Source organism: Arthrobacter sp. R1-13 (assembly GCF_054161475.1).
On sequence record NZ_CP096420.1, the window covers coordinates 1,367,378 to 1,425,048 of the forward strand.

At 62.7% G+C, this 57,671-nt stretch carries 36 protein-coding genes (1 of these 36 cut by a window edge); 19 read left to right on the forward strand and 17 right to left on the reverse strand.

The annotated features are described in order from the left end of the window. The first annotated feature begins 84 nt into the window (after positions 1-84). Complete coding sequence (locus M1D88_RS06300; protein ID WP_458114449.1) at positions 85-1,500, forward strand: NAD(P)H-quinone dehydrogenase; 1,416 nt, start codon at positions 85-87, stop codon at positions 1,498-1,500. A 12-nt stretch (positions 1,501-1,512) separates the two neighbouring features. On the opposite strand, the gene M1D88_RS06305 is transcribed toward M1D88_RS06300, so the two are convergent. Continuing rightward, positions 1,513-3,294 carry an N-acetylglutaminylglutamine amidotransferase gene (locus tag M1D88_RS06305; protein ID WP_458113702.1) on the reverse strand — a complete coding sequence of 594 codons (1,782 nt, stop codon included), beginning with the start codon at positions 3,292-3,294 and terminating at the stop codon, positions 1,513-1,515. Positions 3,295-3,591: 297 nt separating this feature from the next. Between M1D88_RS06305 and M1D88_RS06310 the strand changes: the two genes are divergently transcribed. The 4 genes from M1D88_RS06310 (at position 3,592) to M1D88_RS06325 (ending at position 6,253) form a co-directional block, all read left to right on the forward strand. Continuing rightward, positions 3,592-4,398 (forward strand): carbon-nitrogen hydrolase family protein, encoded by an 807-nt coding sequence (locus M1D88_RS06310; protein ID WP_458113703.1) that lies wholly within the window; start codon positions 3,592-3,594, stop codon positions 4,396-4,398. A 146-nt stretch (positions 4,399-4,544) separates the two neighbouring features. Continuing rightward, the gene (locus tag M1D88_RS06315) at positions 4,545-5,378 is read left to right on the forward strand and encodes a gamma-glutamyl-gamma-aminobutyrate hydrolase family protein (RefSeq protein ID WP_458113704.1); all 834 of its coding nucleotides are present in this window, start codon (positions 4,545-4,547) and stop codon (positions 5,376-5,378) included. A 140-nt stretch (positions 5,379-5,518) separates the two neighbouring features. After that, the gene (locus M1D88_RS06320) at positions 5,519-5,803 is read left to right on the forward strand and encodes a hypothetical protein (protein ID WP_458113705.1); all 285 of its coding nucleotides are present in this window, start codon (positions 5,519-5,521) and stop codon (positions 5,801-5,803) included. 72 nt (positions 5,804-5,875) lie between these two features. After that, complete coding sequence (locus M1D88_RS06325; RefSeq protein WP_458113706.1) at positions 5,876-6,253, forward strand: DUF7793 family protein; 378 nt, start codon at positions 5,876-5,878, stop codon at positions 6,251-6,253. Positions 6,254-6,691: 438 nt separating this feature from the next. Here the strand turns inward: M1D88_RS06325 and M1D88_RS06330 are convergent, their stop codons facing one another. From M1D88_RS06330 to M1D88_RS06350, 5 genes are all read right to left on the reverse strand, one after another. Continuing rightward, positions 6,692-7,057, reverse strand: a complete 366-nt coding sequence (locus M1D88_RS06330) for a LuxR family transcriptional regulator (RefSeq protein ID WP_458113707.1) — start codon at positions 7,055-7,057, stop codon at positions 6,692-6,694. Between the two features lie 253 nt (positions 7,058-7,310). Next, positions 7,311-8,996, reverse strand: coding sequence for a DUF222 domain-containing protein (locus M1D88_RS06335; RefSeq protein ID WP_458113708.1), 1,686 nt, complete (start codon positions 8,994-8,996; stop codon positions 7,311-7,313). Between the two features lie 198 nt (positions 8,997-9,194). Next, a complete protein-coding gene (locus M1D88_RS06340) occupies positions 9,195-10,811 on the reverse strand; it encodes an FAD-dependent oxidoreductase (RefSeq protein WP_458113709.1) in 1,617 nt (538 codons plus the stop codon). Further along, positions 10,808-13,009: a molybdopterin oxidoreductase family protein gene (locus M1D88_RS06345; RefSeq protein ID WP_458113710.1), complete on the reverse strand. Its 2,202-nt coding sequence runs from the start codon at positions 13,007-13,009 to the stop codon at positions 10,808-10,810. The genes M1D88_RS06340 and M1D88_RS06345 overlap by 4 nt, the downstream gene beginning before the upstream one ends. 1 nt (position 13,010) lies before the next feature. Beyond that, positions 13,011-14,486 (reverse strand): MFS transporter, encoded by a 1,476-nt coding sequence (locus tag M1D88_RS06350; protein WP_458113711.1) that lies wholly within the window; start codon positions 14,484-14,486, stop codon positions 13,011-13,013. Positions 14,487-14,775: 289 nt separating this feature from the next. Between M1D88_RS06350 and M1D88_RS06355 the strand changes: the two genes are divergently transcribed. Beyond that, entirely contained in the window at positions 14,776-16,188 is a 1,413-nt protein-coding gene (locus M1D88_RS06355) for an MFS transporter (protein ID WP_458113712.1), read from the forward strand. 155 nt (positions 16,189-16,343) lie between these two features. Here the strand turns inward: M1D88_RS06355 and M1D88_RS06360 are convergent, their stop codons facing one another. The 7 genes from M1D88_RS06360 to M1D88_RS06390 all read right to left on the reverse strand — a co-directional run bounded on the left by M1D88_RS06360 (position 16,344) and on the right by M1D88_RS06390 (position 26,024). Continuing rightward, a complete protein-coding gene (locus M1D88_RS06360) occupies positions 16,344-17,075 on the reverse strand; it encodes a glutamine amidotransferase (RefSeq protein WP_458113713.1) in 732 nt (243 codons plus the stop codon). Between the two features lie 33 nt (positions 17,076-17,108). Continuing rightward, the gene (locus tag M1D88_RS06365; protein WP_458113714.1) at positions 17,109-18,875 is read right to left on the reverse strand and encodes an acetyl/propionyl/methylcrotonyl-CoA carboxylase subunit alpha; all 1,767 of its coding nucleotides are present in this window, start codon (positions 18,873-18,875) and stop codon (positions 17,109-17,111) included. Positions 18,876-19,061: 186 nt separating this feature from the next. Next, complete coding sequence (locus tag M1D88_RS06370; protein WP_458113715.1) at positions 19,062-20,186, reverse strand: flavin-containing monooxygenase; 1,125 nt, start codon at positions 20,184-20,186, stop codon at positions 19,062-19,064. Positions 20,187-20,314: 128 nt separating this feature from the next. After that, positions 20,315-21,976 carry a LuxR C-terminal-related transcriptional regulator gene (locus tag M1D88_RS06375; protein WP_458113716.1) on the reverse strand — a complete coding sequence of 554 codons (1,662 nt, stop codon included), beginning with the start codon at positions 21,974-21,976 and terminating at the stop codon, positions 20,315-20,317. Positions 21,977-22,087: 111 nt separating this feature from the next. Then, positions 22,088-22,741: a Maf family protein gene (locus M1D88_RS06380; RefSeq protein ID WP_458113717.1), complete on the reverse strand. Its 654-nt coding sequence runs from the start codon at positions 22,739-22,741 to the stop codon at positions 22,088-22,090. Positions 22,742-22,751: 10 nt separating this feature from the next. Beyond that, positions 22,752-25,301: an MMPL family transporter gene (locus tag M1D88_RS06385; RefSeq protein WP_458113718.1), complete on the reverse strand. Its 2,550-nt coding sequence runs from the start codon at positions 25,299-25,301 to the stop codon at positions 22,752-22,754. Positions 25,302-25,367: 66 nt separating this feature from the next. Continuing rightward, complete coding sequence (locus M1D88_RS06390; RefSeq protein ID WP_458113719.1) at positions 25,368-26,024, reverse strand: TetR/AcrR family transcriptional regulator; 657 nt, start codon at positions 26,022-26,024, stop codon at positions 25,368-25,370. A 170-nt stretch (positions 26,025-26,194) separates the two neighbouring features. Between M1D88_RS06390 and M1D88_RS06395 the strand changes: the two genes are divergently transcribed. Beyond that, on the forward strand, positions 26,195-26,758 hold the full coding sequence (locus tag M1D88_RS06395) for a Clp protease N-terminal domain-containing protein (protein WP_458113720.1): 564 nt from the start codon (positions 26,195-26,197) through the stop codon (positions 26,756-26,758). 145 nt (positions 26,759-26,903) lie between these two features. Here the strand turns inward: M1D88_RS06395 and M1D88_RS06400 are convergent, their stop codons facing one another. The 4 genes from M1D88_RS06400 to M1D88_RS06415 all read right to left on the reverse strand — a co-directional run bounded on the left by M1D88_RS06400 (position 26,904) and on the right by M1D88_RS06415 (position 32,300). Then, complete coding sequence (locus tag M1D88_RS06400; RefSeq protein ID WP_458113721.1) at positions 26,904-28,340, reverse strand: dicarboxylate/amino acid:cation symporter; 1,437 nt, start codon at positions 28,338-28,340, stop codon at positions 26,904-26,906. Between the two features lie 269 nt (positions 28,341-28,609). After that, the gene (locus M1D88_RS06405) at positions 28,610-30,292 is read right to left on the reverse strand and encodes a DUF885 domain-containing protein (RefSeq protein WP_458113722.1); all 1,683 of its coding nucleotides are present in this window, start codon (positions 30,290-30,292) and stop codon (positions 28,610-28,612) included. Between the two features lie 176 nt (positions 30,293-30,468). Continuing rightward, entirely contained in the window at positions 30,469-30,720 is a 252-nt protein-coding gene (locus M1D88_RS06410; RefSeq protein ID WP_458113723.1) for an acyl-CoA carboxylase subunit epsilon, read from the reverse strand. Beyond that, positions 30,717-32,300, reverse strand: coding sequence for an acyl-CoA carboxylase subunit beta (locus tag M1D88_RS06415; protein WP_458113724.1), 1,584 nt, complete (start codon positions 32,298-32,300; stop codon positions 30,717-30,719). Before M1D88_RS06415 ends, M1D88_RS06410 begins: the two co-directional genes overlap by 4 nt. 204 nt (positions 32,301-32,504) lie before the next feature. Here M1D88_RS06415 and M1D88_RS06420 point away from each other — a divergent pair, with 204 nt between their 5' ends. The 12 genes from M1D88_RS06420 to M1D88_RS06475 all read left to right on the forward strand — a co-directional run. Continuing rightward, complete coding sequence (locus tag M1D88_RS06420) at positions 32,505-33,395, forward strand: SDR family oxidoreductase (protein WP_458113725.1); 891 nt, start codon at positions 32,505-32,507, stop codon at positions 33,393-33,395. A gap of 51 nt (positions 33,396-33,446) precedes the next feature. Continuing rightward, positions 33,447-34,442: a biotin--[acetyl-CoA-carboxylase] ligase gene (locus M1D88_RS06425; RefSeq protein ID WP_458113726.1), complete on the forward strand. Its 996-nt coding sequence runs from the start codon at positions 33,447-33,449 to the stop codon at positions 34,440-34,442. A 142-nt stretch (positions 34,443-34,584) separates the two neighbouring features. After that, positions 34,585-35,073, forward strand: a complete 489-nt coding sequence (locus tag M1D88_RS06430) for a PH domain-containing protein (protein ID WP_458113727.1) — start codon at positions 34,585-34,587, stop codon at positions 35,071-35,073. Continuing rightward, positions 35,057-36,406: an adenylate/guanylate cyclase domain-containing protein gene (locus M1D88_RS06435; RefSeq protein ID WP_458113728.1), complete on the forward strand. Its 1,350-nt coding sequence runs from the start codon at positions 35,057-35,059 to the stop codon at positions 36,404-36,406. The genes M1D88_RS06430 and M1D88_RS06435 overlap by 17 nt, the downstream gene beginning before the upstream one ends. Before the next feature lie 326 nt (positions 36,407-36,732). Further along, entirely contained in the window at positions 36,733-42,741 is a 6,009-nt protein-coding gene (locus tag M1D88_RS06440) for an Ig-like domain-containing protein (protein ID WP_458113729.1), read from the forward strand. A 179-nt stretch (positions 42,742-42,920) separates the two neighbouring features. Continuing rightward, positions 42,921-49,034 carry an Ig-like domain-containing protein gene (locus tag M1D88_RS06445; RefSeq protein WP_458113730.1) on the forward strand — a complete coding sequence of 2,038 codons (6,114 nt, stop codon included), beginning with the start codon at positions 42,921-42,923 and terminating at the stop codon, positions 49,032-49,034. A gap of 69 nt (positions 49,035-49,103) precedes the next feature. Then, positions 49,104-50,075 (forward strand): AAA family ATPase, encoded by a 972-nt coding sequence (locus M1D88_RS06450; RefSeq protein ID WP_458113731.1) that lies wholly within the window; start codon positions 49,104-49,106, stop codon positions 50,073-50,075. Between the two features lie 52 nt (positions 50,076-50,127). Continuing rightward, entirely contained in the window at positions 50,128-51,477 is a 1,350-nt protein-coding gene (locus M1D88_RS06455; protein ID WP_458113732.1) for a DUF58 domain-containing protein, read from the forward strand. Next, on the forward strand, positions 51,474-54,098 hold the full coding sequence (locus M1D88_RS06460) for a transglutaminase-like domain-containing protein (RefSeq protein ID WP_458113733.1): 2,625 nt from the start codon (positions 51,474-51,476) through the stop codon (positions 54,096-54,098). Before M1D88_RS06455 ends, M1D88_RS06460 begins: the two co-directional genes overlap by 4 nt. A 257-nt stretch (positions 54,099-54,355) precedes the next feature. Further along, positions 54,356-55,693, forward strand: a complete 1,338-nt coding sequence (locus M1D88_RS06465; protein ID WP_458113734.1) for an RDD family protein — start codon at positions 54,356-54,358, stop codon at positions 55,691-55,693. Then, positions 55,690-56,766 carry a PP2C family protein-serine/threonine phosphatase gene (locus M1D88_RS06470; RefSeq protein WP_458113735.1) on the forward strand — a complete coding sequence of 359 codons (1,077 nt, stop codon included), beginning with the start codon at positions 55,690-55,692 and terminating at the stop codon, positions 56,764-56,766. Before M1D88_RS06465 ends, M1D88_RS06470 begins: the two co-directional genes overlap by 4 nt. After that, positions 56,753-57,671, forward strand: the start of a protein-coding gene (locus M1D88_RS06475; RefSeq protein WP_458113736.1) for a hypothetical protein. 935 nt of this gene lie beyond the right edge of the window; only the first 919 of its 1,854 coding nucleotides appear in the window; it begins with the start codon at positions 56,753-56,755; the stop codon falls past the right edge of the window. The genes M1D88_RS06470 and M1D88_RS06475 overlap by 14 nt, the downstream gene beginning before the upstream one ends.

A 57,671-nucleotide genomic window follows, 5' to 3' on the forward strand; every position in this document is an offset into this window, starting at 1 on the left:
TTAGCTATCCAGCACGCGTGGTGCTTGGGCCGGAAAGCGCCCGGTATTGGTTGTGCAGGGAGGGATAGGCGAGAATGGATGATTGTGACTACGCATCCTGATTTCCGCGCCCCCCGTATCGCAATCCTGGGTGGAGGTCCCGGCGGCTATGAGGCCGCCATGGTGGCCGCGTCGCTGGGCGCGAAGGTCACCATCATCGAGCGGGCCGGCCTTGGCGGATCGGCTGTACTGACCGACGTCGTGCCTTCCAAGACCCTGATCGCGACGGCGGACCTCATGACCCGGGTCGGTGAGGCGGGGGAGCTGGGCGTCAAGTTCGACGTCGACGGCGGGGATTTTGTGCCAGTCATGAGGGCGGACCTCAAGCACATCAATGATCGTCTCCTGAACCTGGCCCGGCAGCAGTCGGCCGACATCCTGAAGGGCCTGGAGCTTCAGGGCGTTCGCATCCTGATGGGTTCCGGGAAACTGGTGGACAACCACACCATCGAGGTCCTCACCGCGGAGGGTACCGAAAGAGTTGAGGCGGACGCCGTCCTGCTTGCTGTGGGTGCCCACCCGCGCGAGCTCCCCACAGCCCGGCCCGACGGCGTACGTATCCTGACTTGGACGCAGATCTACAATCTGGACGAACTGCCGGAGGAACTGATCGTGGTGGGATCCGGCGTCACTGGCGCTGAATTCGCCTCCGCCTATAACGGCCTGGGCTCACATGTGACCCTGATCTCAAGCCGGGACCGGGTGCTTCCCGGATCCGATACAGATGCCGCCCAGGTCCTTGAAGAGGTCTTTGAGCGCCGGGGAGTCAGGGTGCTGTCCCGTTCAAGGGCGGAGACTGTCGAACGTACGGACGACGGCGTCGTGGTCACCCTCAGCGACGGCTCCAAAGTGACCGGCAGCCATTGCCTGGTTTGCGTCGGGTCCATCCCGAACACCGCCGGCGTCGGCCTCGAGGAAGCAGGTGTGGCGCTTACGGAGAGCGGGCACATCAAGGTGGACGGCGTCTCCCGCACCTCGGCCCCCAACATCTACGCCGCCGGGGACTGCACCGGGGTCCTGCCGCTGGCATCTGTGGCCGCTATGCAGGGCCGGATCGCCATCGCGCACTTCCTGGGCGACAGCGTGACCCCGGTCAAACTGCACCAGGTAGCATCCAACATCTTCACTTCCCCGGAAATCGCCTCTGTGGGCGTTAGCGAAGAGGAAGTGGAATCCGGCAAGTACCAGGGCGATGTCATCAAACTCTCGCTGAGAAGCAACGCCCGCGCCAAGATGCGCAACCACAAGGACGGGTTCGTAAAAATCATCGCCCGCAAGGGCTCGGGAACGGTGATCGGGGGAGTGGTTGTGGGCCCCAACGCGTCGGAGCTGATTTTCCCCATCGCCATTGCTGTCAAGCAGAAACTGCACGTCGACGACGTCGCCAGCACCTTTACGGTATACCCGTCACTGAGCGGATCCATCTCCGAGGCTGCACGGCGCCTGCACGTCCACATGTAGTTTGTGGCAGCTTCACCCGACATTGTGCTGCTGCAGCCACATCTCCAGCACTGCCAGTTGCCAAAGGGTATTGCTTCCCGCCGGTGAGTATTGGCCGTTCGGGCTGCGCAGGAGCGACTCAATGTAGTCGGATCGGAAGAGTCCCCGCTGCTTTGCTTCGGGAGCGTGGAGCGCATCCTCCACCATGGTGATGAACGGCTCCTCCAGATAGCGCAATGCCGGGACCGGGAAATAACCCTTGGGCCTGTCGATGACCGCTGGGGGCAGGAGCTTGCGGCTCAATTCCTTCAGCACCCATTTGCCTTCGCCTCCGGCCTTGAATTCGGGCGGGCAGGAGGCCGCAAGCGCAACGAGGTCCTGATCCAGGAACGGTACGCGGGCTTCGAGACCCCACGCCATAGTCATGTTGTCCACGCGCTTGACGGGATCATCAGGCATCAGGACGTGCGTGTCCAGGCGGAGGAGTGCGTCCACTGCTGTTTCGGCTCCCGGGCGGGCTAGTTCTGACTGCAGCTTCCAACGGCTGACATCCGCACCACAGAACCATTCCGGCTCAAGGACTTCCGCCATCTGGGCATGCCTGCGATCCGCAAACGCGGCGGTGAAGGTGTCCAGGGCAGCGTCCCGTTCAACTGTCAGGGCCGGCTGGTGGTAAGCATAGCCGCCAAAAACTTCGTCCGCGCCCTGGCCGGACTGGACCACCTTGAGGTGCTCGGACACAACCTTGGAGAGCAGGAAGAATGCAGTGACGTCGTGGCTGGCCATGGGTTCGGACATGGCATCCAGAGCATCCCCGATCGCGGGGGCAAATTCGGCTGTGGGAATGTGCAGCCGGTGGTGGTCTGTGCCGAATTCACGGGCGATGAGGTCTGAGTACATGAACTCGTCGCCGGATTCCTCTCCGGCCCCATCAAAACCAATGCTGAAGGTGCTGAGTCCCGGCTGGCCCGCTTCCGCCAGCAGGGCCACCAGGAGGCTCGAATCAAGACCCCCGGAAAGGAGGACTCCGACCGGAACGTCCGCCACCAGCCGGCGCTCGACGGCGGTGCGCAACGACGCATGCAGGGCTTCCTGCCAGTCCTCCGCGGTCCAATCGATCCGCTGTGGGTCCCGCACATACGCCGGTTTCCAGTAGACCCGGTCCCGGTGGCCGCCGTCGGCATTGATGATCCTTACCGTGGCGGGAGGCAGCTTGCTGACGCCGCGCAGAATGGTTCGCGGAGCCGGAACTATGGAGTGCCAGCTCAAATAGTGATGGAGCGCCACCTCGTCAATTGACGTGTCGACGCCGCCGCCGGCAACCAACGCCGGTAAGGTCGATGCGAACCGGATCCTGCCTCCAGCCTCGGCAAAATACAAGGGTTTGATGCCGAGGCGGTCCCTCGCGAAGACCACCAGGTTCCGCTTAGAGTCCACGAGGGCCACCGCAAACATCCCCACAAGATGGTGAACGAAGTCTTCCCCCCAGCGGTGGTATGCCTTGAGGATCACCTCCGTATCGCTGGTGGAGTTGAAGCGGTAGTAGGGTGCAAGTTCGCGGCGCAGTGCGTGGTGGTTGTAGATGCAGCCGTTAAACACAAGGGCCAGCCCCAGGTCCTCGTCGACCATGGGCTGGGCGCCGCCATCGGAGAGGTCGATGATGCTGAGCCGGCGGTGCCCCAAAGCCACCCAGCCTTCACGCCAGATTCCCTGACCGTCCGGCCCCCGGGACTCCATCGCTGCCGCCATCTTTCTGACTGGGTCGATGCCGGCCCTCACCCCGCCGAAGGCCAGTTCGCCAGCTATCCCGCACATCGAAAACTTCCTCACCTCAAGTGTTGAAGGTACTCAACACACCAGGTTCCGGCAGCTCCCCCCGGGGCTCCGGGGTCGATCCCAGGGGGACCAACACCAGTTATTTTTATACTAAGCATGCTTATTTCTTCCCTTAACCTTGAACTGCCGGGTTGGGCCCGTCAAGTTTAAATTGAAAAATCCAGTCACTTGTTGGCAGTCATTTGCTGGTAAGAGCCGGACTCATCTCCGGAAATTTGCCGGTACCCATCCTGACTGCAAGGGTGGGACGATGTGAGGTGAGAAAAAGGAGACAGAATGCGTGTAGCAGCCGGGCAGTTCACAGCGGGCAAGGATCCAGCCGCCAACCTTGAGACCATCACCGGGCTAATGGAGCAGGCCGCGGCAGGGGGAGCTGAATTGCTCCTGCTACCTGAGCTCAGCCTCTACGGCTCTCCTGAATCTGCCGCCGTTCTGGCCTCCGTGGCTGAGGGACTGGACGGTCCCTTCATCAGCGGCATTGCAGCCGTTTCCAAGAAGCTGGCCCTGCCCGTGGTTGTCGGAACCATTGAGGCAAACCCCGCCGGATTACCGTACAACACGCTGGTTGCTGTGGACGCTGACGGCAACATCGCGGGCACCTACCGGAAGATCCACCTGTACGACGCCTTTGGCTACAGGGAGAGCGAGGGCATAGCGCCAGGGGATTTCAGTGATCCCTTCCTTTTGACGTTCGGGGATCTCCGGCTCGGTGCCTTCACCTGCTACGACCTCCGCTTTCCCGAGAGTGCGCGCCGCCTCATTGATGCAGGAGCCAACGTACTTCTGATCCCTGCCATGTGGGTTCCCGGCCCGGGGAAGGAAGACCACTGGAATACCCTCATCCGAGCCCGCGCCATAGAAAACACGGCCTATGTTGTGGCGGCCAACCAAACGGCGCCGTTGGGCACCGGATACTCCATGATCGTGGACCCAGCAGGGGTGGTCCTCGCTAATGCAGGGGAAGCGTCTGGGGTGATCTTCGCAGACGTCGCGACGGAACGGCTCCAGTCAGTGCGGCAACGGGTGCCCTCCCTGGCTAACCGGCGGTTCACCGTTGTTCCGCTGAACGTCCCTCATCCCTAGACTGGCCTGTCCCTCTTTCCTCACGGAATGACCCCTTCCGCTGCTGCTCTCCGGCCCATTTGATACCCAATGGTGACGGTTACGAAACATGGAATAAACAAACCGCTCGTAGCCTTGCTTATGGATGCATGTGGAAGGACAGGGAAATGAGCGCACCGGAAACAACCGTTCGGCCGTTAATTGGGCTAACCACCTATCTGGAGGAGGCTGGCACCGATGGCTGCGGCCGCGTAAGTTCTGCCTTCCTGCCCGAAGCGTATTTCGCTCCTCTCCTGGCTGCCGGTGCCATTCCTGTTCTGCTGCCTCCCCAGCCTGTCCTCGCGGGAGTGGTGGAGCAATTGGTGAGCACCTTGGATGGTCTCCTGGTGCCCGGAGGATGGGACGTTGACCCTGCACGGTACGGCCAGGAAGCCCACCCGGCGACAGATTCCCCACGACGGGCCCGGGACGAATGGGAACTGGCACTGATCCTTGAAGCGATCCGGCAAGATGTTCCACTCCTGACCATCTGCAGGGGCGAGCAGTTGCTGAACGTGGCTCTCGGTGGGACGCTCCATCAGCACCTCCCTGACGTTGTGGGCGACGGCGTTTACCAGCTTGGCGGGCATAAGTTCAATAGCATTCAGGTGGAGGTCAAAGCTGATTCCCTCCTGAACCGTCTGCTCGGCCAAGACTCCGTCACCGTCCCTGTCTCCCACCACCAGGCTGTTGACAGGCTGGGGGAGGGGCTCATCGCTGCGGCCTGGAGTGAGGACCAGATTGTTGAGGCGATTGAACATCCGGGCCAGAGCTTCTGCCTGGGTGTGCAATGGCATCCAGAACAACTGCCGGAAGAGGAAGCGCTGTTCCGGACCTTTGTTGCTGCGGCCCGCGAGCACAAAGTGGCAAAGGTTTTGCATGCGTCCCCGGCTCCGGTCAACACCTTGCAGGCAGGCATCGAAGCTTCTCCCCAGCTCTCGGACGGCTTGGCCGCAATCTAACGGCTAGTCTGACGGGGTACCGCACCGGTTCCGGCGAGCAGGTGGCCTATGCCCGGATAATAACGGATGGCGCTACTCTCGCTTATCTGTGTGACCTGTACGTAGACCGGTCGGTACGGGGTCCGGAACGGGCACAGCGCTTGTCGGCGGACGGTGTCACGCGGGCGGACGGGTCCCTTGAATCCGGCGATGTCATCATCCTGGCCACCGGGTTCCTGCCCGATGTCTCCTTCCTCCCCGTAGCGGCGCTGGATTCATCCGGGATCCCGCTGCACACCAGGGGCGTTTCCACCACAGTCCCAGCCCTCAGCTATGTCGGGCTCGAGCGCCAATGGATGTTCGCCTCCGCCACACTGCGCGGCGTTGGGCCCGACGCAAGGCACGTCCTTGACGCCCTCGATACGGTCGGGGACTGTGTTCAGTGAAGCAGGGATGGAGCATGCAGCTCATCTGGATGGCTAAGATCGTGGATAACTCAGTCAAGCAAGGAGTCAAAAGTGAAGCCCACTTCCAACGACAGCGAGAAGGCCACGTTGGAACTTCTTGAGAACGGCATAGTGTGTCTGACGTGGCAGCGCCAGGTCAGCCTTGAAGTGGCCGACGTTACTGCTGCGATGGCCAGCTTGGACTACTTTTGCCAAGGACTTCCTCACCCGTTGCTTGTCGACATGGGCGGCACTACGAGTGTCAGCCACGACGCCCGTGCAGCATTTTCACTTCCTTCTGTCGCATCCCGGATTGCACTGCTTGGTTCGACTCCAGTTGACCGGGTCATTGCCAACTTCCGCCGCGCCGACTCTTTTCCATGCCCCACGCTCTTCTTCACGGACCGGGCTGAGGCCGTGAATTGGCTCCTCCAGGATTCAACAGCCTGATTGCGTGATCTGCTCCCGCGGGTGGGGGGAGAAGTGCGGCTGTAAGAATGGAGAATGCCCGTAGCCTTCCGATTCGACGCTTGACTGAAGACCCGGCTAACGTTCTCGACCGTCGGCGATTGCCGGCTGTTCTGCCACCGGTGGCCCAGGTTCCGGACAGGGGCCTCGATCTGAGCTTTCTGCGTGTGGAATCGATGCATGGTTTTTTCACCTACCTTGAGAGGAACCCGAGCCTGTCGCGCCAGGACATCCCTTTCCATGAGATGTCCCATGGTGAATCGTTTCTCGAGCTGGGCAGTCGATCGCTTCCAAGGGCGCGGACTCTGGGTGCTCGACGAACCGGCTCCAGAACGATACCTACGTCAGCTGTAGACCCGGGCCCTTCCTCCTCGCGCCGTCTCATTCACTGATGGCTACTTTCCGCTACCTCAGCTCCGCCTAAACGATTGTGGTGTCCTTACGCCTGCGCCGCCAGATAACAACCACGATCAACAGGACCAGGAGGATGGCCCCGATCACGATCGGCGCCAGGTCCAGCCGCGCGTCTTCTGCCTGCTGCGTTTCACCCGTTCCTGGATTGCCGAAGCCGGTGGGCGTGCCTTCCGACGGCGTCGCGACTCCGGTGGGGGCTGGAGTCACGCCTGTGGGTGCATCCGTTGGTGTTGGAGACGTGGTCTGGGCCTGGACGGCTCCCGGTGCTGAGATGGCCCCTGCGGCGATTGCCGCATGCGCCGGCCCTGCCAGCAGGAGCGAAACCCCCAGAGAAGCCAGAACGACGGCTGTGCGAATGAAATTCCTGGACATTGGTCCTCCTCGTAGTGTTGTCAGCTCGGCTAGAGATCCGCGGAGCGGTTGTCCTTTCTTTGTCAGAGCTCCCGACAGAATGGTCAGCTTGCTTACCATTCTGTCGGGATGGTGCCGAAAATTTCTAGTCCCCTAGGCAATGCTGGTGTTTCGCTTTAACAGTGCCTGGAGCGAAACGACAATGATTCCGGGTGAAACGGCCAGGACGTGCCCTTGGCAAACTCTTTCGGGGGAGCCATCCGCAGCGGGGTGTTCAGGCAGCCGACAGCCACCAATCATCCGTTTCCACCGCGGGCAATAGTTGCCATTCCGGGAATGGGTCCACGGGCATAAGTAGGGCCGGATCCGGATCAAGGTCCATGGGCATAGCTAGATCCTGAGCCTGAGCCTGAGCCTGAGCCTGAGCCTGATGCTGATTCAGATCCAAATCCGGGTTGGGCGCGGGTAGGCCGGTGTGGTCGGGCCAGGTGGGTGGTTGCCAGTCTTGTTGTTCGCTGGGGTACTGCCTGCCTGAGGGCGCGGTCCAGCCGGGTGTTTGGTTTGCGGTGGCTTGGGTTGGCGTCCAGGAGGTGCTGTGTTTGAGGTGGTGGTGTTTCCGGCAGGGTTGGCCAAGGTTGGTGATGCCGGTGGTGCCGCCGTCGGCCCAGGCCAGGAGGTGGTCGGCTTCGTTGTCGAGGGAGTGGTTGTGGCAGCCGGGGAAGGGGCACTTCGCATCGCGCAGACGCAGCCATTGGCGCATGGATTTGGGGATCCGGTAACTGGTGCGGCCGATTTCCAGCGGCGCCCCGTCGCGGGGATCGATCAGGACACGGTGGAAGGAATCGGCCCCGTCGGCGACGAGGTCCCGGGCCATTGACGCCGGTATAGGTCCGTACCCGTCCAGCATTGCCGGTTCGTCGGTGGCGCCAAGCAGTGAGAGGACAGGAACGGTGACCAGCACCTGGGCCCGGGGAGAGGGAACGCCCACCGGGCCGCCGCCCACACCCATGCCAAAGCCAGCCCCGTCAATGTCCGCGGGGCCCGGGCTGCGGGTATCGCTGTTGGCCCCTGTGTTGTTCAGGAGCCAGGTGGCGGCGATGTCGGCGCGGAGTTGGGTGAGTGTCCGGCACTCGGTGGGACCTTGGATTGCTCTGGCGGCGGTGGTGGTCCGGTCCCAGATCCCGGCGGCGGTCGCGGCTGGCAGGTAGGCGGAGAGCCATGCCATGCCGTCGTGGTCCGGGGTGTATTCCAGCCGCCGGTCCAGGGCGCTCTTGCGGTTGCGGGTCTCGATGCTGTCGGGGTGGTGGCGTTCGCGCCAGGTCCGGGCTTTGGTGCGGAACCGGGACGGGACCAGCTCACCGATGTGGCATCCGCGCGCAGCGTCGGGTGAGTCAGGATCAAGGAAGTGTGTTTCCAGTGCGGCAGTTCCGGCCGGGTCCAGGTTGGTGGTTTCATCACACATGATGCGGGCGTGCTGCCACGAAATCGACCCGTGCTGGAGTGCCGTGAGGGTGAGCGGCAGCCCGGTGGTCAGGTGCCGGGCATGGTCCAGGAGCGCCGCGGCGGTACGCTCGCTCACTGTGAGGACGCAGGCGAGCTCTGCAATGGTGGACATTTCCTGCACGGTCGCGTCCTGGGCGGTAACAGAAGGGGAGGCGATTGCCTCCGCGGCCTCGACGTACTTGCCCACCAGGTGTACCTTCAGCGCCGCGGCCTTGGATTCGAACCGGGCGACCTCGGCCAAGGCGTCCAGGCAGGCATCGAGCTGGCGCCGCAGGGGATCGGAGTCCTGGCCGTAATCAGCATCAGGGCCATCAGCTCCGCCACGGAAATCCGGTCCAATGATGCGCCCAAGAATGGCAACGGATGCAGCAACAGCAGCCAGGGCCTCGGCAGCCTCAAGCCCGCCGGGGGACTCTAAAGCCTCCCCGGTCCTAGTCCAAGCCCCCGTGCCTTCCATAGAAAAAGCATCTCAGCAGGGTCTGACATTTAACGACCCCTACGAATGGACCAGACCTACACCCGACCCAGTATCCCAGCCAGGGCCTCCAACTGGTTTTCACTTCCCAGGCCCGCCATGTTGCCGCCGACATCGATGAGAAGACTGACCGCGTCAGGCCTTCCCCGTATTGGCCCGTCCGGTTTTCAGGCTTTCACCTCAGGCGGCTGCTGCCGCCTGGAAGTGTTTTTCGATGATCTCCTTGATGTCCGAGTGGCAGCCACCGCAACCAGTTCCGGCGCGCGTAGAGCCAGACACCTCCGCCACCGTGGAGCAACCATGTTCCACAGCGTCCTGGATCTTGGTCCCGCTGACACCTGCGCAGCGGCAGACGGTACGTGCGGGGTCGTTGTTTGCTGCGGCAGCCAGGTGATCAGGACCATCGAGGCGCAACAGGAGGGACCGGTCGGCAGGGAGTTCGTCGCCGCGCTCGAACAGCTGTACCAGTTCGGCAGCCGTCCGTGGCATCCCCACCGAAACAAGACCCTCGAGAACGCCTCCACGCGTGGTCATCTTCACGTACCGGCCATGTTCAGGATCTGCCCATTGCGCAATTTGCCGCCGGGGGCGTCCAGTGACGGCACCGGACGTGAGTACTTCTTCATCCCAGGGCTCCGCTGAGTTATCCCCGGCCACGGCCATATTCAGTCCGCGGGCCTTCAGGATCACGACGCCTGGCTTCTCAGCAGGCAGTTCAGGCAATGCATTCGCCAAGAGGTGGGCACCGGTGTCCCTCAGGTCGGCGGAAACACCGTCGGGCAGGATGCCTTCCGCCGAATCTTCGGCCAGCAGTGTCAGGTACTCAGCGAGCCATTCCGCCTGCCGCCAGCCTGGTCCGATCAGGCCGGAGGGCCCACCGGCATTCCGGCACTCAACGCATGAAGAATCGGGGCATCGCACCTCGGCGCAGTCACCGATCGCGAAGATGTGCTGTTCGTGGTGGGCACGCAGCTTGTGGTCCACCAGGATGCCCACACCGGTCGACAGCCCGCAGCCTTCGGCCAGTTCAGTCCTGGGCCTGACGCCGCATGAGAGCACCAGCAGGTCACCGTCAATGGCCGAGCCGTCGTCCAGCAACAGTGCGGAGAAAGCACCGTCGGGACCGTTGTGTTCGATCCCCGTGGACCTGGCATTTGCGGCCATCCTCACGCCGCAGGAACGCAGGCCTGCGGCAAGGACAGCGCCGCCGCCCCGATCAATGTTGCGGCCCAAGGGGTGGGGCCCGTTGTGGACCACCGTCACGGTGGCGCCTTCCTCTGCAGCGGCCAAGGCTGTCTCAAGGCCCAGGACACCGCCGCCGAGCACCACAACACGCTTGCCTCCGGAAACAGCTTCCAGGAGCACATTGGCATCGCGAAGATCGCGGAGGGCCGTAACGCCTGTTGGTAGGACAGGAGCGGACGGATCAGGGTTAAGCCCTGTCAGGTTTGGGATGACAGGCCGGGAACCAGTGGCAAACACCAGCCGGTCGTAGCCCGGGGAGGTACCGTCGGTAAGGACCACCTGCTGCCTTGCGCGGTCCACGCGACGCACCCGCGTCCCCAGGCGGACATCGACACCCTCGGCAATAAGGCTGGCAGCATCAGCAAGAGCCAAAGCACTGGCGGTTGTCCGCCCGACGCCCAGATCGGCCACCATTACACGGTTGTACGCGGCGTCGTCCTCTTCGCCCACAACGGTAACGTGGGCGAGGCCGCTGCGGACTGCAGGTAACAATTCATCGATCAGCCGGGCAGCGACCGGGCCGAAACCAACTACAACAATGCGCTCGCTCATGAGGCCTCCGTCGTCTGAAGAACAGTGGTCTGAAGTACGTTTTTGGCCAGTTGGACCCATACCTTGTTGAACTTGAACTCCGGCATCCCCGAAATGGGGTCGGTGGCGGCTTCCGTCAGGCGGTTGGCGCTCTCGAGCTCCGGAAAATGGAAAGGCAGGAAGACCGTTTCGGGCCGGATTGCGGCGCTCAGCTCCGCCCTGCAGACGACTTCGCCGCGTTCGTTGGCGACCGAGACAAACGCACCGTCGGTGATGCCCATGGCGGCTGCAGCGGCGGGGTGGATCTGCATTTTTGCCTCCGGCTGGGAGGCCATGAGCTCCGAGACCCGCCGGGTCTGGGCGCCGGACTGGTAGTGCTCCAGCAACCGCCCGGTGATGAGGGTCATGGTCTTGGCGTCCGGGTCCGGATTTACGGCGGGGGTACGACGACGGCGGGGCGTCACCGGTGTCATGACCGCCTTGCCGTCGGCGTGGGCGAATGCTTCCAGGAACAATCGGGGTGTTCCGGTGCTGCCCGCCGGGTAGGGCCAGTAGGCAGCCTCGCCGCGGTCCAGCATGGCGTAATCGATGCCTGAGTAGTCGGCCAGTCCGCCTGCCGAGGCAAGGCGCAGCTCCTCGAACACAGTCTCCGGATCTTCGCTGTACGTGGACGGAGCGTCCAGTGCCTCAGCAAGCCGCGCCATGATCCAGAGCTCGCTGCGGGCCCCCTCCGGCGGCTGCAGGGCACGACGCCGGCGCAGGACGCGTCCTTCAAGGTTGGTCAGCGTGCCTTCCTCCTCGGCCCACTGCAGCACGGGCAGTACGAGGTCGGCTTCGGCTGCTGTCTCTGACATAAAGAAGTCGCACACCACCATGAAGTCGAGGCTGCGGATTCCTTCGATCACGGAACCCGCATCGGGGGATGCCACGGCGATATTGGAGGCGTGAACAATAAGGCACCGGACGCCGTCGGGCTTTCCCAGCGATTTCAGGAGCTGGACAGCGGGCAGGCCCGGACCCGGGATGAGGGATTCAGGGACACCCCAGACTCCGGCAACATGAGCGCGGGCGGCGGGGTCGGTGATCTTCCGGTAGCCGGGCAACTGATCGGCCTTCTGGCCATGTTCGCGGCCGCCCTGGCCATTGCCTTGACCGGTGAGCGTGCCATAGCCGCTGCGGGTGGAGCCGGGCAGACCCAGGAGCAGGCTCAGGTTGATGGCGGCCGTGGCAGTGTCCGTTCCGTCCACGTGTTGTTCCACGCCCCGCCCGGTGAGGATGTAGGAGCCGCCCTTCCGTGCGCCGTCGGCCAGCCGCCGTGCGGTCTCGCGGATGAGCTCGGCCGGCACGCCGGTAAGGGACTGAACGCGTTCGGGCCAGAAGGCATTGACGCTGCGGACCAGGGCGTCGTAGCCGCTGGTGCGTGCCTGGATGTAGTCGTTGTCCACGAGGCCCTCGTGAATCACCACGTGGGACAAGCCGAGCAGCAAGGTGAGATCGGTGCCCGGCAGGGGCTGCAGATGGAGCCCGCCGCCGTCGCTGGTAAAGGCAGCCGTGGCGGACCGGCGCGGATCCACCACAATGAACCCGCCGGCGTCGCGCGCGCCCTGAAGGTGCTGCACGAAGGGAGGCATGGTCTCGGCCACGTTGGAGCCGAGCATCAGTATGGTGCTTGCGCCGTCCAGGTCTTCCAGCGGAAACGGGAGTCCACGGTCAACGCCGAACGCGCGCATCCCGGCGGCAGCAGCGGAAGACATGCAGAACCGGCCGTTGTAATCGATCCGCGAGGTGCGCAAGGCCAGCCGGGCGAACTTGCCCAGCATGTAGGCCTTTTCGTTGGTGAGCCCTCCTCCGCCGAAAACTCCGACGGCGTCCGCACCGTAGCGGGCCTGGGTTTCCTTTACTGCGGAGGTGATGAGTTTCAGGGCCTCGTCCCAATCGATGGGGCGGTGGACGCCGTCGGAACCTTTGAGCAGCGGTTCCGTGACACGGCCCGGGTGGGTCAGCAGCGAAGCGGAGGTCCAGCCCTTGCGGCACAAGCCGCCGCGGTTGGTGGGGAAATCCCGACCACTCACTTCAAGGGGCGGGGCTTCAAGAACGGGTAGAGCCGTCACGGGGTCTGACCCCGGCTGTTTAGCCGGGGTCAGAGCCGCTGGGGACTTCAGCGTCATGGCGCACTGCAGGGCGCAGTAAGGGCAGTGCGTGTCGGCGCTTTTGGTCATGTTAGACGTGTCCCATCGCGTTCTGTTTGGCGGGGCGGATGTAGAAGGCCCAGCAGACCAGGAGCATTACAACGTACGCTCCGACGAATCCGTAGAACGCCGGGGTGTAGGAGCCGCTGGCGCTGTTGGAGGCGTTCAGGACCTGCGGGATAACAAAGCCACCGTAGGCGCCGATTGCGGAGACCAGCCCAAGCGAAGCGGAGGCCAGCTTGGCGGTGTGGACGCTGCTGGCACCGGCCTTGGCGGCCCGGCTGGAGGTGGCGAAGATGATCGGGATCATGCGGTACGTGGCGCCGTTACCGAAGCCGCTGGCCGTGAACAGCATCAGGAACAGCGCCAGGAACAGCCAGAAGTTCTTCAGCGGAAGCGTCCAGATCATAACGAGGGTGATGGCGGCCATGGCGCCAAAGGTGGTCACGGTCATCCGGGCGCCGCCCATGCGGTCCGCCATGCGTCCGCCGAAGGGGCGGGCCAGGGAACCAACCAGCGGACCCAGGAAGGCGAGCGACAGAGCGACAGTTCCGACTGCGATGGAGGAGAAATCGGGGAAGTAGTCCTTGATGAGCTTGGGGAAAACACCGGCGAAGCCGATGAACGAGCCGAACGTTCCGATATAGAGGAACGCCATGATCCACAGGTGCGGTTCCTTGAGCGCGGCTACCGATCCCGCGATGTCACCCTTGGCGCTGGTGAGGTTGTCCATGTACTTCCAGGCACCAAACGCGGCGAGCAGGATGAACGGAACCCACATCAGGCCTGCGACAGGCAAGTTCACCGTGCCGGCGGCCAGGAGCGTGATGGCGATGGGAACGGCAAGCTGTGCGACGGCGGCACCGAGGTTTCCGCCGGCCGCGTTCAGTCCCAGGGCCCAGCCCTTTTCACGTGCGGGGTAGAAGAAGGTGATGTTGGCCATTGAGCTCGCGAAGTTTCCGCCACCAAAACCGGCCAGCGCTGCGACGAGGAGCATCACACCGAAAGGGGTCTCCGGGTTGGAGACGCACATCGCAAGGCCAATGGAGGGAATCAGCAGGAGGAGGGCTGAGACGATGGTCCAGTTGCGGCCACCGAAGCGCGGGACCATAAAGGTGTAAGGGATGCGGAGCGTTGCGCCGACGAGGCTTGGCATGGAGATCAGCCAGAAGATTTCGGACGTCGTGAAGGTAAAGCCTGCCGCGGGGAGCTGGACCACTACGATGGACCAGAGCTGCCAGACGACAAAGCCGAGGAACTCAGCGAAGATGGACCAGTTCAGGTTCCGCTTGGCGATGGAACGGCCTTTGGACTCCCACTGCTCCTTGTTCTCGGCATCCCAGCCGGCGATCCAACGGCCGGAACGGAATTCAAGGGCTGCCGCGTCTGTGGTGCGGGCGGAACCGGGCTGCGCGTCGGGGGACGTGGCAACAGATCCGTGCCACGGCTCGGCTTCAGTTTCAGGCGGAGTGCCGGCGCCGGATTCGGCGGTTCGGTCAACAGTCACGGTGTACCTCCTAAGGGGGATGTTGTACTCCCACGTTAGGGATTGCTCGTTTCGTCAAGCGTCGCCGTTTGTTAACGTGCTGTGACATTTGCCTATCGGGGTGTTTGTGACGGCGTGAGAATTCTGTCCGGGGCCGGGGAACTGCTGCCGGCGCCTGAGACAAAAGGCACAGTTCCGCATCATGGACCTTTCGTCCTATGTCCGGATTCCGGGAACTAATATCTAGGAATACGTATTCCACAGCCGGACGGCCTCGCACCCGCCGGATAACACTGACGAAAGCAGCTTCATGTCTTCCCCATCCACATCAACCGAAGCCGGGTCTTCACTCCCGGTGAACTCGCGCGGGCGCGTGATCGTCGCCAGCCTGATTGGCACCACCGTCGAGTTCTACGACTTCTACGTCTACGCCACGGCCGCCGTACTGGTCTTCCCCAGGCTGTTCTTCCCGGGCCAGAATGAAACCACCCAGCTGCTGAGCTCCTTCGCAGTGTTTGGCGTCGCGTTTATCGCCCGTCCGCTGGGATCCATCGTCTTCGGCCACTTCGGGGACAAGTTCGGCCGCAAGGGCACCCTGGTGGCCTCCCTGCTGACCATGGGAATTGCCACGTTCCTGATAGGTTGCCTTCCCACGGCACTGGTCCCGGGCTGGGGCTTCTGGGCTCCTGCCCTCCTGGTGGTCATGCGCTTCGCCCAGGGCCTCGCGCTCGGCGGCGAATGGAGCGGCGCAGCCCTCTTGGCCACGGAGAACGCCCCCGCCAACAAGCGCGCGATCTACGGGACGTTCCCGCAGCTTGGCGCGCCCATCGGCTTCATTATTGCCAACGTGATCTTCCTTGTAGCCAGCTACATCCTTTCCCCGGCCGACTTCGAAGCCTGGGGCTGGCGCGTCCCGTTCCTGCTGAGCGCCGTTATGGTGATCATCGGCCTTTACGTCCGCCTGAAGCTCATCGAAACGCCGGCTTTCACAAAGGTGCTCGAATCAAATGAAGTGGCCAAGCTCCCGCTTGCCCGGGTCTTCAAGACGAGCTGGCGCCCGCTCATCCTGGGCACGTTCATCATGCTTGCCACGTACGTGCTCTTCTACCTGATGACCACGTTCACGCTGACCTACGGCACGCGCCCGGCCACCCTGGACGCCGCCAAAGCAGCTGCGGAGAAGGCCGGCAAACCCATGACCGAGGCAGCAGCCGCGGCATTCGTTCCCGGACTGGGATTCACCCGCAACGACTTCCTCTGGATGCTGATTGCCGGCGTCGTGTTCTTCGGTATCTTCACCCTGGTTTCCGGACCGCTGGCCGAGAAGTACGGCCGCCGTAAGATGCTGCTGGCCGTGACCGGTGGAATCTTTGTCTTCGGGCTGCTGTTCGTCCCGCTGTTCAGCGGCGGCTTCGTGGGCACCATGGCACTGCTGGTCATCGGCTTCTCCCTGATGGGGCTCACGTTCGGGCCGATGGGTGCGCTCCTGCCGGAGCTGTTCCCGACCAACGTCCGGTACACCGGCTCCGCCGTAAGCTACAACGTCTCCAGCATTCTTGGTGCGGCTGTGGCGCCGTTCATCGCCGTCGCCCTCTGGGAAGCTGCTGACGGCAGCCCTGTGCTCGTGGGAATCTATTTGACTGCCATGGCAGTCCTGACCCTGGTGGCGCTGTACCTGAGCAAGGAAACCCGGGACCTGGACTACGAGAACAACGTAGCCTGACGCTCCCGCCCAGTTACTAAAGGACTGCCCGGCGTGTTTGCTCAACACGCCGGGCATTCCTGTATCCGGGCAGAAGTAACCGGGCGGGAACGGCGACGTCGGGCGGCTGGTGGCAGCGGCGTCGTCGTCGGGCGGAAGTAACAGGCGGGGCTGTTTTACCGGCCGTACAGCTTCACGAAATTCCGGAGGATGGTCATTGGCTCGGTCACCGTGAACCGGCGGGCGTTCTCCATCAGTTCCTCGGCGGATTCCGGCGGGAAGTAGCCGGCATGGCGATAGATGTCGATGCGCGTGACCAGGCCGCCGACGTCGAGCTCCGGATGGAACTGCGTGGCGTACAGATTCTCCTTGATGCGGAACATCTGCACCGGGCAGGCGGGGGAGGTGGCCAGCAGGACAGCATGCGGGGGAAGCACAGTGCAGGCCTCCTTGTGCCCGGTGAACGCGGTGAAGGATTCCGGGAGCCCCTGCAGCAGAGGATCAACCAGGCCCTCCGGCGTCAGTGTGATGGTGGTCCCGCCCAGCCCCTCGCCATAGGTCCTGTCAATCACCGCACCCTCATGCAGGCCGAGCGTACCTACGCCGTAGCACGCGCCCAGGAAGGGGAAGTCCTCCTCCACCACGCGGTCCAACAGGCGTGCCAGTTCACCTTCCACACGGTGCTGGACCTGGCTTTTGTGCTCCGGGGAATCGCTGGACGTGAACGGGCTTCCGCCGACGATGATGCCCGAATAGTCAGAGAGGTCCAGAGCAGGCAGAGGTCCGGCTTCCATCCGGATCCGCTTCAGCTGTTCCGGATCCAGCCTTCCATACCGGAGGTACGCCTGGTACTCGTCCTCGGCGGCAGCGTCCTCGGCCCGGGAGGCCAACAGCAAAAATGGCTTCACAGGCTAAGTGTGCACGCCGCGCGGGGCGGCAGACTAGTCTTCGATCGTCGCGATTATCGCACCAGCTGAAACTGTCTCCCCTTGGATTGCCGCAAGTCCGGTGATGGTTCCGGAACGGTGGGCAGTGAGTGGCTGTTCCATCTTCATCGCTTCGAGCACGACGACGAGATCACCTTCGACGACGACGTCGCCTTCGCTGACGGCCACCTTGACGATGGTTCCCTGCATGGGGGAGCTGAGCGCGTTGCCGCTCGCCGCTGCAGCAGCGCCGCCGGAGCGGGAACGTTTCTTGGCCTTAGCGGGTTTTGTGCTTCCGGAGCCGCTGGCGACGCTGCCCAGGGATGCTGGCAGCACCACTTCCAGGCGCTTGCCGCCCACCTCGACGACAACCCGCTGCCGCTCTCCGGCCTCCTCGCCATCGGTGGACCCCCCGGCTCCGCCCCAAGCCGGAATGTTATTGACGAACCCTGTCTCGATCCACCGGGTGTGAACGCTGAAAGGGCCCTCTGCAGGAGCGAAAGCCGGGTCCGAAACCACTGCTAGGTCGAAGGGGATCACCGTGGGGATGCCCTCAACCACCATCTCTTCAAGTGCACGGCGGGAACGCTGGAGGGCCTGTTCCCGGCTGGCCCCCGTGACGATGAGTTTGGAAAGCATGGAGTCGAAGTTGCCGCTGATGACGTCGCCTTGTTCCACACCGGAGTCGATGCGGATACCGGGACCAGTGGGATTCTTCAGGGTAGTGATGGTGCCCGGCGCCGGCATGAAGTTCCGCCCCGGATCTTCTCCGGTAATGCGGAACTCGATGGAGTGCCCGCGGACCTCCGGGTCGTCATAGCCGAGCTTCTCGCCGCGGGCCAGACGGAACTGTTCGCGGACGAGGTCAATTCCAGTGACTTCCTCCGAAACACAGTGCTCCACCTGGAGGCGGGTATTTACTTCGAGGAAGGAGATGGTGCCATCCTGGCCCACCAGGAATTCGCAGGTTCCGGCTCCGAGATACCCGGCTTCCTTAAGGATGGCCTTGGAGGATTCGTAGAGCCGGTTGTTCTGCTCTTCCGTGAGGAACGGTGCAGGGGCTTCTTCCACAAGCTTCTGGTTGCGGCGCTGGAGCGAGCAATCCCGGGTTGATACCACCACCACATTGCCGTAGGCGTCTGCCAGGCATTGGGTTTCCACATGGCGGGGGGCGTCGAGGAAACGCTCAATGAAGCATTCTCCACGGCCAAAGGCGGCAGTGGCCTCACGGACAGCGGACTCAAACAGTTCGGGGATCTCTTCGCGGTTACGGGCCACCTTGATGCCGCGTCCACCACCGCCAAAGGCTGCTTTGATTGCTACCGGAAGTCCGAACTTGTCCACGAATTCGAGGATCTCCTCGGCGGACTCCACCGGATCAGCCGTTCCCGGGACCTGCGGCGCCCCCACTTTTTCGGCAATGTGACGGGCCTGGACCTTGTCGCCAAGGGCGGAGATTGCCTCGGGAGAGGGGCCGATCCAGGTGATTCCCGCTGCGATCACCTTTGCGGCGAACTGCGCGTTTTCGGCCAGAAAGCCGTAGCCGGGATGAATGGCGTCGGCACCGGAGCGCTGCGCTACCTCGATCAGCTTGTCCATCACGAGGTAGGACTCAGCCGCAGTGTTCCCGCCCAAGGCGTAGGCCTCGTCGGCGAGCCGGACGTGCAGCGCATCCCGGTCCGGGTCCGCATAGACGGCCACGGAGGTGATCCCTTCATCCCGCGCTGCGCGGATGATGCGCACTGCGATTTCGCCGCGGTTGGCGATAAGGACCTTGGTCATTGAGGCGGGAAGACTACGGGATGCGCTGTGGGACATGGTGGGGAAGGCTCCATTCTTTTCTCAGTGGAGCCTAGCGTGAATTTGAGGTTTCCCGCAGGAATCACGCGTTCGTCCGCAGGTATCAGCCGCAGAACTTGTAGGGTTGCTACAAATTGGCTGGTTTGTTGCTGGCCCACGTCTTTGTTGCTAGCCCACGTCCTGACGCTGTCCGGCAGCTGCTGCCTGACGGGTGGCAAGATGTTCCGCGAGATACTTCGCGTCCCGGCCCACGCCGGGCAGACTCGACGAGGCGGCGCAGTACAGGAATTCCAGACCCAGGAAGTAGAGGCCCGGTGAGGTCTCCGCTACACCCCGGCGCTGAACCGGGACCCCGTTGGCGTCAAGGGCACCAGGTACGTCCAACCAGCTGTAATCATGACGGTAGCCGGTGCACCAGATGACATTGGAGACTTCCAGTGCGTTGCCTTCAGCGGTCAACGGGACACCGTCCTGGATACCCGTGATCCGGGGAACGATCTCGACGCCGGCTGCGGCCAGGTCCCGCATACGTGTGCGGATCAGGGGAGCGGAATGCGTCAAGAAGCCGGGCGCCGCCTTGCGGCCAATGGGTGTATCCAGGTTCAGGATATGCAAGCCGGCGAACCGGACCAGGGGAAGGGCGAACCTTGCTGCATTCCGGCCATGCTTAAAGGGAAGTTCTGCTGAAGGGCTTCCGGACAGCAGCGTCGGGTGGCTCCGGACCACCTCGAAGGCTATCTCCGCCCCTGAGTTGCCTGCCCCCACCACGAGCACCGGTCCCTCCTGGAGTTGGCCGGGGCTGCGGTACTCGGTGGAGTGCATTTGCCGGATGGTGGGTGAGAGGTCCTGGGCGAAGGAGGGGAGCTTTGCGAGTTCTTCCGGCCCGGTGGCTACCACCACGTTGAGGGCGGACCACTGTCGGTCCCCGGCTGTGACGAGGTAGCCCTCTCCTGAGCGCTCCACTTTGTCCACGCGGGTATTGCTGAGCACCGGGAGATTGAAGCGCTGGGCATAGGACTCCAGAAAGTCAGCCTGCTCGTCTTTGGTGGGAAAGGCCAAACGGTCTCCGGGGAAACTCATCCCTACAAGCCCATCAAACTTTGCGGGGGTGAAGAGACGAAGGGAGTCCCACCGTTTCCGCCAGCCATCACCAACCCTTTCGCTGGCGTCGAGGATGACGAAATCCCCTTGTTGGCGGGCCAGGAGGTATCCGAGCGTGAGTCCTGCCTGGCCTCCGCCGATAATGACGGTGTCCTTGGTTTCGGGCTGACCGGAAAAATGATTGTTGTTCATGGCAATGCCTCCGAGCTGAGGATGTAAACGGTATGGAGGGGTAGTTCCATGGCTTCACGCTACGTTTCAGCTACATGGCGGCACATCGAGGAAAGTATGTGATGTGCCGGAATGGGGAATGGGTATTTTTATGTACTGCCGGGGAGGCGTCCGGCCAGCCCGTGGTTGTAGGCGTACGCCGTCGCCGCGCTGCGGGATGGCACATCCAGTTTGAGCAGGATGTTGCTGACGTGCCGGGCCACCGTCTTTTCACTGAGAAACAGTGCCGAGGCGATACTCCGGTTGCTCATGCCGGCAGAGACCAACCGCAGCACTTCGGCTTCACGAGGGCTGAGAGGCCAATTGTCTGCCACGGGAGCTGGAGAAACCGGGTTTCCGAGCTGGTCCAGGGAGCTCAATGCCGGCATCGCGCCGAGATCATTGAAAACTGTGCGTGCAGCCGCGAATTCCAGCTGGGCTGATTCGTCGTCGCCCAGTTCCTGAAGTGCCATGCCGAGCTGCAACTGACAGCGTGCTGCCTCATATGGCGCCTCCAGCTGGGACCAGTTGCCCCAGGCGCCGCGAAGGGCCTTCACGGCGCCGTGCGGGTCCCTGGAAGCCAACAACAGAATTCCTGTCGAATAACCGGCGAGCGCCATGACCCAGGGCATCCTGGTGGCTTCGGCGAGGGATTCAAGCTCCGCCGCTGCAGCGTGGGCGGCAACAAGATCTCCCGCGGCCACCTCGATTTCGACCATCGCAGGCAGGAGCATCCGGCGTGAGAAGGTCCCCGCCTCCTCGGCTGCCCGTCGGATGAGGGATTGGGCCGCTGCGGGTTTCCCCTGGGCGAGGCGGAGCAAGGCGAGCCCTGGCTGGGGATCGTGACCTGCCTGGTGCGCTTGCCGGTACGAATTCTCGGCTTCGGTAAATTCGCCCCTTAACCGCTGAATTTCAGCCTGCTGGTAGAAGCCGCCGTACATCGCGTTCCGGTCCCCGCGCCGGGACAACTCCTGAGCCGTGCGTGCCGTGGCGAGGGCGTCAGACCAGGCGCCCTGCAGGCAATAGATCTCGGCACGGTGCATCCGGCATTGGCCTTGGAAGGGCACCAGGTCCTTCTGCGAGGAACACCACCGGTCCAGGGCAAGGGTCCATTCCTGGGCGCGGCCGAGGTCAAACGCGAGGTGGCAGCTCTCTATAAGGGCGCAGTAGACGATTCCGGAAGGAAAGGGGCCGACTCCGCCTGACATGACTGATGCCAAGAGCTCATCCAGCAGCGCCATTCCTTCGTCGACCCGCTCGAGCCTGATCAGGGCCTGACCCTGCCCTAGCCTGGAGAGCGCCAGAACGTCGCGATCCTGGAAGCGCTCCGCGATTTGTTCAGCTCGGGCAAACATCTGCAGGGCACCTTCGAAGTCCCGGCCGTACATTTGTGCCAGGGCCTGTTGGACCAGGAGGAATCCCTCGACGGCGCAGGGCTCCGGGTGTTCCTCCACCAGCCGGCGGGCCCGGGCCAACCACCCACCGGCGGCGGCAGGCTTTCCTGCGTACCTGAACTGCATGGCCAGCCAGGCGGCGCAGCGCGCTGCGGCAGGAGCTTCGCCCACCAGAAGGTATTCCTCGTGCGCCTTCGCCAAGGAGTTGATGCCGTCGTCGAAACGGCCCAGCAGCAAGGCAGCGGTGGCCGAACGTTCCAGATCCTCGGCCGGCAATCCGCCTTCCTGGACCGCCAGGGCGAACTCGCTGGAGGCATCCAGCCACCGACGTTCTGCGAAGGCTGACCGGCCGCGGTCCAAAGCGGTGGAAACTGTCACTGTGACTTCTTCCGGCCGGAGCATCGGAACCCTTGTAGCTCCGACCACCTGCCCTACTTCGCTAGGGTACCGCCGCCAAAATGGGCAGGCAACAAGATCAGCGGGTCACCTCTAAGGGTTGGCCGGCCAAAGTTCGGTGATGCCCACTTGGGCTTGCCCCAACAGGACCCGAAGGGTGGAAATGGAAAGCCCGACGACGGCGTGGGGGTCGCCGTCGATCTTGCGGATGAACGCCCCGCCGAGCCCGTCGATAGTGAAAGAGCCGGCACAGTGCAACGGCTCTCCAGTGGCAATGTAGGCGTCGATTTCCTCGCCTGACATCTCCATAAAATGCACTTCGGCCGACGACACCGCTCCGACTGTCGCGCCGGAACCAAGGGAGAACTCCGGATCGTCGTCGGCCTCGGTATCCCGGCAGTCCACGAGCCAATGGCCGGTGTGCAGTACGCCTTTGTTGCCGCTCATCCGCAGCATCCTCCGCCGCGCAATGTCCGGCGTGTAGGGCTTGCCATGCGACTCGCCCTCGAATTCGAAGACGGAGTCGCAGCCAATCACCAGCGCACCTTCGGATTCAGGAAGCGAAGCCACTGCTTCCGCTTTTGCCCGCGCCAGGAGCAGTGCAGTGTCGTGCGGCTCCGTCACCCCGTAACGGGCCTGGACTGCGTCCTCATCAACGTCCGAGACAAGAACCTCATGCCGGATGCCTGCCTCGCTGAGCAGTTTGGTGCGGGCGGGGGACTGGGAGGCCAGAATCAAGCGGGTCACGGGTTCCAGCCTAATTCACTTCAACACGTGCCTGCTCGGCCTGCTCGGCCTGCGCGGCAACTCTGGCCGGTTCTTTCTGGCGAAGTTTGGCCCCTTCGACGTCGACATCAGGCAGGATCCGGTCCAGCCACTTCGGCAGCCACCAGGCTTTGTCGCCCAGAAGATACATCACTGCCGGGACGATCGTCATGCGCACCACGAAGGCGTCAACGAGGACCCCGAAGGCCATGGCGAAGCCGAGGGGCCTCACCATTGTGAGGTGTGAGAAGACGAAGCCGGAGAAGACGCTGACCATGATGATGGCGGCGGCTGTGACCACGGCGGCGGCGTGACTGAAACCGGTGCGGACTGCATGCTTGGCGCTTTCACCGTGCATATAGGACTCCCGCATCCCTGAGGTGATGAAGACCTGGTAGTCCATGGCCAGGCCGAACAGCACGCCGATCAGGATGATGGGCAGGAAGCTCAGCACCGCGCCAGGGTTCGGAACATCAAAGATCGTTCCCAGCCAGCCCCACTGGTACACAGCGACGACGGCGCCGAACGCTGCCCACAGGGACAACAGGAAGCCCCCGGTGGCCAGCAGCGGCACCACGATGGAGCGGAACACGAGGAGCAGCAGGATCAGGGACAGCCCGACGACGATCGCCAGGTACGGGGGCAGCGCGTCGCGCAGCTTCGTTGAAACATCGATGTTGCCGGCGGTCTGCCCCGTGAGGCCGATGCTTACCCCGGTCGAGTCCTTGATCCCGGCACTTCTACCGCGGAGTTCGGAGACCACCTGGACAGTGCTTGCGCTGGCCGGTCCCTCCTTCGGAATCACTTGGAAGACGGCAGTGCGGCGGTCCTCGCTCAGGGCAACAGGGACAGCGGCGGTAACGTTGTCCAGGCCCCGCAGGATGTCAGCGACGTCGAACTGCATGGACTGGGCTTCGGTTTCGGTAAGCCCGGCCGGGAACTCGCCCACCACCACGATCGGCCCGGTCATGCCTTCTCCAAAGCTGCGGGCGGTGACGTCATACGCCTTGTATGCCTGGGACTCTACCGGCTCCGAACCGCCGTCGGGCAATGCCAGCCGGAGTTGGCCGGCCGGCAGGGCAAGCACGCCAAGAAGCGCAACGCCGGCCAGCATCGCCAGGATGGGGTGCCGGGTTACGAGGCCGCCCCAGCCGTGGCTGCTCTTGTGCTCTTCTTTTGCGTGGTCCTCTTCTTCGTGCCCAGGTGCGGCGTTGTGCTGTTCAGCTTTGGCCCACCCACGAGCGGAAATCAGCCTCCGGCCGATGAGGGACAGGACGGCCGGGGTCAGGGTCAACGCAACAACGACGGCGACCGCCACTGTTGCTGCAGCGGAGAGACCCATGACGGCAAGGAACGGGAGCCCGGGAACAACGAGGGCGGCAAGCGCGATGATGACCGTCAGGCCTGCAAACAGCACGGCGTTGCCCGAAGTGCCTGTTGCTAACGCCGCGGATTCCTCAGCGTCCATTCCAGCCAACAGCTGGCTGCGATGGCGGTTGACGATGAAGAGTGAGTAATCGATGCCTACGGCCAGGCCCAGCATGAGGGCCAGCATCGGCGAGATGGAACTCATATCAACCACGCTGGTGAGCGCGAACGTTCCCCCTACGCCTACTGCCACCCCCACCAGTGCCATGAGCAGAGGCAAGCCGGCCGCGATCAGCGTTCCCAGCATCACGATCAGGACAAGGGCGGCGACGGCGACACCGAGGATTTCGGAGACCCCGAACACGTCAGAGACGTCTTCGGTAATCTCTTTGCTCGCGAAAGCAGTGACACCGGCAGAGGACACCTCCTGCGCGATCTCCTGCACTTCCTTACGGACCTCTGGGTTGAGCGCATTGATGGAGGTCTTGAACTGAACCTGGGCAATGGCCGCTTTACCGTCCTCGGAGACAAAACGAATGCCTTCAGAGGCGGCGAGCTGCCGTTTGCCGAGCTCCAGCTGGGCGGCGCCTGCTTCGGCTTCTTTCCTGCAGGCCTCAAGCCGCTGCTGACCGGCAGCGATCTCCGCTTTTTGCTGGCCCAGCTGGGCTTCAATGGCGGATGCAGGCAAACCGGCAGCTGTCAGTTGCTGTTCCGCCTGGGCCAGTTGTGCGGCTCCGGCCTCAAGTTGGGCTGCTGATTTCTCCAGCTGGGCTTTCCCTTCGGCGGCTTTTTGCTCTCCGGCCACAAGGTCCGACTCCGCCTTGTCGAACTGGGCCTGGGTGGCGAAGGGGTCAACAGTCCCCTGGACATCCGGCAGCGTCCTGAGCTTGGTCAAAGCCGCCGTTACAGCGTCCGTGCCCGCTTGGCTGAACTGCCCGCCGTCGGCCTCAAACACGACACCCGCGGTGCCTCCGGCGGATTCCGGCAAGTCCTTTTTCAGCTTGTCCAGCATCCGCTGGGTTTCGGTTCCCGGGATCTGGAAGTTGTTGGACATGGTGCCGTGGAAAGCTGCGGCGGAGCCCCCGACGGCGAGCAGCACCGCCAGCCAGAGTGAGATGACGAGCCAGCGGTGGCGGTAGGAGAACTTGCCTAGGCGGTACAGGAGCAGGGCCATGTCAGTGCCGATCTTTGGGGAGAGGAGATGCCTGGGAGGAAGTCATGTCTGAAGGGGAGATTGAAGCTAGGGTGACGTGGCGAAGCCTGAGGCTAGGAGGTCCAAGGAATCAATCATCAATTGACGAAGTGTGGCCATGGAGGCTTCCGAAAGGTCGGGTCCACAACGCCTGAACCAGACATCCATGGCCGCCCTTCCACACGAAATTACCGAGCCTGAGAGGGCCCGAAGATAAAGTTCATCGATTTCGCCGTCAGTCTCGCCGGCCATGCGCTCACGAGCGGCCTCGATGATCTGCCCGGTGCAGTGGTCCCACGCTTCGAGTTCCGAGCGGGCGAGCTGGTGATTCTGCTGCATCAGGGTGAACAGTTCGGCAACGGGGGCAACGGCCATTGGATCGGCGAGGGCCATCATGGCTTCTTTGGCCGATACGATCACGGGCTCGTCACGCGGGCGCAACCGGAACTGCTGGAGCGCAACCTCCAGGAACTCATGCGTGATGTTCCCGATGGCCGCTTCGGTGCTGGCGTAGTAGTTGAAGAACGTGCGGCGCGATACACCTGCCGCGTCAGCGATATCCTCCACCGTGAAGTTACCCACACCCTTTGTGCGGATGAGCTCCATGGCGGCGCGTGTGATGGCCTGGCGGGTTGCCGCCTTGTTCAGCTCTCGCCGGGAAAGAGGGGGAGTTTCGGCAACAATTACCGGCACGTTTGGACTCACAGCGCTACACTACGTGCAAGTTTGCACTCTGCGCAACTTTGCTTCACAGTCTCCTGACAGTCTCGGGACAGCTCTCTAACACGTCGCCCGCCGAGAGTGGTTAAAGGCGGGCAATCAACGGCCGGCCGCACATCGGAGCCGCCTTCGGGCGGCAGATCCAGGAGAAAGCAATGTCACAGAAGAAGAAACTGACCCTTGGCCTAAGCGCCGCCGGCGTCGCGCTGGTTGCAGGTCTGGGAGTCTCGGGAGCGGCCTATGCCGCCACGACGACGCCGACCCCCACTCCCTCAGCGAGCGCATCTGCGGACGCTTCAACCGACGGTCAGCGCGGAGGCCCGGGCGGTCACGGCAAACGGGGTGGCGGCATGGGCGTGCAGGCGGCCGCGCTGGCTACGAAGCTCGGCGTTGACGAAGCGAAGGTTAGGGAAGCACTGCAGGCCTTCCGCGATGCCAACAAGCCTGATGCCACATCCGGCGACAAGGCTGCAGGCACCAGGCCGGATCGTTCAGCAATGGACGCCGCCCTCGCAACATCCTTGGCACAATCCCTCGGGATTGACGAAGCGAAAGTGACGGCCGCTCTGGAGGAGCTCCGCACCGAGGCGCAGACGGAACGTGCGGCTGCGCTCAAGACCCGCCTTGATAAGGCAGTCACCGATGGCACTCTGACCCAGGCCGAGGCTGACGGTGCAGCCAAGGCGGTGGAGAAGGGAGTAATCGGAGGCGGTCGCTAAGCGGAGTTTCCTAAGGGCACTTAAAGCACAATTCCCCGGGAAGTTCCCGGGGAATTGTGCTGCGGCACTGTGTTGGACGGCTTTCCTGGCAGCATCTCCCGGAGGGAGAACTCAGGGGAGAACCTAAGGGAGAAGCCAGTGGAAGTTACGCCTTCGAGGTTTCAAGCTCCTCTTCACGGGAAGAAGTGCCGCCTGCGGATGACGGGTCTTCCGCCGTCGGGGTGTCGTCGGAGAACGCCTCGCCGTTTCGCGGTGCGTTGTACAGGGTTTCGTCCAGGATGCCTTGACGCTTGGAAACGATCGCGGGCACAAGGGCCTGTCCGGCCACGTTCACTGCCGTCCGGCCCATGTCCAGGATGGGATCGATGGCCAGGAGGAGTCCGACGCCGGCGAGGGGAAGTCCCAGGGTGGACAGCGTCAGGGTGAGCATGACGACTGCGCCGGTGGTGCCTGCTGTTGCCGCGGAGCCGAGTACTGAGACCAGGGCGATGAGCAGGTACTGGCTGAAGTCCAGCTGGATGCCGAAGAACTGGGCCACGAAGATTGCCGCGATCGCCGGGTAAATGGCCGCGCAACCATCCATTTTGGTGGTGGCGCCCAAAGGCACCGCAAAGGATGCATAGGCGCGGGGGACGCCGAGGTTTCGCTCAGCCACGCGCTGGGTCAGGGGAAGCGTGCCAATGGAGGAGCGGGAAACAAATGCCAACTGGACGGCGGGCCACACCCCTGAGAAATACTGCTTGACGGAAAGGCCATGCGAGCGGATCAGGGCGGGGTAGACACCGAACAGCACAAGGGCCAGCCCGATGTAGATAGCGATGGTGAATTTGCCGAGCGATCCGATGGTGTCCCAGCCGTAGACAGCAACAGCGTTTCCAATCAGGCCGACGGTACCCAGAGGCGCGATCCGGATGATCCACCACAGGACCTTCTGGATCACAGCAAGGGCAGAGGCATTGAGCTTCAGGAACGGCTCGGCCTGCTTCCCCACCTTGAGGGCGGCGATGCCGACGGCGATAGCGATCACCAGGATCTGGAGCACGTTGAAGCTGACCGACGTGGTGACAGCGCCGGACTCAGCCACGGTGGAGGTGGCGCCGAGGCCCAGGAAGTTCTTCGGGAACAGGCCGATCAGGAAGGCCCACCAGTCTCCGGACTTGCCGGTGTACTCATCCTGCTGGGCAAGGCCCGTATTGGCGCCGGGCTGAAGGAAAACGCCCAGACCGATGCCGATCAGCACTGCGATGAGCGAAGTGATGGCGAACCACAGAAGGGTGTTCCAGGCTAGTTTTGCGGCATTGGACACTTCACGCAGGTTCGAGATGGAACTGACCACAGCCGTAAAGATCAGAGGTACGACGGCGGTCTGCAGCAGCGAGACGTAGCTTGAGCCAATGGTCTGCAAGGTTGCGCCGAGGCCGTTGGGGCTTGCTTTAGTGCTGCCGGTGTACTTGGCCAGGAGGCCAAGGCCGAGGCCGACGATGAGGGCAGCGATGATCTGAAAACCGAACGAGCCGGCCCACTTGGGCAGCTGGAACCCGGATTTTCCTGCAGGGGCGGGGATGCTTGTTTGAGTGCTCACCCGAATACGCTAAAGGCAGTGCATATACCACCGCGAACGAACGTTGAGAAATGTTACGGGCAGTTCATGCGTCACCGCGCCGATAATCCCCGTGATTACTGGGAGTTCAAGGCCGTTTGTGAAGTTATTCCCGACATTAGTGTGGCAAACGTCTCGGCTGTGGGCTGATCCGGCGGCGTGGCAGTCTTCCGGATGCGTGCGTCAAAGCGACGAAGGAGCAGCACGCGGAGGAAGGCGGCCACGTCGCTGGACTAGACCCGCGGGGTTAGTTAGGACAGGAGGGCGCGCTTCAGGGCGTCGAGGCCTACGGAGCCGATGTTCAGTGCCTTGGTGTGGAAAGCCTTGAGGTCAAAGTCGGGCCGGGTTTCGAGCTCGGCCCTGATCTGCTCCCAGAGTCGCTGGCCCACCTTGTATGACGGGGCCTGGCCCGGCCACCCGAGATACCGGGTGAACTCGAACTTCAGCTGCCCTTCGCTGATGGGGAGGTTGGCCCTGAGGAACTCCAGTCCTTTGTCAGGCGTCCAGGTTCCGGATCCCCAGCGCTCCGGGACCTCGAGTTCCAGGTGAACACCGATGTCGAACACAACCCGGGCTGCTCTCATCCGCTGCATGTCCAGCATGCCCATGTGATCGCCCGGGTCTTTCAGATAGCCAAGTTCCTGCATCAGTTTCTCTGCGTAAAGGGCCCAGCCCTCGCCATGGCCGGAGGTCCAGCAGACGTTGCGGCGCCAGCTGTTCAGCCGTTCACGCTGGTATACGGCAGTAGCGACCTGGAGGTGGTGCCCGGGAACTCCTTCGTGGTAGACGGTGGTGGTTTCCGACCACGTTGTGAACGTGTCTTCGCCTGCCGGGACGGACCACCACATCCGGCCCGGACGGCTGAAGTCATCCGACGGTCCGGTGTAGTAAATGCCGCCCTCGTCAGTGGGGGCAATGAGGCATTCGAGGGTTTTCATGACGTCCGGAATCTCGAAATGCACATCCGCGAGTTCCGCCACAGCCTTGTCTGACAGTTCCTGCATCCACGCTTTGAGGGCATCTGTTCCCTTGAGTTGGCGCGAGGGATCGTTGTTAAGGATCTCCTTGGCTTGTTCAATGGAGGCACCTGGCTTGATCTGTTCCGCAACCCGTTCCTGCTCGGAGATCAGCCGCTGAAGTTCCTGCACGCCCCAGGCGTAGGTCTCCTCAAGGTCCACCGTCGCCCCCAGGAAGGAGCGGGAAGCCAGGGCGTAGCGCTCCCGTCCCACCGCATCTTTGGCAGGGGCCACAGGGAGGAGTTCCTGCCGGAGGAATTCCGCGAACCGTGCGTAGGCGCGCCGGGCCGCGGCAGCACCGGCGTCGAGCTTGTCCTGGAGCTCCTGAGGGAGAGGTCCCTCCGCCGTTTTGGCCCCTGCCGCCAGCTTGGCGAAGAAGCCGTCCTCGGCGGCGTACTTGCTGGTCTGCTCAATCACAATCTCCACCTGGCGTACGGCGGAAACTTTCCCCGCATCCCGGGCAGCAAGAAGTGAGGCCGCGTACCCTTCGATCGCTGTGGGAACGTTGTGGGCCCGGCCTGCAATGTGGTCCCAGTGTTCCACGGTCTCGGTGGGCATCAGGTCGAAGACGGCACGAATATCCTGGGCCGGAGACGCGATGTTGTTGAGGTTGGCAACATCCCAGCCGGAGTTGTGGATTTCCAATTCGAGTCCGAGCCGTTCCTTCATGGCGTCCAGCGTCACGGCGTCGACGTCGTCCACCGGAACCTGCTGCTCAAGGGCGGCGAGCGTGGTACGGGCGGCATCGACAAATTGCTCGATTCCGGCCGGGGAGAAGTCCTGGTATTCGGTCTCGTGGCCAGGAACGCCGAGGGTGATGGCGAAGCTGGGGTCGAGCCTGATGAGGGTGTCAGTGTGCGCGTCGGCGATCTTGTCGATGGCGGTCTGCGGCCGAATGGGAGTGGTTTCGTTAGTCACCCTCACGAGACTAACGGCGCAAACCCAGTTATGAAAGACTTACTGAACCATTAGCAGGGGCCTCCGCCGCCGAGGGTTCCCTGGCCGAGCGCAGCGAGGTTTCTGTAGCAGGGGCCTCCGCCGCCGAGGGTTCCCTGGCCGAGCGCAGCGAGGTTAGGGAGGCGGTGGGGACGGATTCAGCCGCGGCTGCGTTTCCAGGCCCCTGGCCCTGGTGTGGGTGCGAGCCGAAGTTGCTGACGCCTGACCCAGCCGCGGACGGTAGGCTTCGCCGGTTCGGCTTGTTCTCCGCCACCGAGTGAAAGCACGACGGCGGTCAGCGCCGCGAGCTCCTCGGCTGTGGGATCGCCTTTTGTCACGGAGAAGAGCGGCGGCGCCAGCGGTGCTGCTATTCCTTCGCCCTGGCTCCCAGCAGGAAGTTCATTGCTCATAGCGGGATGTTTCCGTGCTTCTTGGCCGGAAGGCTGGCACGCTTGTCCCGCAGCGCCCGCAGCCCCTTAATAATTTGGACCCTGGTTTCGGACGGCACAATGACGGCGTCAACATAGCCGAGCTGCGCGGCCTGGTAGGGGTTCAGAAGTTCTTCCTCATACTGCTTGATCACTTCTGCACGCTTGGCTTCAACGTCGCCGCCGTCTGCCGCCACAGCTGCGAGGTCGCGGCGGTACAGGATGTTGACCGCGCCCTGCGCTCCCATCACGCCGATCTGCGCCGTAGGCCACGCCAGATTGAGGTCAGCCCCCAGTTTTTTCGAGCCCATGACGATGTACGCCCCGCCGTAGGCTTTCCTGGTGATAACGGTGACCTTGGGAACAGTGGCTTCGGCATAGGCGTACAGCAGTTTGGCTCCACGGCGGATGATGCCCTGGAACTCCTGGTCCTTGCCCGGCAGGAAACCGGGGACGTCCACCAAAGTGATGATGGGAATGTTAAAGGCGTCGCAATGGCGGACAAAGCGGGCGGCTTTCTCCGAAGCGGAGATATCCAGGGTGCCTGCGAACTGCATGGGCTGATTGGCCACGATGCCCACAGTGTGGCCTTCGACCCGTCCGTAGCCAATCATGACGTTCGGAGCGTAGAGGGCCTGCATCTCGAGGAAGTGGGCGTCGTCCACGATCTGTTCAACGACCTTGCGCATGTCGTAGGGCTGGTTCGCGGAATCCGGGATCAGCGTATCCAGCGCAAGGTCGTCGTCGTCGAGCTCGAGCTCCTGCTGGTGCTCCAGCACAGGGGCCTCGGCGAGGTTGTTCGAGGGCAGGAAGTCGAGCAGTTCGCGGACGAACTCAATGGCATCGGCTTCGTCAGCGGCGAGGTAGGTGGAGGTTCCGGTGGTGGCGTTGTGCTGGCGTGCGCCGCCCAGGGTTTCCATGTCCACGTCCTCACCGGTGACGGTCTTGATGACGTCCGGGCCAGTGATGAACATATGCGAGGTCTTGTCCACCATGACCACATAGTCAGTGAGTGCGGGGGAGTACGCTGCGCCACCGGCCGACGGGCCCATAATGAGGGAAATCTGGGGCACAACGCCGGAAGCGTGGACATTGTTGCGGAAGATATCGGCGAACATTGCCAACGAGGCCACGCCCTCCTGGATCCTTGCCCCGCCGCCATCGAGGATACCCACTACAGGGCAGCCGTTGCGAAGGGCGAATTCCTGGACCTTGACGATCTTTTCCCCGTTGACCTGGCTCAGGGACCCGCCGTAGACACTGAAGTCCTGGCTGTACACAGCAACCGGCCGCCCGTCCACCGTGCCGTAGCCGGAAACGAGCCCGTCTCCAAGCGGCTTCTTCTTTTCCATCCCAAAAGCGGTGGAACGGTGCACGGCGAGGGCATCGAACTCGACGAACGAGCCTTCGTCGAGCAGGAGATCGATGCGTTCCCGGGCGGTATTCTTGCCGCGCGCATGCTGCTTTTCGATCGCTTCGGGGCCGGAGGGCTGTTCGGCACGCGCCTGGCGATCGCGGAAATCTGCAATCTTTCCCGCTGTCGTGGTCAGATCGTGGCTCATCAAGTGTCTCCGGCTCTGTAGCTGATAGTCGCTGGCTCCCGGGTGCAGAACTTAAGTAGCATCCACACAAAATCCGGGCCCTGCTGGCTAGTCTAGTAACGTTTTGGACCCGCATGGCTGTAGAAAACCTACAAGGTTCAGTGCTCCGGTCGGCTTGGTCGAACATGTTACTCACCAGTAACATACTTCGGCTAGAGTGTTCCCATGACTTCAAGCAACGTTGCTTCGGGCGCCGCAGCAGAGCCGTACAAGGCCGCCGGTTCCCTTTCTGGCCGAACCATCCTGATGTCCGGTGGAAGCCGCGGGATCGGCCTGGCCATTGCCCTGCGCGCCGCCAGGGATGGTGCCAACATCGCGCTGATGGCCAAGACGGGGACGCCCCATGCAAAGCTTGAAGGCACGGTTTTCAGTGCCGCGGAGCAGTTGGTGAAAGCCGGCGGCCAGGCGCTGCCCATCGTTGGGGACGTCAGGAACGACGCCGACGTCGCGGGCGCCGTTGATGCCGCCATCGAGCGGTTCGGCGGGATCGATATAGTGATCAACAACGCCTCGGCTATTGACCTCTCAAGCACCGATACCATTGATATGAAGCGCTACGACCTGATGCAGGACATCAATGTCAGGGGCACGTTCCTGCTGTCCAAGCTGGCTCTCCCGGCGTTGCGCCGCTCCGATAACGGCCACATCCTGACACTGTCTCCGCCGCTGAACCTCGACCCGAAATGGGCCGGCATGCACTTGGCATACACCATGGCCAAGTACGGGATGAGCCTCACCACACTCGGTCTCGCAGAAGAACTCAAAGCAGACGGCATCAGCGTCAATTCACTGTGGCCCCGGACCCTCATTGATACCGCTGCCATACGGAACATGCCCGGTGGCAGCCACCTGGTCCAAGCCGCCCGTGGACCCGAAATCGTCGCCGATGCTGCCCACGCGGTGCTGACCGGAAGCAATGCAGTGTCAGGTTCCGCTTCCCAGAGCGGGAATTTCTACACAGACGAGGAAGTCCTGATTGCCGCCGGAGTCATGGACTTTTCCCCCTACAGCCTTGGTGTGCCCGAGGACCGGCTTGTTCCTGACATTTTCCTTTGAGCCTGGCGCGCGGAGGCCGCCGTCGACGTGGCAACTCGATAGGATTCAGCTATGGAAGCCCCCCAGTCGGATAACAGCCAGGAACCCGTTGACTTTCCGGAGCACACCGCACGGGGAGTCGAGCGTAAAGGCCTGGACCGGACAGCGCTGGTAAATGAGGATTTCCTGGCCGCCACTGGAATTCCGCAGCTCACCGTGGTCGATTCCACCGGCTCTACGAATGCCGATCTGCTGGAAGCTGTCACGACTGACCCCCGGTCCTGGCCCGACCTTTCTGTATTAACGACCGAGCACCAGACCGCCGCCCGGGGACGGCTTGGCCGCAGCTGGGAAGCCCCGCCGCTGAGCTCGGTGTTGGTCTCAGTGGTCCTCCGGCCTGTAAACGCGGAGGGCCGGCCGCTGCCCACGCAGAGCTACTCCTGGTTCTCGCTGCTGGGAGCCCTGGCCCTGCGCGAGGCACTCCTGGAGACGGCCGGCATCCCTGCTGAACTTAAGTGGCCCAACGACGTCATAGTCCGCGGACGAAAGATTGCCGGGATTTTGGCCCAACTGGGCCCCATGGGGGATGGAGGCGTGCCACCTGTTGTCCTGGGAACCGGGCTGAACGTCACGTTGACCCAGGAGGAGCTTCCCGTTCCCACCGCTACGTCTGTGTTGCTCGAAGAGGCCCAAACCGTAGACCGCACCGTTCTCCTGAAAAGCTATCTTTCCCGGTTCGCCACCTTGTACCGCAGCTTCTGTAACGCCGACGGCGACCCCGCAGCAGGGATGGCGGGTGGGCCATCCTTGCATAAGCGGGTGCAGGGCGTTCTGGTGACGTTAGGCAAGCAGGTGCGCGCCCAACTGCCGGGCGACCACGAAATTATCGGCCACGCCACCAGGCTTGACGAGTATGGATCCCTTCTTGTGGTTGACGCGGCTTCGCACGAGCATGTGGTGACCGCCGGCGACGTCGTCCACCTCCGTCCCTGGACTCCGCCAGGGCAAGACGATTCGAAAGAATCAGGAAGCGGTTCCGGGGGTTCGACCGAGAGCGGTTATGCGTAGACAGCTGTTGCCGGGTGAACAGGTGATAGTGGTCACGCGGCCCCAGCCGAGGACTTTGATTATCCCGGCCGCTCTCTTCATCGCAGTCCCAGCAGTGGGTGCCTTCGCAACGGCATGGATCGTCAAAGGGGAACCTGCGAGGATGTTTCCAGTCGTAACCTCCGCTTGGACGTTTTGGCTGGTGACTGCCTGCATCCTGCTTGTCGCCTGGGTTCTCTGCGGGTACTGCCTTCCGCGCACTTTGCGGTGGCAGTCGACGCGCTACACATTGACCAGTCAGCGCATAGTTGCCAAGTACGGAATGTTGCGGCGCAGGGAATGGCAGGTTTCCCTTGCAGCTATCCGGCAGGTGTGGGTGGTTCAGTCGGTGCTCCAACGCATATTGCGTTCAGGGAATATATCCTTGGATACCGGGCATCATGATCCAGCGGTGCTGGCGGACGTTCCGGAGGCGGGGAAGTTCCGTGATTTTGTCCTTGAGGCCATCGATGAACTGCCGCCGGCTTCGGTCCTTTTAGAAGAGGACAGCCGCGGAGACGGGCTCGAGGACGTGGACAGATACTGGGAGGGCCGTTCGCAACAGCGGCCCAGGAGACCGAGAGAAGGTGGAAGAGATGAACGCTGGCAGTGAGCACACTGAAGCTGTGCCCTTGGCCTCCGGGCAAACTCAGCCACCGGGAGAGACTCCTGAATCGGCAGAATCACGGGAACGCGAACTCACACACGAAGAAACACCGGAACGCGGAGAAGCGCAGGAACCGGAAGAATCCATTGAACCGGTGGTAGAGGCCGCCACCATCGAAGACGCCGTCCTGGAAACGGCCCCTGCCTCGCCGTTCGCCGAACCTGCTGCTGAGCGCGGTCCCCAATCCGACGCTGCTGATTTCGCCCCCGTGACCGGGCCCCCGGCCACAGGCACTTTCTCGGCGGAGCGTCTGGCGGCAAAAGCCTTGGAAGCCCGGTTGCTCGGCGGTGAGCGAAAGCTGCGCCGGCGTGAAGTCGCGGCCGGTGCAGGTCTCTCCTTGTTGTCCGCGCGAAAGCTCTGGAGGGCCCTGGGCTTTCCCAATCTCGGCGACGAGGACGTCGCCTTTACCGAACGGGACCAGGCTGCGCTCTCCACCGTTGTTGATCTCGTCCGGACCGGAAAGCTGACGGAAGAGGCGGCTATTTCCGTGACGAGGTCCATCGGTCAAATGACCGACCGCATGGTGGTCTGGCAGATCGAAGCCCTTGTGGAAGACATGGTTCATCAGCAGGGGGTTCCGGACGCCGTCGCCCGCAAGCGCCTGGTCAATGAACTTCCGGCCCTGGTGGACGCCCTGGAGGAAATGCTGGTCTACTCGTGGCGCCGCCAGCTCAACGCCGGCGTTCAAAGGCTGGCCGTCCGTGCCGAAGCCGGGCTGCAGGCCAGCGAAGAAGGCCGCGAAGGGGACGAAGATGACGCGCCGTTGCCCTTGGCCCGTGCCGTCGGCTTTGCTGACCTGGTCTCCTATACGAGTCTCTCCCGCCGGATGAACGAAAAGACTCTTGCCCAGCTGGTGCAGCGCTTTGAGAACAAGTGCGCCGAGATCATCTCCGTCGGCGGCGGCAGGCTCGTGAAGACAGTGGGCGACGAAGTCCTGTACATCGCCGAGACGCCGGCCGCCGGCGCAGAAATCTCCCTGGCGCTTGCCGAAGCGTTTACGCAGGATGAGATTCTGCCGGAGGCCAGGGTGTCGCTGGTCTGGGGCCGGATCCTGTCACGACTGGGCGACATTTACGGACCCACTGTGAATCTCGCAGCACGCCTCACCGCACTGGCGGACCCGGGCACCGTACTGGTGGATTCTGTGACTGCCGCCGCTCTGGACAGTGACGAACGGTTCGTGCTGGTCCCGCAGCCCGTGGAGACCGTGCGTGGCTTCGGCGAAATCCTTCCGGTGCTGCTTTCGAGGGGAAGCGGCCGCGGCCTGGTCCTGGACTAGGCCTTGTCCTGGACCAGATCGGGTCCTGGATCGCGGCCGCCCTATTCATACAATTGATGGTCTTATGAGATAGTCGGAGCTGACCGTCGGCCCGATCACCGTGGCCGGCCGCCTCCATTATTTTTTGTTCTGGTCTTTTGGTTGGTCTTGTGCTGCTTTTTTGGTGGCTTTTATTGCGGGGGAATTGTAGGGCTGTGACACATCTGTTCGGCAGGTCTGGGTCTCGTCGGCGCCGCAGTGGGTTTTTTAGTGGGGCTGTTTTTGCGGTGGCTGGTGCTGCGTTGGTGGTTGGTGCTGTGGTTTATCCGGGGTTTAAGACCACTGAGGTGGAGTTGAACGATGGTGGTGTCTGGGTTGTGAGTAAGTCCAGGAATGCTGTGGGGCGGTTGAATTATCCGTCGCGGGTTCTGGATGGGGCGGTGACGCCGGCGAGTACTTCTTTTGATGTGTTGCAGAGTGCCGGGGATGTTTTTGTTGATGATCCGACGGGTTCGACGTTGAATCAGGTGTCGGCGGCGAATATGCGTCTGGGTGGGGATAAGAAGTTGCCGGGGTCCGCGGATGTGAGTTTTGGCCGGGGTGTTTTGGCGGTGACTGATCCTGGTAAGGGGACGGTGTGGGCGTTGTCGCCGTCCACTGTTAATGGTTTTGATGAGGAGTCCAGCGAGCCGGTGGTGGTGGGTTCGCAGGGTTTGGTGTCGGCTGTGGGCGCTGATGACCGGATCTACAGTGCTGATCCGAAGACAGGCAGGGTTTCTGTGACGTCTGTGGATGCGGAGGGTGTGTCCACGGGGGTTCAGGAGAGCACGTGGGAGGCCTTGAAGGGGGCCGGTGATTTGCAGTTGGCTGTGGTGGGGGATCAGCCGGTGGTGTTGGATGCTGGGCGGGGGAAGCTGTTTTTGCCGGGCGGGCGGGAGCTGGCGTTGGCGGATGCGAAGGACGCGAAGCTGCAGCAGAGTGGTCCTGCCTCTGATGCTGTGGCGGTGGCGACTCCGAAGGCGTTGTTGTTGCAGCCGTTGGGCGGGTCGACGGCGAAGACGGTGACCTTCAATGGTGAGGGTGTTCCGGCGGCGCCGGTGCAGCTGGGCGGCTGTGTGCATGCTGCGTGGTCGGGGGCGAACAGGTATGTGCGCGAGTGCGTCAATGACGCTGATGACAAGAACGTTGATGTTCCCAAGGCCAGTGCGTCTCCGGAGTATGTGTTCCGGGTGAACCGGGATCTGGTGGTTCTTAATGATGTGAATTCGGGCAATGTGTGGCTGGTGAACCAGAACATGCAGCTGGTGAACAACTGGGACGACGTTGTCCCACCCAAGCAGACCTCCGACGATGCCGACAAGGATTCAGCAGACGAAGTCCAACAGACCGTCCTGCCAGACCGGACAAAGCCCAACAATCCGCCGCTGGCAAAGCCGGACGTGTTTGGTGTCCGTGCGGGAAAAACCACCGTCCTTCCGGTGCTGGACAACGACACGGATCCCGACGGCGACGTCCTCACGCTCAGGACGCCGGAGGCCCTGAAATCCGGTGCGCTTTCTGCGATCTATGGCGGCACAGGCTTCCAGATTGCTGTTCCCGCAGAGAAGTCAGGCTCTGAAAGTTTTACGTACACAGTAGATGATGGCCGGGGACTCTCCGCAACTGCCGACGTTACGCTCAGGATTGTTCCTGCCGCCGAGAATGCTGCCCCGCAGCAGAAACCAAACCGAAGCACTGCCTTGGTGGTGCAATCCGGAAAGCTCATCAGCCAGAATATTCTGACTGACTGGATCGACCCCGACGGCGACGATCTATTCGCGGTGGGGGTGGCAAGCTCCGATCCCCGCGACCAGGTCAAAATCCGCCCGGATGGCCTGTTGTCCTTCCAAGACTCGGGAACGGCGCCTGGACGAAAGACTCTGACGGTGACGGTCTCGGACGGGTCCAAGGCCGCCGAGGGGAAGATTATCGTCGACGTCCGGGCACCCGGGGCGCTTCCTCCCGTGGCCAATGCAGACCATGTTGTAGCTGTCGCGGGGACCGATACCGTCATCGCACCGCTTGGCAACGACGTAGACCCTCAGGGCGGCTCATTGCGGCTGGCCCAGGCAACGCCTGATGCGCAGTCATCAGCCACCATCGGCGCCGACCAGCAGACCTTCACTTTTAATTCCGCCACTCCAGGGCCCCACTACGTGACCTACCTTGTGACTAATGGTCCCGCGAGTGCGCAGCAACTGGTCCGCATTGACGTGGTGGAGGCAAACGGCCAAGGCGCGCCGGTTGCTGTACGGGATATCGCCTTGCTCCCCACCGGAGGGAACGTCCTGGTGGACGTCCTCGGCAACGATTCGGATCCCTCAGGGGGAGTGCTGGTGGTTCAATCAGTAACTGCCGGCGATGGTTTGCCTGTCAGCGTGTCAGTCCTGAACCACTCGGTGGTGAAGGTTACCGACATCCGGGCTGAAGGCCAGCTAACGATGAAATACACCATTTCCAACGGCAAAGCGTCCGCTACCGGGGAGATAGCAATCCTGCTGGTCCCGGCACCCGAAAAGCTCCAGCCGCCGCAGGCCAAACCGGATGAAGCAATCGTCCGTGTGGGGGACGTTGTCACTGTGCCTGTTCTGGCCAATGATTCAGATCCTAATGGCGGGAAGCTGACGCTGGTTCCGGATCTTGCCCAGCAACCCGACGCCGCCGACGGGCGGATCTTTACCGCTGGAGACTCGTTGCGATTTATTGCCGGCGAGGTACCCAAGACGGTCTACGCCATCTACAAGGTCCGGAATGAATCCGGACAGACAGACTCCCAGCAGGTCACCATCAGGATTGCGGCCAGGGACGATGCCCGGAACACGCGCCCAGAGCCCCGGAACCTCACGGCCCGTGTCGTCGCTGGGATGACAGTGAAGATCCCGGTTGAACTGAACGGCGTTGACCCCGACGGCGACTCCGTTCAGCTGGTCGGGATCGACCAGGCGCCTGCGATGGGAACTGCCATTGTGAGGGAGGGATATCTGGAGTTCACCGCAGGAGGTGACTCAGCAGGCACAGATACCTTCACCTACATAGTCCGCGACCGTATTGGAGCGGAAAACACGGGCACGGTGATTGTGGGCATTGCACCGCCGGAGCCGAACAACCAAAAACCGTTGGCCGTCGACGATTCGGTGGAAGTGCGCCCAGGCCGCAATATCGCCGTCGACGTACTCGCCAATGACTCCGACCCCGACGGCGATCCGGTAGCACTGGTGGCGAACGGCTTCGAGGCGCGCCCGGAGCTTCAGGTCCAGGCCGCGGAAGGCTCCAAGGTCCTGCTGACGGCTCCCGCTGTTGCCGGGAATGAAAGCGTTCGTTATTCAATCCAGGATGACAGGAGTGCCAGCGCCGGCGCCGTGATCAGGGTGAAGATCAGCCTTGACGCAGAGCTGAAACCGCCCGTGGCCGAAGATGATCACGTGACCCGGGCTGAAACCCTGGGAAAGTCCGCGGTGGACGTGCCGGTGCTCAAGAACGACGTGGATCCGGACGGCGTCGCAGCCGAACTTTCCATCGGTCTGCCGGATGGAAATCCGAATGCGCGCGCAGCCGAAGGCAGCGTGGTCGTGACCCTGACCCCACAGGAACAACTCATTCCCTATACCGTCACAGATGCCGATGGCCAAGTGGCCACCGCCGTGATGTGGGTTCCCGGGCAGGCGGAACAGCTGCCTACCCTGGCCAATTCCGATGTAGTGGAAGTGATGGCCGGCAAGGAACTGACCCTTGACCTAAACGAGTACGTCAGGGTCCGGGAGGGACGGTCGCCAAGGATTACCGTGGCCGACAAAGTACATGTTCAGGGTGCGGATCCGTCCAACGTGATCACCTCCAACGGAACCGGACTGCGTTATGCCGCCAAGCCGGACTACGCAGGTCCAGGCTCCCTGACCTTCGAAGTGACCGACGGGACGGGTCCGGATGATCCGGCAGGGTTCACGTCCACGCTGACCATCATGACGCGGGTCATTCCTGACCCCACCGCAAACCACCCGCCCACCTTCAGCGGTACTTCGCTGGACGTACCCAAGGGCGAAACGGCCACCGTGGACTTGCGGGGCCTCGCCAAAGACGTTGACGAGCAGGACCAGGACAAGCTCAAGTTCGAGCTCGACGGTACGCTGCCCACGGGGTTTAAGGCAGCGATTGAAGGAAGCGAGCTCAAGGTCAGCGCGGAAAACTCCGTCGTCCTGGGTTTCGTCGGCAGCATCCCTGTCCGCGTCACAGACGCTCGTTCCCCGGCAGTGAAGGCAACCATTTCAGCTAAGTACGTCGCCTCCAACCGGCCGATGCCCGTTGCCACCGACGACGTCGTGGACAAGGCCAACGCCGGGCGTGCGGAAACCATCAATGTCCTCGCCAATGATTTCAATCCCTTCAACGACGCTGCCCTGAAGATTGTTGCGGCAACCGTGGAAACCGGGTCGGCGGCGGGCCAGCCTTCCGTTTCCGGAGACTCCATTTCGGTGACGCCGGCAGACGGCTTCAAGGGCGTCATGGTGGTGCGCTATACGGTCATGGACAAAACGGACGACGTCTCCCGGCAGGCGAGCGGACGCATCAGGCTTACGGTACGCGACAAGCCGGATGCTCCTTCCGCTCCAGCCGCCACCGACGTGAGAAGCCGGACGGCGGTGCTCAAATGGCAGCCGCCGTCGGACAACGGGTCAGCGATCACCGAATATACGGTCCGGTCCGGCTCGTTCACCCAAAAGTGCGCCACGACGACGTGCACCCTCACTGGCCTGACGAACGACGTCAAGTATGTCTTCACGGTGACGGCCACCAACGAGGTTGACGAGTCCGCGCCATCAGCCCCCTCCAACGAGATCCGGCCCGACGAGAAGCCCTCGCCGCCGGATGCCCCGGCAGTAAAAGCCGGGGATAGGGACATGGTGATCACCTGGCAGCCGGCACAGACCGAGGGTTCCGCCGTGAAGACCTACAACCTGGAGATCTCCCCGCCCCCGGCCAACGGCATCGCCGTCAAAAACGATGTGGCGGGCCTGAACTACACCTGGCCCGGCCTCACCAACGGCGTCAAGTACAAGGTGAGGGCGCAGGCTGTGAACGAGCTTGGCCCCTCCGACTGGGGACTCTATTCGCCGGAGGATAATCCGGCCGGCGTTCCGGGCGCACCCGCGGCCCCAACCTCGGCGGTGGCATCCTCCGTCGGCAACCAGAACCAGCTGACGGTCAACTGGACAGAGCCGAACACCAACGGCGATCCGATCAGGAACTACTACGTCACCATGAGCGGCGGGGACTCAGCGGCTCAAACCCAGACCATCACGGGAACGGTCCGGACCGCCACATTCACCGCCAACAACTCCGAAGCCGCCTACACCTTCACCGTGCAGGCGGAAAACAAGGCCGGCAAGGGAGCCGTCAGCGCGCCATCTGCCCCTCGACGTGCCACGGGAAAGCTCGGGCAAGTGACCGGGGTGAGCGCCACACCGGCCGATACGGGCGGCAACGGCGGGGAGGTCACTATCAACTTCAATCAGCTCACACCGGATCAGCGGAACGGTTCAGCTGCCAACGAGGTGTCCTACACCTATTACGCTACGGCCGACGGCCAGACGGGTCCCATCCTTCCGGGGCAGACGGTGGGCGGCTTCGCCAACGGCAGGGCGACCGATATCACGATCATCGCCCATTCCACCGTGGCGCCCAGTTCGGATGCCAGCACCAAGGCGTCCGTCACGCCCTACGGGGCGCCAGGAACGCCGTCGGCATCCGGAACCAACGGTGGAATGAACCAGAAATCACTGACGCTGAGCTGGTCCTCACCCACGGCCACAAACGATGTCGCCCAGACCAGGATAAGTTTCGACGGCTCGGGCAACTGGGAAACGGTAGCTCCATCAGGCAGCCGGGTTATTAATACCGCGGGCTTTGATGAACGGCACAGCATCCAGGTCCAGACGTTCAATTCACTGGGTCAAGGCGGGCCGATCGCCACTGCCAGTGCCCAATCCGGTCGGATGGGGGAATGGACAACAAGGATGAGCACAGCGGATCCCAACTTTGTGCGGTCCTGTACTTACACCCTTGGCGGAGCAAACTACCGGCCTGCGCCGTACTACGACTGTGACGGCATCAACGCCCATCGCGAGCCGTGGTTCTACGTGGCCGATGCCGACCCCATTGTGGTGCGCTGCTACATCATTCAAAGCGACCATTGGACCCCCAACCCGATCCGAACCTGGTACCGGATAGAAGCCGGCTCAGGGCGGAACGTGGGGCGTTACGTCGTCGCGGGCTCCACGGCGTTGGGAGAACCCGGCGTGCAAGGGGTGCCACCGTGCTGACGGACGCGTTGCCACTTGGCGCCGCGGGAAGTTCTCCCCATCGCAGGCTTTGGAATGCTTGGGTAGGCTGTGGCGGGTAACGGAGAGCCCTGTATCGGGTCCGTCGTGTCCTTTCTGGTCTTTTGGTTGGTCTTGTGCTGCTTTTTTGGTGGCTTTTATTGCGGGGGAATTGTAGGGCTGTGACACATCTGTTCGGCAGGTCTGGGTCTCGTCGGCGCCGCAGGGGTTTTTTTAGTGGGGCTGTTTTTGCGGTGGCTGGTGCTGCGTTGGTGGTTGGTGCTGTGGTTTATCCGGGGTTTAAGACCACTGAGGTGGAGTTGAACGATGGTGGTGTCTGGGTTGTGAGTAAGTCCAGGAATGCTGTGGGGCGGTTGAATTATCCGTCGCGGGTTCTGGATGGGGCGGTGACGCCGGCGAGTACTTCTTTTGATGTGTTGCAGAGTGCCGGGGATGTTTTTGTTGATGATCCGACGGGTTCGACGTTGAATCAGGTGTCGGCGGCGAATATGCGTCTGGGTGGGGATAAGAAGTTGCCGGGGTCCGCGGATGTGAGTTTTGGCCGGGGTGTTTTGGCGGTGACTGATCCTGGTAAGGGGACGGTGTGGGCGTTGTCGCCGTCCACTGTTAATGGTTTTGATGAGGAGTCCAGCGAGCCGGTGGTGGTGGGTTCGCAGGGTTTGGTGTCGGCTGTGGGCGCTGATGACCGGATCTACAGTGCTGATCCGAAGACAGGCAGGGTTTCTGTGACGTCTGTGGATGCGGAGGGTGTGTCCACGGGGGTTCAGGAGAGCACGTGGGAGGCCTTGAAGGGGGCCGGTGATTTGCAGTTGGCTGTGGTGGGGGATCAGCCGGTGGTGTTGGATGCTGGGCGGGGGAAGCTGTTTTTGCCGGGCGGGCGGGAGCTGGCGTTGGCGGATGCGAAGGACGCGAAGCTGCAGCAGAGTGGTCCTGCCTCTGATGCTGTGGCGGTGGCGACTCCGAAGGCGTTGTTGTTGCAGCCGTTGGGCGGGTCGACGGCGAAGACGGTGACCTTCAATGGTGAGGGTGTTCCGGCGGCGCCGGTGCAGCTGGGCGGCTGTGTGCATGCTGCGTGGTCGGGGGCGAACAGGTATGTGCGCGAGTGCGTCAATGACGCTGATGACAAGAACGTTGATGTTCCCAAGGCCAGTGCGTCTCCGGAGTATGTGTTCCGGGTGAACCGGGATCTGGTGGTTCTTAATGATGTGAATTCGGGCAATGTGTGGCTGGTGAACCAGAACATGCAGCTGGTGAACAACTGGGACGACGTTGTCCCACCCAAGAATGAATCTGATGAGCAGGACAAGGACTCAGCCGACAACAACACCATCAACATCCTGCCGGACCGCACCAAACCGAACCGCCCGCCCGAAACCAAGCCTGACGCCTTCGGAGTCAGGCCGGGACGCACCAGCATCCTTCCGGTGCTGGACAACGACTCCGATCCCGACGGCGACGTCCTCACCGCCTCTGTTGGAACGTCCGGCCCCAAGACAGGGAATCTGGAGAACATTTACGGCGGAACAGCATTCCAGGTCAGTATTCCGGCCGATGCCAAACCGGGCGTGGAAACCTTTGACTACAACGCTTCGGACGGGCGGGGACTCTCCGCGGGTGGCAGCATCGCGCTTAACGTTGTGGGTCCGGACGAGAACCGTCTGCCGGTCTTCAAGCGCGGCGAACCCACCACCATGCTTGTGGAACAGGGCAAAACCGTCAGCCAGAATATCCTGACGGACTGGATGGATCCCGACGGCGACGATCTCGTACTGATGGACGCGAAGGCGGACAACGACCAGGACCAGGTCAAGGTGCGGCGGGATGGACTCCTTACCTATCAGGACTCAGGAGCCGCCGCGGGCAAGAAAAACGTTACGGTCACCATCTGGGACGGTCGCGCCACAGTTACGGGCAAGGTAGTTATCAACGTTCAGCCCCCTGGCGCTCTGGCCCCGGTTGTGAATGCTGACCACGTCACCGCCGTCGTCGGCCAGGACCTGGTGATCGCACCCCTGAAGAACGACGTCGACCCTAACGGCGGCGCACTGAGGCTCGCCCAGGTGGAAGCCTCCGGTCCTGCGGAGCCTGGTCCTGTTACCGAAGGCGGCACGTTTACTTTCCGCAGCGGGACGCCGGGGCCGGTTTACCTGACGTATATTGCCAGCAACGGTCCCCAAAGCAGCCAGGGCCTGATCCGTGTCGATGTTGAATCGGGGAAGGACACCGGCAATCCTGTGGCTGTCCACGACGTCGCCCTCATGCCCGTGGGCGGCAGCGTGCTGCTGGACCCGCTCGCGAACGACTCCGATCCTTCCGGGGGAGTGCTGGTGCTGCAGTCGGTATCCATGCCCGAAAACTCCACAGCCTCAGTGAGCGTCATCGACCACAGCGTCCTGCGCATCACCGACCTGGTGGGCACCAAGGATCCCTTTATTTTCAGTTACACCGTGTCCAATGGAAAAAAGTCTGCCACGGGCAGCGTCTCCGTTGTTCCTGTCCCTGCGCCCGCCGTCGTTGAAGCACCTCAGCCCAAGCCGGACGAAGTGAACGTACGCGTCAACGACGTCGTGACCATCCCCGTCCTGGATAACGACACCCACCCGCAGGGCGAAAAGCTCACAGTTGATCCGGTGTTGCCGCAAGAGGTTCCCGCGGAGGACGGGAAGAGCTTCGTGTCGGAGAATTCCCTTCGGTTCATTGCCGGGAGCCAGCCAAAGACCGTCCGCGCCATCTACAACGCCGTCGACCCCGAGGGCCAGAAGAGTGCCGCAGCGGTCACCATCCACATCCTGCCCCTTGAAGGGGCGGAGAACTCACGTCCGCAGCCGCGGAACCTGACGGCGAGGGTGGTTGCTGCCGGTTCAGTTCGGATTCCGGTGCCCCTGGACGGGATAGACCCCGACGGCGATTCCGTACAACTTACGGGAATCGACAGTTCGCCCAACATGGGCACTGCCACGGTCGGCAGCAACTTCATCGACTTTACGGCGGCGGGAGACGGCGCGGGGACCGACACCTTCCGCTACAAAGTGGTGGACCGCCAGGGTGCCGTGAACACCGGCACCGTGACCATCGGTATTGCTCCGCGAGGGGACACCAACCAGCAACCCACGCCCGTGGATGACGAAGTCAAGGTGCGCCCGGGACGCCAGATAGCCGTTGATGCCACTGGCAATGACAGTGATCCTGACGGCGACCTCATCCGCATCCTGACCGATGGTATCGAGGCAGATCCCGCACTGCGGGCCACTGTCAGCAAGCAGAGTGGCCGGATCATCCTGCTCGCACCCTCCGCTGAGGGCACAGTCAATGTCGGTTACACGATTGCAGACGATCGGGATGCGTCGGCGAAAGCCTCCATTAGCGTCTTGGCCGACAACGAGGTACCCCTCAAGGCACCTATCGCCCGCGATGACCGTGTCACCTCCGCGCAGACGTTGGGCAAGACCGCCGTCGACGTTCCCGTGCTGAAAAACGATGAAGATCCGGACGGTGTCGGGGAAAACCTGAAAGTCACCGCCCAGACCGCGACGGCAGCTCCCGGAACCGAAGGCAACATGGTTGTGCAGCTCACCGAGCAGCCACAACTCATTCCCTACGAGGTGGAGGACGTCGACGGGCAAAAGTCCACGGCCATCATCTGGGTGCCAGGAATCGGCCAGCAGGTTCCCACGCTGTCCAAGGATGAAGTCCTCGAAGTGGTGGCCGGGCAGTCGGTCACGGTCAACCTGAATGAGTGGGTGAAGGTCCGTGAGGGGCATACGCCACGGCTGACGCAACGTGACCGCGTCAAGCTCATCGGCGCCGATGGGAGTGACCCCATCGGCGGTAACAACTCAGAATTGAAATATACGGCCGGGGCGGACTACGTCGGACCTGGTTCCATCAGCTTTGAAGTTACGGACGGGTCCGGTCCCGACGATCCGGCCGGCCTCAAATCCACCCTCAGCATCCGGACCAAGGTGCTGCCCGACCCCAACCGGAACAACCCGCCAACGTTGCTCGGAGGGTCAGTGGATGTACCCAAGGGGGATTCGGCAACTACAGACCTGGGCAAGCTGACTGCAGATCCCGACCGGGACGACCTCGAAAACATGAAGTACGAGATTATTGGCGGCAACCCCACCGGGTTCAACACCACCATCGACGGCAAGTCATTGAGAATTTCCGGCAGCGATGGCAGCGATGTCGGCGCTGTTGGAGCCGTGCAGGTGAAGGCAAAGGACCCAAGGGGCCTGGAAGCCACGGCCACGTTCCAGTTTGCTATTACGGCCTCCGACCGGCCTAAGCCTGTAGCCAACGACGATCTTGAACCGAATGCGGCGGCCGGAAAACCCGTGACGGTCAATGTTCTCGCCAACGACTCGAATCCGTTTCCCGAAACGCCATTGACAATCATCTCAGCTGTTACGGAAACAGGCACCGGAGACGTTGCAGTGGCTGGGGGCTCCCTTAATGTCACACCGTCCACTGGATTTACAGGAACCATGGTTGTGTCCTATACCGTGGCAGACAAGACCGAGGAATCCTCCAGATACGCCACCGGCCGGATCCGCCTGACGGTCAAAGACAAGCCTGCCGCTCCGACCACACCGCAGGCCCAAAGCGTCGGTGACGAAAGCGCATTGCTGACCTGGCAGGCGCCGGCCGACCGGGGGTCTCCCATCACCAAATATACGGTCTATGGAGAAGGTGGCTACCAGCAGGATTGCCCTGCAAACACCTGCACGTTGACCGGGCTGACCAACAACACCAAGTACCACTTCCAGGTGACGGCCACCAACGCCATCGATGAATCTGACAGGTCCCCGGCGTCGGCTGAAGTCCGTCCCGACGTAAAGCCCGACACTCCACTCGCCCCAGCGCTGAAGTTCGGCGACAAGGAGCTGACGGTGACCTGGGTGCCGCCGGCCAGCAAGGGTTCACCGGTGAAGTCTTATGACCTGGAGATTTCTCCGGCTCCGGCCGGGCAGAACGCGCAGATCCAAAACCTCACGGCAGCCAGCTACGTCTGGAAGGGCCTTCAAAACGGCGTCGCGTACAAGGTGCGCGTGCTCGCCCGCAATGATGCGAAGGAACCGTCCGAATGGAGCGTTTATTCGGCGTCGGAAGTACCCGCAGGAGTGCCGGCAACGCCCGCTGCGCCTTCAGCCTCGCAGGCCGGTTCCCTCGGAGCGGAGAGCCAGCTCCAGGTCACGTGGACGCCCCCGGCCAACAATGGCGACGCCGTCTCCTCCTATACTCTCACCACGTGGCATGGAGGAGCCGCTGTATCGAGCCAACCGGTGACGTCCGGGACTTCGCAGAACGTGAAGGTGGCCAACTCCGAAGCCGACTACTCTTTTACGGTCTCCGCCACCAACAAGGCGGGGACCAGTGGTGACAGCGCACAGTCGGCACCCATCCGCGCAGCAGGCAAGCCGGACATGGTGGGGACCCCGACCGCTAGCCTCGTCGACACCAATGGCGACGGGGGAAAGATCGATGTGAAATTCCCGGCGCTGACCGCTGCCCAGCGCAACGGATCTACTGCTGGCGAGATTACATATAAGTACCGGTTGACTACGGGTGGCGGCAGCGGAGACATTCCTGCCGGTGGAGGCGTAGTCCCCGCAGCCAACGGCACCGAGACAGCGGTCGTGGTCTGGGCTGTCTCTTCCCGCAGTTCCACGGCTGGCGATGCCAGTCCCGCATCCAACGCGGTTAATCCCTATGGGCTCGCCTTCGCGCCGACCGTAACTGGGAGCAACAGCAGCGGCGTCGGGGATAGGACTGTTTCCTGGACTTGGACCCAACCCAGCGGCAATGGCCGCCCGGTGTCTGGCTATCAGTACAGGATGGACGGAGGAAGCTGGCAAAACACGCAGCAGCGTTCTTTCTCCGATAGCGTCGGCTTCGGCGAAGCTCATCGCCTTGAGGTGCGGGCCATCAGTGGTGAACAGCCGGGCAGGATTGGCGCGGACACGTCTCGCAGCGGCGCAGAACCACCTCCGCCGGGACCACGAACTTGGGCCGCGGTGGTTAACGTCAACAGCTGCCTGGAGAAGGCAAAAGGCACCGGCGATCACTGGAGTGGCGACGCCTGCACCTCGTACAAAATGCCGCAGGGCTCCAATTTGCAACTGGAATGCTATCGCGACGGCTGGGGATCGAGCCGTTGGTTCTATATCTACAGCAAGGACGGCAACCGCTGGACCAATGAATACCGATTCATCCGGGCTGACACTGTCAATAGTTCGACCTCAGGCATGGGCTCGTGCCCGGCCAGCTACTAACCCGAAATTAGGCGAATTTAGATCAGTTCGCCCGGGAAATTCACCAGAACACGAAAAAAGGAACTACACATGACCATGACAACTGAGCAGGCCGCCTGGTTTGCAGGAACATTCGAGAAGCTCGTTGCCAACGTCGGCCACGCCGTGCTCGGTAAAGCACACGTTATCCGTTTGACCTTTACGGCCATGCTCGCGGAAGGCCATGTGCTGTTCGAGGACGCCCCGGGCACTGGTAAGACGTCGCTGGCCCGGGCGTTGGCGGCGACCGTTCAAGGTTCAAACAACCGCATCCAGTTCACCCCGGACCTCCTGCCCTCGGATGTTACCGGCGTGACCATCTATGACCAGAAGACCCAAAAGTTTGAGTTCCATAAGGGGCCGATCTTCAACAACATCGTCCTCGCCGACGAAATCAACCGCGCCTCGCCCAAGACCCAGTCCGCGCTCCTGGAGGTCATGGAGGAGTCCCGCGTGACGGTAGACGGCGTCACGTACGAGGCCGGGCGCCCGTTCATGGTGATGGCAACCCAGAACCCTATCGAGCAGGCGGGCACCTACCGCCTGCCGGAGGCACAGCTGGACCGGTTCCTCATGAAGACTTCCATCGGCTACCCTGACCACGCCTCCACCGTCCAGATCCTGGGAGGCACCAACCTGAAGGACCGCTCCAAGGACATTTCCCCGGTGATCACCACCCAGGCCATCGCTGACATGGCTGACCTGGCCGCCACCACGCACGTGGACACCGCCGTGCTCGAGTACATCTCCCGGCTCTGCGAGGAGACCCGCAACGCCCCTGAGACCCGCCTGGGCGTCTCTGTACGCGGTGCCTTGGCCATGGTCCGCGCGGCTAAGGTCTGGGCAGCAAGCCAGGGCCGGAACTTCGTTCTTCCGGACGACATCAAGGACCTTGCCGGCGTCGTATGGACTCACCGCTTTGTGATGGACCCCGAAGCCGAGTTCTCCGGAGCCACCCCCGAGGCAATTCTGGCGCGTGTGCTTGCCGACGTGGCAGCTCCCCAGCAGCGCGCAAACGCGTAGCAAAGTCCTTCCCAAAAACCATCCCAGTCAGTACGCGATCAAAGGCCTCATTATGTTCCGCAGCACTCCGTTGAACCGGCTTGCTGAACGCCTCCGCCAGTTCCGGCCTGCAGGGCACTTGCTTCCAACAAAAAACAGAGGCAAGCTCCTCCGTCCCTCGGCAGTCTGGACGGAAGCCCTCAGCACAGCCCAACTCGCAGTGGAGCCCGTCTGGCGCGTAGTCCGGGCGCAGTGGCTGCGCTTCGTCTGGCCTGTGCTCTCCATCGTGAGCGTGCTGGGCTGGTCCATTCTGGCTGGGTCCATCCTGCTGTGGGTGGTAGGGCAGTCCTTCGGCTGGCAGGAGGCCAAAGCAGCAGCCATAGCGGCCTTCGTGCTCTTCGTCATCGCGGTGGGATTTGTCCTTGGCAGGTCATCTTATGGCGTGATCCTGGACCTCACCCGCACCAGGGTGGCTGTTGGCGACAGTGCGGTAGGAAGCATCGCAGTATCCAACACCTCAGCCCGGGCGCTCTTGCCGGCTGCCCTTGAACTGCCGGTGGGCGCAGCCACGGCCATTTTCCACCTGCCGCGAATGAAACCCGCTCAGGTTCACGAGGATCTCTTCACGATTCCTACGGCGCGGCGTGCGGTCATCGTTGTCGGCCCGGTCCGGTCCGTCCGGGCCGATCCCCTGCACCTGCTGCGGAGGCAGGTTCTGTGGACAGATCCCGAGGACCTTTATGTCCACCCCAGGACAGTGGCTTTGGCCGGATCGGCTGCCGGCTTTATCCGTGACCTCGAAGGAATGCCCACCACTGACCTCTCAAGCGCCGACGTTTCCTTTCACGCGCTGCGCGACTACGTGCCTGGTGATGACAGACGCCATATCCACTGGAAGACGACGGCGCGGACCAACAAGCTGATGGTCCGCCAGTTCGAGGAGACGCGCCGCGCGCACCTGGCCATCTCCCTGTCCATCAACACCGATGAGTATGGCTCCGAGCATGAATTCGAGATGGCCATTTCAGTGGCTGCATCCATTGGCCGCCAAGCCATAAGAGAGCAGCGTGAGCTTGATGTCCTCACCCAAAAAGGACCGCTCCGTTGCGAGACCGGCCGGAACATGCTCGACGACATGACCAGGATCGTTGGCAGCCCGATGCGCAAGACCGCAGTGGACCTCGCCCGCACCCTGGCCGATAAAGTCCCCAATGCCTCAGTCGTGTTCTTCATCGTTGGCAGCCAGGTCACGCCTGCCCAACTGCGATCGGCGGCTGCTTCCGTCCCTGCAGGCGTCCGAAGCCTGGCAGTTCGCCTTCAGCCCGGCGCCGCGCCCTCACGTGCCAACATCGCTGACCTGACTGTTCTCACCTTGGGAGACCTGCCGGATCTGGCCATCGTCCTCAGAAAGGCAGCAGCATGAGCTCCGCCACCGGACTCCGCACCCGGCGCCAGTCCGCAGCACCCGCCCAAGTGTCCCCTTTCCTGGATGGGCGGCCGGTGTGGCACTTCGCCGTCGACGTTGCAGCCCTGACCGTACTCCTGGGTCTGGGCGTGCTGGGCTTCAGCCTCAGTTACGGCGGCGACCCTTACTACCTTGTGGCCGGATTTGGTGGAATCGTCCTGGGCCTGGGCGTAGCAGCCCTCAACGCCCACCTTCGGCTTGGCCTGCTGATCACGGCGGCGATTGCTTTGGCCGCCTACTTGGTCCTCGGTACTGTGGTTGCGGTTCCGGGCGCAGCCATTGTCGGGTTCATCCCCACCCTGGATTCATTGCGGACCCTGCTGCTGGGCGTGGTCTTTTCGTGGAAGGACATGCTGACGGTGGGTGTGCCCGTTGGCACCGCCGGCGGGGTGTTGATTGTCCCCTTCCTCAGTTCCTTCATCACGGCCTTGGCCGCGGCCCTTCTGACCTGGCGCTCGAAGGGGCCATACTGGCCGCTGCTGCCGATCCTGGTGCTCTTTGTCACCGGCATCGCCTTCAGCACCAATGCAGGCTTCCTCACGGTGGAACGAGGGATCGCCCTGACGGTGGTGGCCATTGCCTGGGCTACCTTCCGGCGTGATGCCCTGCGGCGCAGCGATACCCGCAAGGTCTCAGTCAACAGCCCGCAGACTGATGCCTCAACCGCCCGCAGAGCGCGGACCCGGCGGTTGGCCACGGCAGCGGGGGTCATTGCACTCAGCGTCGGCATCACGGCCCTAGTCTCGCCCATGGTCACCGCTAGCGATGACCGCCGCGTCCTCAGGAACACGATCGTTCCGCCCTTCGACCCGAAGGACTACATCACTCCGCTGGCCAGCTTCCGGACCTTCGTGAAGGACAAGAAGGACGACAAGCTCTTCGTGGTCAAGGGCCTGCCCAAGGACGGGCGCGTTCGCCTTGCTGCACTGGATGCGTTCAACGGAACCAACTACAACATCGATCCCAACAGCTCAGGGAACTTCAGCAAGGTCGGCGACGCCAGATCCATCAACACCCTGGCGGATACTGACGGCATCGTGCCCACCGTTGACTACACCCTGGAAATCACAGTGGAGGACTACCAGGGCTACTTCGTGCCGGGCGGGCGAAAAACCACGGGCCTGAGCTTTTCGCAGGCTTCGAGCAATGCAGCCGCAGGGCTGTACTTCAACTCCGGCACGGATACCGCCGTCACCACGAAAGGGCTGTCCAAGGGAGACTCCTACAGCATCCAGGTAGCGGATCCCGTCAAACTGGAACACGGCCAGCTCACTCAATATGACTTTGCCAAGTTCAGCATGCCGGATGCCGTTGAAGTGCCGCCCGTCGTCGGATCCCAGGCAAATGACCTTTCTGCCGACGCTCCGACCGCCGTGGACAGGGTCCGCCAGATCGAAGCGCATTTCCAGAAAAAGGGCGCCTTCAGCAACGGCCTCATCACCGAGGGCCAGTTGCCCAGTGTCTCCGGACACGGCTCTGCACGGATCAGGAACCTCCTGACAGCCAAGCAGATGCTGGGCGACGACGAGCAGTACGCCGTGGCCATGTCACTGATGCTCCGGCATCTCGGCATCCCCTCCCGGGTGGTCATGGGGTTCTATCCCGATCCCAAGAGCCCTGAAAACGGGGCCGGGGAAGTCAACATCACAGGTAAGGACGTGCACGCCTGGGTCGAGGTCGCTTTTGACCGCGTGGGGTGGGTTGCTTTCGACCCCACTCCGCCTAAGGACAACGTGCCCATCCCTCCGGATCCGGAGAGCAAGTCCAAACCCAAACCCCAGGTCCTGCAGCCGCCGCCCCCGCCACAGGAGCCGGCTGAGCTGCCGCCGGACTCCTCCCCGGACGCATTGGATGCAGATCAGAAGAAGAACAATCCCTGGCTCTTCTGGGGACCCATTCTGGCCGCGATTGGCCTGGCCATGATCCCGATAGGCATCCTTGGGCTGCCCCTGCTGCTGATTGCCTTACTGAAGGGCCGGCGTCGAAAGGCCCGGTTCACGGAAGGCGATCCTGCCCGCCGTGTTGGCGGCGGGTGGAACGAACTCCTGAGCCTCGCAACTGACATGGGTGCAGGAGTGGATCACCGCGCCACCCGGCGTGAATCCGCCGTCGTCCTGGCTGAAGCTTTCCCCGCTACCCAGTCGACTACCACCTTGCTGGCACACCGCGCCGATGCGAGCATCTTCGGCGCGGGGCAGCCGAGCGAAGCGGAAGTCCGGGAATACTGGACCATCGTGGAAGGATCACTCAAGGACATGACGGGAGCTGTGGGTTTCTGGCGCCGCCAGCAGGCCAGGTTCTCGCCGCGGTCCCTCCTTGCCGACGGCAGGACGGCACTCAGCCTGCGCGGGCTGCGGCCGGTCCTCGGGGCCGGGCGCCAGCCTGAAGGAAAGACTGAGCCCGCAGCTATGGCAGAGACCCCTCCGGCCGCTTCTGTACCCTCCGGGAATGTATCCTCCGGGAACGCGCCAACCGGGGTGGCACCATCCGGCGACGCGCCACGAGGACGCCGCGAACTTCGCGGTCAGTCCAATCCGGAGGACGACGCCACTGTCAGGAAGAACCGCAACGAGCAATGACACATGACGCAGAGCGCTGCCAGCGCTGCCAGCAGCTGATCCGCGCCGGAGCCACTTTTTGCATGGCATGTGGCGTCCCGTTAAACAACAGGGCCGCCAGGAGTACCCGCAACGCGAATCACGGGCAGCAGGCACGGGAGGAGTGGCTGTCCGCGCACCGCCCCTCAATTCCCGGTAATATCCCGATAGTGCCTGGTCAAACAGGGCACAATTCCGGCCACGGAAATGGGGGCCTTGGACGAGGGGGAGAAGCCGGAATGGCAGCACGACTTGAGGTAGTACCCGCAGCTGCCGGTACACGCCTTGGCGCCGCCGTGCTCGACTGGCTTCCGGCCTTTGCCGTGTTGGCAATCAGCTTCACCATCGGTTTCGCTGGCGTGACGCGGACGCTCAGCGGAGGTTTCATCATCTACGACACGTCTACGGTGGTCCTCCTGGGCGGAGTCGGCTCGGCTCTCGCGCTCGTGTACGCACTGGTCCTGATGGGGATCGAAGGCCGCACGGGCAACACGCTCGGAAACCAGATCATGGGGATTCGCAGCGCCGATAAGGATGGCTACGCTCCTGGCGCTGGTCCCGTCTTTCTCCGCGGCATTATTACAGGGGCCGGCATCATCCTTGCCATCCTGGCGGCGATTGTGCTGGTAGCCCTGAAAGCGTTCGATATAGCGCTCTGGATCGTTGCTCCGCTGTTCCTCCTCGGAAGCGCGTGGGCTGTCATCGTGGTTGTCTCAAACACCTGGGACAAGAACAGTAACCTCCGCGGGTGGCACGATGCCGTGGCGAAGGCACTCGTGTTCGATATCAAGGCGGGCAGGAATCCTGTCACCACCGGCGGTATCCAGGGCCCTTACAGCTTCGCCCCCCTGGATCTCCCGCCGGTCCAACAGGTTCCGTCCCCGGTTGCCGGAGCTGCCTCCACGGCACCGCAGGTCATAAACGCCCAGCAGCTGAACCTGCCGGGCAGCCAGGCCTCTGAAGCTCCGGCTCCAGGCGGTGCCGCATTGGACCCGAACAAATGGCAGGCCCCTGCAGCACCCCAGCCCTGGTCGGCCCCGGCTGCCGGGCAGGCGGCACCTCCGGTCCAGCTGCCTGCCCAGGTCCAGCTGCCCGCACAGGTACACCAGCCTGCCGCTCCAGCTCCAGCTCCAGCTCCAGCGCCAATGGCCCAGGCACCGGCATCCCAGCCGTATTCCGCCGCCGCCCATCCCGATGACGACCACGAGCGTACCCAGCTGAAGGGCGCACAGCCGCCAGCGCCGTTGGCTGTCCTCCGGATCCGACTCGACGACGGCCGCGACTTCGAGCTCGACCGCACTGTCCTGATCGGGAGGAATCCTGCGGCGCATTCAGGGGAGCAGGTCACGCAAATGCTCGCGATTCAGGATCCGGGCCGTTCCATTTCCAAAACGCATCTTCATCTCCTTTCGGACCGTGATGGAGTCTGGGTCACAGACCGGAATTCCACCAACGGCAGTGCCATCACCACCCCCGACGGCGTCCGCACCCCTTTGCAGGCAGGCCAGCCGGCATACGTCCGCCCAGGTTCCACCGTCCACTTCGGTGACCGCACTTTTCATCTAGGACAAGCATGAACACCGAGTCGGACTCCTCCACACCTCCTCAGCACACCGAACACGGACTGCAGCTGAGCTGCGGTTACGGAACGGACCGCGGATTGCGGCGGGAACTCAATGAAGATTCCTTCATCGCATCGGACCCGGTGTTTGCCGTGGCGGATGGCATGGGCGGCCATGAGGCGGGGGAGATCGCAAGCGGCATCTGTGTTCGTGTCCTGGCTGGAATGCCGCAACTTGCTACAGGCGAGCGAACCGCGACGGCCGCCGTCGTACAGCAGTACCTGATAACTGCAGATGAGCGCATCCGGGAAGCCACGGGCTCAAGGGCAGGCACCACGCTCACCGGTGCCGTAGTGGTGGAGCAGATGGGCCTGCCGTATTGGCTTGTGATGAACATCGGGGACTCCCGGACATATCGGCTCAGCCAGGGCGGATTTTCACAGGTCACCGTAGACCACTCCGAAGTCCAGGAACTGGTTGACGCCGGTGAGATCACCCCGGAGCAGGCAACGGTCCACCCGCGCAGGCATGTGGTGACACGGGCCCTCGGCACGGGCGACGAAACCGAAGCGGACTACTGGCTCCTACCCGTTGAAGAAGGTGACCGCATCCTCATCTGTTCGGACGGGCTTAATGCCGAACTCACCGATGAGCACATCTTCCGCATCCTCAGCACCGTGGGCCACCCCCAGGATGCTGTTGACGCCCTGATTCAATCCGCGCTTCGCAGCGGCGGCCGGGACAATGTCACAGTCATCGTGGTCGACGCCAAGAACGTCTTGAACGACGCCGGCGCTGTCACCACAGCACCACGCACGGTGGTTGCGGCCGAGGAAGAGGACACGCTTCCGCGGAACCGGATCAACGCCGGAATGGATGACCCCCAGCAGGAAAGCCAAGAGGCTGGCGGCGAAAAGGACCAGTCGCCAGGTTCGGGAGCGGATCCGGAGTCAGATTCAGACGCCGGTTCAGCGGCAGCGCCGGAGACGACGCCAAAGGCGGATACCGACATCGGCCAGGCGCCACAGACCGAAGGCAGCCCTGCCGCCGTCCAGGAAGACAGGGAGCAAGGTCATGGTCTCCAGTAGTTACAGCCCGGGGAGCTGGATCGGTGTTGTCCGGTCCGGCACTGCCGTATTGCTGCGTCCGGAGGCCGACCCCGCGCTGGTCCATTCCCTCTGGGGGCTGTTGGGAAATTCCGCCGAGGTCCATGAGGTCCTCCATGCTGTCACTAGCGCTTCCGGCGGATCTTTGGCCCAGATCCCGTCGTTCGGCATTGTGGACTTCAAGCATTCCCTTCGCGTTTTCCTCCGCGGCGATATCGAGTTGACAGCTCACTTGGCCGAGGGCCCTGTTGAACTCAACGGACGCGATGTCACCACCTGGACTGAGCGTCACCTGGCGGATCCACAGTGGTACACCGTGACGGTTCCGGCCGGGAGTGCCGGAGGCGCCGAGTTGCCACTGGCTGATGGGGTTGTGCTGTTGCAGGGCCTGCGCATGGACCGCGAAGGGGTTTCTGATGTGCAGGTTCCGCTGGCTCGGGTGCCCTCCGCGCTGCTGCCGGAACCCGTTGTGCCCGAACAGCAGATCCTGGCGCGGCAGCTGCCGGAACCGCGGGTCCAGGCGCCGCAGGTGCCGGAACGACCGGTAGAGGTGGTGCCGGAGCTGGTGCCTCCTCCCGCCGTCGTGGTCCTGCCCGAAGGGAACCTGCCGGAAGGGAACCTGCCCGGAGCGACCGAGAAGGTAGCGATTGATCACGGGGTCTCGCAGGAGACCGTAATGGGCATCCACGACGACGATGAAGACTACGACGACGACGTCGCCGACGTTGCTGAACCGGTTGAAGAACCTGATTCCGCCGCAGTATCTGATGTGCCCGAGGAGGTCGCCGCTGTCGAAATGACAGGCAGCTACGATCACCTCTGGGAAAAGACAGTGATGCGGAACATCGAGGATGCCGCTGTTCGGGTAGACCCGGATGCCGACGAGG

Coding starts and splice junctions, on each gene's coding strand:
- M1D88_RS06305 (WP_458113702.1), bottom strand. CDS start 3,294: ATGTGCGGGATAGCTGGCGAACTGGCCTTCGGCGGGGTGAGGGCCGGC.
- M1D88_RS06310 (WP_458113703.1), top strand. CDS start 3,592: ATGCGTGTAGCAGCCGGGCAGTTCACAGCGGGCAAGGATCCAGCCGCC.
- M1D88_RS06315 (WP_458113704.1), top strand. CDS start 4,545: ATGAGCGCACCGGAAACAACCGTTCGGCCGTTAATTGGGCTAACCACC.
- M1D88_RS06330 (WP_458113707.1), bottom strand. CDS start 7,057: ATGTCCAGGAATTTCATTCGCACAGCCGTCGTTCTGGCTTCTCTGGGG.
- M1D88_RS06335 (WP_458113708.1), bottom strand. CDS start 8,996: ATGGAAGGCACGGGGGCTTGGACTAGGACCGGGGAGGCTTTAGAGTCC.
- M1D88_RS06340 (WP_458113709.1), bottom strand. CDS start 10,811: ATGAGCGAGCGCATTGTTGTAGTTGGTTTCGGCCCGGTCGCTGCCCGG.
- M1D88_RS06345 (WP_458113710.1), bottom strand. CDS start 13,009: ATGACCAAAAGCGCCGACACGCACTGCCCTTACTGCGCCCTGCAGTGC.
- M1D88_RS06355 (WP_458113712.1), top strand. CDS start 14,776: ATGTCTTCCCCATCCACATCAACCGAAGCCGGGTCTTCACTCCCGGTG.
- M1D88_RS06365 (WP_458113714.1), bottom strand. CDS start 18,875: ATGACCAAGGTCCTTATCGCCAACCGCGGCGAAATCGCAGTGCGCATC.
- M1D88_RS06370 (WP_458113715.1), bottom strand. CDS start 20,186: ATGAACAACAATCATTTTTCCGGTCAGCCCGAAACCAAGGACACCGTC.
- M1D88_RS06385 (WP_458113718.1), bottom strand. CDS start 25,301: ATGGCCCTGCTCCTGTACCGCCTAGGCAAGTTCTCCTACCGCCACCGC.
- M1D88_RS06395 (WP_458113720.1), top strand. CDS start 26,195: ATGTCACAGAAGAAGAAACTGACCCTTGGCCTAAGCGCCGCCGGCGTC.
- M1D88_RS06410 (WP_458113723.1), bottom strand. CDS start 30,720: ATGAGCAATGAACTTCCTGCTGGGAGCCAGGGCGAAGGAATAGCAGCA.
- M1D88_RS06415 (WP_458113724.1), bottom strand. CDS start 32,300: ATGAGCCACGATCTGACCACGACAGCGGGAAAGATTGCAGATTTCCGC.
- M1D88_RS06420 (WP_458113725.1), top strand. CDS start 32,505: ATGACTTCAAGCAACGTTGCTTCGGGCGCCGCAGCAGAGCCGTACAAG.
- M1D88_RS06425 (WP_458113726.1), top strand. CDS start 33,447: ATGGAAGCCCCCCAGTCGGATAACAGCCAGGAACCCGTTGACTTTCCG.
- M1D88_RS06430 (WP_458113727.1), top strand. CDS start 34,585: ATGTTTCCAGTCGTAACCTCCGCTTGGACGTTTTGGCTGGTGACTGCC.
- M1D88_RS06435 (WP_458113728.1), top strand. CDS start 35,057: ATGAACGCTGGCAGTGAGCACACTGAAGCTGTGCCCTTGGCCTCCGGG.
- M1D88_RS06450 (WP_458113731.1), top strand. CDS start 49,104: ATGACCATGACAACTGAGCAGGCCGCCTGGTTTGCAGGAACATTCGAG.
- M1D88_RS06455 (WP_458113732.1), top strand. CDS start 50,128: ATGTTCCGCAGCACTCCGTTGAACCGGCTTGCTGAACGCCTCCGCCAG.
- M1D88_RS06460 (WP_458113733.1), top strand. CDS start 51,474: ATGAGCTCCGCCACCGGACTCCGCACCCGGCGCCAGTCCGCAGCACCC.
- M1D88_RS06465 (WP_458113734.1), top strand. CDS start 54,356: ATGGCAGCACGACTTGAGGTAGTACCCGCAGCTGCCGGTACACGCCTT.
- M1D88_RS06470 (WP_458113735.1), top strand. CDS start 55,690: ATGAACACCGAGTCGGACTCCTCCACACCTCCTCAGCACACCGAACAC.